The 56,840-nt window shown below is 38.7% G+C and carries 66 protein-coding genes and 1 riboswitch (2 of these 67 cut by a window edge); of the genes, 50 read left to right on the forward strand and 16 right to left on the reverse strand.

The features are described from left to right. Positions 1-3,026, forward strand: the 3' portion of a protein-coding gene (locus tag BSO02S_RS27720) for a hypothetical protein (protein ID WP_066061665.1). The gene continues 382 nt to the left of window position 1, outside the view; 3,026 of the gene's 3,408 nt are visible here — the last part of the coding sequence; the start codon falls outside the window, past its left edge; the stop codon is at positions 3,024-3,026. A 213-nt stretch (positions 3,027-3,239) separates the two neighbouring features. Then, the gene (locus BSO02S_RS02070; RefSeq protein ID WP_066061668.1) at positions 3,240-4,400 is read left to right on the forward strand and encodes a cation:proton antiporter; all 1,161 of its coding nucleotides are present in this window, start codon (positions 3,240-3,242) and stop codon (positions 4,398-4,400) included. Between the two features lie 44 nt (positions 4,401-4,444). Here the strand turns inward: BSO02S_RS02070 and BSO02S_RS02075 are convergent, their stop codons facing one another. Continuing rightward, on the reverse strand, positions 4,445-5,911 hold the full coding sequence (locus BSO02S_RS02075; protein WP_066061671.1) for a cbb3-type cytochrome c oxidase subunit I: 1,467 nt from the start codon (positions 5,909-5,911) through the stop codon (positions 4,445-4,447). 1 nt (position 5,912) lies between these two features. Continuing rightward, a complete protein-coding gene (locus BSO02S_RS02080) occupies positions 5,913-6,449 on the reverse strand; it encodes a cupredoxin domain-containing protein (RefSeq protein WP_066061675.1) in 537 nt (178 codons plus the stop codon). Between the two features lie 245 nt (positions 6,450-6,694). On the opposite strand from BSO02S_RS02080, the gene BSO02S_RS28195 reads away from it, so the two are divergent. The 10 genes from BSO02S_RS28195 to BSO02S_RS02125 all read left to right on the forward strand — a co-directional run bounded on the left by BSO02S_RS28195 (position 6,695) and on the right by BSO02S_RS02125 (position 16,436). After that, positions 6,695-6,823, forward strand: a complete 129-nt coding sequence (locus BSO02S_RS28195) for a hypothetical protein (RefSeq protein ID WP_268875971.1) — start codon at positions 6,695-6,697, stop codon at positions 6,821-6,823. 225 nt (positions 6,824-7,048) lie between these two features. After that, positions 7,049-8,047 (forward strand): ABC transporter substrate-binding protein, encoded by a 999-nt coding sequence (locus BSO02S_RS02085; RefSeq protein ID WP_066061677.1) that lies wholly within the window; start codon positions 7,049-7,051, stop codon positions 8,045-8,047. 125 nt (positions 8,048-8,172) lie between these two features. Then, positions 8,173-9,195: an ABC transporter permease gene (locus tag BSO02S_RS02090; RefSeq protein ID WP_066061680.1), complete on the forward strand. Its 1,023-nt coding sequence runs from the start codon at positions 8,173-8,175 to the stop codon at positions 9,193-9,195. Then, positions 9,179-9,973, forward strand: coding sequence for an ABC transporter ATP-binding protein (locus tag BSO02S_RS02095; protein ID WP_066061682.1), 795 nt, complete (start codon positions 9,179-9,181; stop codon positions 9,971-9,973). Before BSO02S_RS02090 ends, BSO02S_RS02095 begins: the two co-directional genes overlap by 17 nt. Positions 9,974-10,222: 249 nt before the next feature. Then, the gene (gene hppD / locus BSO02S_RS02100) at positions 10,223-11,338 is read left to right on the forward strand and encodes a 4-hydroxyphenylpyruvate dioxygenase (RefSeq protein ID WP_066061685.1); all 1,116 of its coding nucleotides are present in this window, start codon (positions 10,223-10,225) and stop codon (positions 11,336-11,338) included. A gap of 116 nt (positions 11,339-11,454) precedes the next feature. Beyond that, positions 11,455-12,075, forward strand: coding sequence for a flavin reductase family protein (locus BSO02S_RS02105; RefSeq protein WP_066061688.1), 621 nt, complete (start codon positions 11,455-11,457; stop codon positions 12,073-12,075). 4 nt (positions 12,076-12,079) lie between these two features. Continuing rightward, positions 12,080-13,012 carry a fumarylacetoacetate hydrolase family protein gene (locus tag BSO02S_RS02110; protein WP_066061690.1) on the forward strand — a complete coding sequence of 311 codons (933 nt, stop codon included), beginning with the start codon at positions 12,080-12,082 and terminating at the stop codon, positions 13,010-13,012. Beyond that, positions 13,012-14,178, forward strand: a complete 1,167-nt coding sequence (locus BSO02S_RS02115; protein WP_066061693.1) for a homogentisate 1,2-dioxygenase — start codon at positions 13,012-13,014, stop codon at positions 14,176-14,178. Before BSO02S_RS02110 ends, BSO02S_RS02115 begins: the two co-directional genes overlap by 1 nt. Before the next feature lie 107 nt (positions 14,179-14,285). After that, positions 14,286-14,900, forward strand: a complete 615-nt coding sequence (locus BSO02S_RS02120; RefSeq protein WP_066061696.1) for an NUDIX hydrolase — start codon at positions 14,286-14,288, stop codon at positions 14,898-14,900. A gap of 174 nt (positions 14,901-15,074) precedes the next feature. After that, the gene (locus tag BSO02S_RS02125; RefSeq protein ID WP_066061699.1) at positions 15,075-16,436 is read left to right on the forward strand and encodes an aspartate kinase; all 1,362 of its coding nucleotides are present in this window, start codon (positions 15,075-15,077) and stop codon (positions 16,434-16,436) included. A gap of 39 nt (positions 16,437-16,475) precedes the next feature. On the opposite strand, the gene BSO02S_RS02130 is transcribed toward BSO02S_RS02125, so the two are convergent. Next, on the reverse strand, positions 16,476-17,060 hold the full coding sequence (locus tag BSO02S_RS02130) for a DUF2238 domain-containing protein (RefSeq protein WP_066061703.1): 585 nt from the start codon (positions 17,058-17,060) through the stop codon (positions 16,476-16,478). Positions 17,061-17,076: 16 nt separating this feature from the next. After that, the gene (locus tag BSO02S_RS02135) at positions 17,077-17,643 is read right to left on the reverse strand and encodes a DUF2238 domain-containing protein (RefSeq protein WP_066061706.1); all 567 of its coding nucleotides are present in this window, start codon (positions 17,641-17,643) and stop codon (positions 17,077-17,079) included. Between the two features lie 130 nt (positions 17,644-17,773). Here BSO02S_RS02135 and BSO02S_RS02140 point away from each other — a divergent pair, with 130 nt between their 5' ends. From BSO02S_RS02140 to BSO02S_RS02170, 7 genes are all read left to right on the forward strand, one after another. Continuing rightward, positions 17,774-18,445, forward strand: coding sequence for a response regulator transcription factor (locus BSO02S_RS02140; RefSeq protein ID WP_066061958.1), 672 nt, complete (start codon positions 17,774-17,776; stop codon positions 18,443-18,445). 3 nt (positions 18,446-18,448) lie between these two features. Continuing rightward, complete coding sequence (locus BSO02S_RS02145) at positions 18,449-19,834, forward strand: sensor histidine kinase (RefSeq protein WP_342351987.1); 1,386 nt, start codon at positions 18,449-18,451, stop codon at positions 19,832-19,834. A gap of 71 nt (positions 19,835-19,905) precedes the next feature. Next, a complete protein-coding gene (locus tag BSO02S_RS02150; protein ID WP_066061709.1) occupies positions 19,906-20,997 on the forward strand; it encodes an ABC transporter permease in 1,092 nt (363 codons plus the stop codon). A gap of 2 nt (positions 20,998-20,999) precedes the next feature. Then, positions 21,000-21,698 (forward strand): ABC transporter ATP-binding protein, encoded by a 699-nt coding sequence (locus BSO02S_RS02155; protein WP_066061712.1) that lies wholly within the window; start codon positions 21,000-21,002, stop codon positions 21,696-21,698. Then, complete coding sequence (locus BSO02S_RS02160) at positions 21,695-22,081, forward strand: hypothetical protein (RefSeq protein ID WP_066061713.1); 387 nt, start codon at positions 21,695-21,697, stop codon at positions 22,079-22,081. The genes BSO02S_RS02155 and BSO02S_RS02160 overlap by 4 nt, the downstream gene beginning before the upstream one ends. 140 nt (positions 22,082-22,221) lie before the next feature. Then, positions 22,222-22,905 (forward strand): M50 family metallopeptidase, encoded by a 684-nt coding sequence (locus BSO02S_RS02165; protein WP_066061716.1) that lies wholly within the window; start codon positions 22,222-22,224, stop codon positions 22,903-22,905. 86 nt (positions 22,906-22,991) lie between these two features. After that, the gene (locus BSO02S_RS02170) at positions 22,992-23,477 is read left to right on the forward strand and encodes a nitroreductase family protein (protein WP_066061719.1); all 486 of its coding nucleotides are present in this window, start codon (positions 22,992-22,994) and stop codon (positions 23,475-23,477) included. 66 nt (positions 23,478-23,543) lie between these two features. On the opposite strand, the gene BSO02S_RS02175 is transcribed toward BSO02S_RS02170, so the two are convergent. Then, positions 23,544-24,518, reverse strand: a complete 975-nt coding sequence (locus BSO02S_RS02175) for an NAD(P)H-dependent flavin oxidoreductase (RefSeq protein ID WP_174524212.1) — start codon at positions 24,516-24,518, stop codon at positions 23,544-23,546. Positions 24,519-24,803: 285 nt separating this feature from the next. Between BSO02S_RS02175 and BSO02S_RS02180 the strand changes: the two genes are divergently transcribed. Further along, positions 24,804-25,268 (forward strand): GreA/GreB family elongation factor, encoded by a 465-nt coding sequence (locus tag BSO02S_RS02180; RefSeq protein ID WP_066061724.1) that lies wholly within the window; start codon positions 24,804-24,806, stop codon positions 25,266-25,268. A 92-nt stretch (positions 25,269-25,360) separates the two neighbouring features. On the opposite strand, the gene BSO02S_RS02185 is transcribed toward BSO02S_RS02180, so the two are convergent. Then, positions 25,361-25,882, reverse strand: a complete 522-nt coding sequence (locus BSO02S_RS02185; RefSeq protein WP_066061727.1) for a MerR family transcriptional regulator — start codon at positions 25,880-25,882, stop codon at positions 25,361-25,363. 115 nt (positions 25,883-25,997) lie between these two features. Continuing rightward, positions 25,998-26,870, reverse strand: coding sequence for a MerR family transcriptional regulator (locus BSO02S_RS02190; protein ID WP_066061730.1), 873 nt, complete (start codon positions 26,868-26,870; stop codon positions 25,998-26,000). 237 nt (positions 26,871-27,107) lie between these two features. Between BSO02S_RS02190 and BSO02S_RS02195 the strand changes: the two genes are divergently transcribed. The 16 genes from BSO02S_RS02195 to BSO02S_RS02270 all read left to right on the forward strand — a co-directional run bounded on the left by BSO02S_RS02195 (position 27,108) and on the right by BSO02S_RS02270 (position 38,677). Further along, a complete protein-coding gene (locus BSO02S_RS02195; protein ID WP_066061733.1) occupies positions 27,108-27,752 on the forward strand; it encodes a VC0807 family protein in 645 nt (214 codons plus the stop codon). A gap of 34 nt (positions 27,753-27,786) precedes the next feature. Continuing rightward, a complete protein-coding gene (locus BSO02S_RS02200; RefSeq protein WP_066061736.1) occupies positions 27,787-28,386 on the forward strand; it encodes a TetR/AcrR family transcriptional regulator in 600 nt (199 codons plus the stop codon). 80 nt (positions 28,387-28,466) lie between these two features. Then, a complete protein-coding gene (locus BSO02S_RS02205) occupies positions 28,467-28,970 on the forward strand; it encodes a GNAT family N-acetyltransferase (RefSeq protein ID WP_066061739.1) in 504 nt (167 codons plus the stop codon). Positions 28,971-28,983: 13 nt separating this feature from the next. Continuing rightward, entirely contained in the window at positions 28,984-29,646 is a 663-nt protein-coding gene (locus BSO02S_RS02210) for a DUF2306 domain-containing protein (protein ID WP_066061742.1), read from the forward strand. A 91-nt stretch (positions 29,647-29,737) separates the two neighbouring features. Then, positions 29,738-30,472, forward strand: a complete 735-nt coding sequence (locus tag BSO02S_RS02215; protein WP_066061746.1) for a polysaccharide deacetylase family protein — start codon at positions 29,738-29,740, stop codon at positions 30,470-30,472. Positions 30,473-30,624: 152 nt separating this feature from the next. Then, positions 30,625-30,972 (forward strand): hypothetical protein, encoded by a 348-nt coding sequence (locus BSO02S_RS02220; protein WP_066061749.1) that lies wholly within the window; start codon positions 30,625-30,627, stop codon positions 30,970-30,972. Positions 30,973-31,137: 165 nt separating this feature from the next. Further along, positions 31,138-32,640 carry an aminotransferase class V-fold PLP-dependent enzyme gene (locus tag BSO02S_RS02225; protein WP_066061752.1) on the forward strand — a complete coding sequence of 501 codons (1,503 nt, stop codon included), beginning with the start codon at positions 31,138-31,140 and terminating at the stop codon, positions 32,638-32,640. A gap of 111 nt (positions 32,641-32,751) precedes the next feature. Continuing rightward, positions 32,752-33,240: a L,D-transpeptidase family protein gene (locus BSO02S_RS02230; protein WP_066061755.1), complete on the forward strand. Its 489-nt coding sequence runs from the start codon at positions 32,752-32,754 to the stop codon at positions 33,238-33,240. A 163-nt stretch (positions 33,241-33,403) separates the two neighbouring features. Beyond that, positions 33,404-33,706: an urease subunit gamma gene (locus BSO02S_RS02235; protein ID WP_066061758.1), complete on the forward strand. Its 303-nt coding sequence runs from the start codon at positions 33,404-33,406 to the stop codon at positions 33,704-33,706. 33 nt (positions 33,707-33,739) lie between these two features. Then, on the forward strand, positions 33,740-34,063 hold the full coding sequence (gene ureB, locus BSO02S_RS02240) for an urease subunit beta (RefSeq protein ID WP_066061965.1): 324 nt from the start codon (positions 33,740-33,742) through the stop codon (positions 34,061-34,063). Next, complete coding sequence (gene ureC / locus BSO02S_RS02245) at positions 34,060-35,772, forward strand: urease subunit alpha (protein ID WP_066061760.1); 1,713 nt, start codon at positions 34,060-34,062, stop codon at positions 35,770-35,772. Before ureB ends, ureC begins: the two co-directional genes overlap by 4 nt. 10 nt (positions 35,773-35,782) lie before the next feature. Further along, positions 35,783-36,241, forward strand: coding sequence for an urease accessory protein UreE (gene ureE / locus BSO02S_RS02250; RefSeq protein ID WP_066061763.1), 459 nt, complete (start codon positions 35,783-35,785; stop codon positions 36,239-36,241). Further along, on the forward strand, positions 36,231-36,917 hold the full coding sequence (locus BSO02S_RS02255; protein ID WP_066061767.1) for an urease accessory protein UreF: 687 nt from the start codon (positions 36,231-36,233) through the stop codon (positions 36,915-36,917). The genes ureE and BSO02S_RS02255 overlap by 11 nt, the downstream gene beginning before the upstream one ends. A 23-nt stretch (positions 36,918-36,940) precedes the next feature. Continuing rightward, the gene (ureG, locus tag BSO02S_RS02260) at positions 36,941-37,552 is read left to right on the forward strand and encodes an urease accessory protein UreG (RefSeq protein ID WP_066061770.1); all 612 of its coding nucleotides are present in this window, start codon (positions 36,941-36,943) and stop codon (positions 37,550-37,552) included. 1 nt (position 37,553) lies between these two features. After that, positions 37,554-38,378, forward strand: a complete 825-nt coding sequence (locus tag BSO02S_RS02265; RefSeq protein ID WP_066061773.1) for an urease accessory protein UreD — start codon at positions 37,554-37,556, stop codon at positions 38,376-38,378. Positions 38,379-38,461: 83 nt separating this feature from the next. Next, positions 38,462-38,677, forward strand: coding sequence for a hypothetical protein (locus tag BSO02S_RS02270; protein WP_066061776.1), 216 nt, complete (start codon positions 38,462-38,464; stop codon positions 38,675-38,677). A 47-nt stretch (positions 38,678-38,724) separates the two neighbouring features. Here BSO02S_RS02270 and BSO02S_RS02275 read toward each other — a convergent pair whose 3' ends face one another. Next, positions 38,725-39,666, reverse strand: a complete 942-nt coding sequence (locus BSO02S_RS02275; protein ID WP_066061779.1) for an urea transporter — start codon at positions 39,664-39,666, stop codon at positions 38,725-38,727. Positions 39,667-39,925: 259 nt separating this feature from the next. Here BSO02S_RS02275 and BSO02S_RS02280 point away from each other — a divergent pair, with 259 nt between their 5' ends. The 3 genes from BSO02S_RS02280 (at position 39,926) to BSO02S_RS02290 (ending at position 42,612) form a co-directional block, all read left to right on the forward strand. Then, a complete protein-coding gene (locus BSO02S_RS02280) occupies positions 39,926-40,867 on the forward strand; it encodes an ATP-grasp domain-containing protein (protein ID WP_066061782.1) in 942 nt (313 codons plus the stop codon). Between the two features lie 114 nt (positions 40,868-40,981). Further along, a complete protein-coding gene (locus BSO02S_RS02285) occupies positions 40,982-41,476 on the forward strand; it encodes an RNA polymerase sigma factor (protein ID WP_066061785.1) in 495 nt (164 codons plus the stop codon). After that, the gene (locus BSO02S_RS02290) at positions 41,473-42,612 is read left to right on the forward strand and encodes an anti-sigma factor (RefSeq protein ID WP_066061789.1); all 1,140 of its coding nucleotides are present in this window, start codon (positions 41,473-41,475) and stop codon (positions 42,610-42,612) included. Before BSO02S_RS02285 ends, BSO02S_RS02290 begins: the two co-directional genes overlap by 4 nt. Positions 42,613-42,670: 58 nt before the next feature. Here the strand turns inward: BSO02S_RS02290 and BSO02S_RS02295 are convergent, their stop codons facing one another. Then, positions 42,671-43,204, reverse strand: a complete 534-nt coding sequence (locus BSO02S_RS02295; protein ID WP_066061792.1) for a YceI family protein — start codon at positions 43,202-43,204, stop codon at positions 42,671-42,673. Positions 43,205-43,593: 389 nt separating this feature from the next. Between BSO02S_RS02295 and helD the strand changes: the two genes are divergently transcribed. Continuing rightward, a complete protein-coding gene (gene helD / locus BSO02S_RS02300) occupies positions 43,594-45,918 on the forward strand; it encodes an RNA polymerase recycling motor HelD (RefSeq protein ID WP_066061795.1) in 2,325 nt (774 codons plus the stop codon). A 51-nt stretch (positions 45,919-45,969) separates the two neighbouring features. Here the strand turns inward: helD and BSO02S_RS02305 are convergent, their stop codons facing one another. Next, positions 45,970-46,104 carry a BA3454 family stress response protein gene (locus BSO02S_RS02305; protein ID WP_066061797.1) on the reverse strand — a complete coding sequence of 45 codons (135 nt, stop codon included), beginning with the start codon at positions 46,102-46,104 and terminating at the stop codon, positions 45,970-45,972. 186 nt (positions 46,105-46,290) lie between these two features. On the opposite strand from BSO02S_RS02305, the gene BSO02S_RS02310 reads away from it, so the two are divergent. Continuing rightward, positions 46,291-46,758: a GNAT family N-acetyltransferase gene (locus tag BSO02S_RS02310; RefSeq protein WP_066061802.1), complete on the forward strand. Its 468-nt coding sequence runs from the start codon at positions 46,291-46,293 to the stop codon at positions 46,756-46,758. A 21-nt stretch (positions 46,759-46,779) separates the two neighbouring features. Here the strand turns inward: BSO02S_RS02310 and BSO02S_RS02315 are convergent, their stop codons facing one another. After that, the gene (locus tag BSO02S_RS02315; protein WP_142303710.1) at positions 46,780-47,010 is read right to left on the reverse strand and encodes a hypothetical protein; all 231 of its coding nucleotides are present in this window, start codon (positions 47,008-47,010) and stop codon (positions 46,780-46,782) included. 316 nt (positions 47,011-47,326) lie between these two features. On the opposite strand from BSO02S_RS02315, the gene asnS reads away from it, so the two are divergent. Continuing rightward, a complete protein-coding gene (asnS, locus tag BSO02S_RS02320) occupies positions 47,327-48,718 on the forward strand; it encodes an asparagine--tRNA ligase (protein WP_066061805.1) in 1,392 nt (463 codons plus the stop codon). A 61-nt stretch (positions 48,719-48,779) separates the two neighbouring features. Here asnS and BSO02S_RS27430 read toward each other — a convergent pair whose 3' ends face one another. Further along, positions 48,780-48,953: a hypothetical protein gene (locus tag BSO02S_RS27430; RefSeq protein WP_169802710.1), complete on the reverse strand. Its 174-nt coding sequence runs from the start codon at positions 48,951-48,953 to the stop codon at positions 48,780-48,782. Positions 48,954-49,107: 154 nt separating this feature from the next. Here BSO02S_RS27430 and BSO02S_RS02325 point away from each other — a divergent pair, with 154 nt between their 5' ends. The 4 genes from BSO02S_RS02325 to BSO02S_RS02340 all read left to right on the forward strand — a co-directional run bounded on the left by BSO02S_RS02325 (position 49,108) and on the right by BSO02S_RS02340 (position 50,551). Next, positions 49,108-49,326, forward strand: a complete 219-nt coding sequence (locus BSO02S_RS02325; RefSeq protein WP_066061809.1) for a helix-turn-helix domain-containing protein — start codon at positions 49,108-49,110, stop codon at positions 49,324-49,326. Positions 49,327-49,522: 196 nt separating this feature from the next. Then, entirely contained in the window at positions 49,523-49,894 is a 372-nt protein-coding gene (locus tag BSO02S_RS02330; protein WP_066061810.1) for a DUF2089 domain-containing protein, read from the forward strand. Continuing rightward, the gene (locus BSO02S_RS02335; RefSeq protein WP_066061813.1) at positions 49,895-50,278 is read left to right on the forward strand and encodes an SHOCT-like domain-containing protein; all 384 of its coding nucleotides are present in this window, start codon (positions 49,895-49,897) and stop codon (positions 50,276-50,278) included. Between the two features lie 3 nt (positions 50,279-50,281). After that, a complete protein-coding gene (locus tag BSO02S_RS02340; RefSeq protein WP_066061816.1) occupies positions 50,282-50,551 on the forward strand; it encodes a hypothetical protein in 270 nt (89 codons plus the stop codon). 82 nt (positions 50,552-50,633) lie between these two features. On the opposite strand, the gene BSO02S_RS02345 is transcribed toward BSO02S_RS02340, so the two are convergent. After that, positions 50,634-52,115: an amino acid permease gene (locus tag BSO02S_RS02345; protein WP_066061819.1), complete on the reverse strand. Its 1,482-nt coding sequence runs from the start codon at positions 52,113-52,115 to the stop codon at positions 50,634-50,636. Between the two features lie 106 nt (positions 52,116-52,221). After that, positions 52,222-52,413: riboswitch (Lysine riboswitch) on the reverse strand. Positions 52,414-52,600: 187 nt separating this feature from the next. Here BSO02S_RS02345 and BSO02S_RS02350 point away from each other — a divergent pair. From BSO02S_RS02350 to BSO02S_RS02360, 3 genes are all read left to right on the forward strand, one after another. Then, a complete protein-coding gene (locus tag BSO02S_RS02350) occupies positions 52,601-53,416 on the forward strand; it encodes a YitT family protein (protein WP_084374854.1) in 816 nt (271 codons plus the stop codon). Positions 53,417-53,582: 166 nt separating this feature from the next. Next, entirely contained in the window at positions 53,583-53,774 is a 192-nt protein-coding gene (locus BSO02S_RS02355) for a hypothetical protein (RefSeq protein ID WP_066061825.1), read from the forward strand. 56 nt (positions 53,775-53,830) lie between these two features. Continuing rightward, positions 53,831-54,799, forward strand: coding sequence for a DMT family transporter (locus BSO02S_RS02360; protein WP_066061829.1), 969 nt, complete (start codon positions 53,831-53,833; stop codon positions 54,797-54,799). 57 nt (positions 54,800-54,856) lie between these two features. Here the strand turns inward: BSO02S_RS02360 and BSO02S_RS02365 are convergent, their stop codons facing one another. The 3 genes from BSO02S_RS02365 to BSO02S_RS02375 form a co-directional block, all read right to left on the reverse strand. Next, the gene (locus BSO02S_RS02365; RefSeq protein ID WP_066061832.1) at positions 54,857-55,717 is read right to left on the reverse strand and encodes a DUF421 domain-containing protein; all 861 of its coding nucleotides are present in this window, start codon (positions 55,715-55,717) and stop codon (positions 54,857-54,859) included. A 22-nt stretch (positions 55,718-55,739) separates the two neighbouring features. Beyond that, positions 55,740-55,943 (reverse strand): DUF1657 domain-containing protein, encoded by a 204-nt coding sequence (locus BSO02S_RS02370; RefSeq protein WP_066061835.1) that lies wholly within the window; start codon positions 55,941-55,943, stop codon positions 55,740-55,742. Between the two features lie 72 nt (positions 55,944-56,015). After that, the gene (locus BSO02S_RS02375) at positions 56,016-56,219 is read right to left on the reverse strand and encodes a DUF1657 domain-containing protein (RefSeq protein WP_066061838.1); all 204 of its coding nucleotides are present in this window, start codon (positions 56,217-56,219) and stop codon (positions 56,016-56,018) included. Positions 56,220-56,478: 259 nt separating this feature from the next. On the opposite strand from BSO02S_RS02375, the gene BSO02S_RS02380 reads away from it, so the two are divergent. Beyond that, on the forward strand, positions 56,479-56,840 hold the 5' portion of the coding sequence (locus tag BSO02S_RS02380) for a hypothetical protein (RefSeq protein ID WP_066061841.1). It continues 244 nt past the right edge of the window; 362 of the gene's 606 nt are visible here — the first part of the coding sequence; its start codon is at positions 56,479-56,481; its stop codon lies beyond the right edge, outside the window.

Below are 56,840 nucleotides of genomic sequence, written 5' to 3' on the forward strand. Positions count from 1 at the left end.
TTTACGGTATTGGATTCCTTACGAAAAGGGTATTGCATATTGATAAAACAGCATTTGCTTTTATCGTCTTAGGAAGTTTGTTTTTGCCTATGCTTATTCTTTCACTAGGATGGTTTGGCCTTTTAGGATCGTATTTATCGATATTTGGTGAAGGACGATATCTGCTCGGCATGTTTGGAAGCTTTCTACCGCTTATCGTTTATTTTCTTTTTGCCAAGAGCTTAGGGTCCAGACTATTTGTTTGGTTTACTTATGTTTCGCTATCTATTGGGGTGGCCTTTTTATTTGCCAGTCTGCAATTTAAGATCGATTTCTTTTATCTTGGTATGATTGTTTTTAATGCTATTCTCATTTATGGCTATCACAAGATGAAAAAATTAGACTCTTTTATATTATTTACAAGGGAATTTGTTCACTACGTTCAAGTTAATCTTGTTCTTTCCACACTTTTCATGCTTTTTTTATACGACAACGAGGTCTTGTACAGCTTTAACCTGGTGTTAACCGCTGTAATCTATTTATCGATGATGTATGTGAGTGGAAGAAAGGAATATCATTTTATTTTCACTGTCATGATTGTTTATGGTGCCTATCAGCTGATAGAGCATAGCTTCCTTGATTCTTTTGGTGAGGTTGTCTACGCTTTAATTGGATTTGGAATGGTATTTGTTCCGAAAGCATTGGACGAACGGTTTGCTTTAAATAAGGTATTTCAATATACGAGTGCGGTGATTTCGGGGTTCGCCTTTATCTACATCACTCTTGAAGGAATTCTGCTTCGTGCGGGGAATCCATCGATTGTGCTGATGCTGGCCTATTTGATCATTGCAGCTAACTTTATTTATTTATCCCATACTAGTCCCAGAAGATTATTTCCCTATTTAAGTACTGTGTTTCTGGGCTCGGGCATTTACGAGGCACTAGCTTTATTGTGTAAACCATTCGTGGCAATCAATTATTCGCTTACGTTATCGTTTACGGGTTTTATCCTGTTTATAGTGTTTGGGGTTGCTCTAATATCAAAGTACACAAAAATCATTCAAGCCGCTTCCAGAGATATCGGGCTAGCAATTATAGCACTCGCTATGATGTCAGCAATGGTGTTCATGCTATGGTGGGAATTGGGTGTCATGCTCTTGCTTCTAGTGATTGCAGCCTATCTCCTACTTAAGAATGAGACGAGGAGTACAGTAAAGGAATTGGCTTTATGGGGTTTACCAACTTCACTTGGTCTTTCCGTCGTTTTCTTCGGGGAGGAAATAATCACCAATTCCCCTACCTATTTTTTAGAATATGGCTATGCGGTTAACTTTGCTGCCGGTGCCGTACTTGTGTTATTGTCCAGTATTGTTTGGAGAAAAGTAGGAGAAAAAGATTTAAACAGATTTTCATTATTTACATCCCTTGTACTTTATACCATTGCCCTAATCCATGCATTAGTAAGTCCGATTAATCAATTGTGGGTTCAGCCCCTTTTGCTGTTGGCCGGAATTGGGATGTATTACAATTTCTATAAAAAGCTTGCAGTAAAATGGGGAGCTTTTCTGGTCAGTACAGCAGTATTACTTTCATACTTTTCATTGCTCCATTCTATTTCGCTGAAAATTCCATTCAGCCAAACAATGAATTCGTTCATCGCTTCGACAAGTGCGGTAATCCTATTGTTTATTGCTTATCTTTGTCGAACAAAGGACTGGGACTTATCAAATGCCTTTGCCTGGATGGGTCACATTATTTATCCAATTGTTCTTGTTTATACTTGGTTTGTTTATCAAACTGACGCCATTTTTAGCTTTCTTTTAGCGTTGTTGGTATATGGAATAAGTTCAAGATTGATCGTAAATGAATGGAAGATCAAAGCGTTTCTTTATGGAAGTTTTACGTCGTTATTTATTGTTGTTTCAACTGGATTGGAGTCTTTCATAGGGCAATATTTTGGGCGGTATGAATTCCCAATTACCAGCGCCCTGCTTTTCATTTTCACACTTGTAGTTAGTGGAGAATACAAGAAACGGACAGCTTTTTTTCTAGTTCCATTTTCAATGTTCGGAATTGGGTCCATGCTTATGATCTATCCGTTTGGCTGGCTTCCATATCTTATCACGATGGCATATATTGTGGGGACACTTTTTTATATGCATAGAATCAAATGGGATGTATTTGGGATTGTTCCATTATTCTTAGCATTTATTGCAACCGTTTCATTCGCCTATATAAGTGAAATGGATAAGCTAGAAAAAATGCTTCTTATTGGGGCATTGGGCATATCGATGACAGTAATCGGGCAAAGCGTTTATAAGAAGCTGTTTGAAAGTGGGGAAAAATTCAAGGAAATAAAGATAGACGGATATACGGCAGTTTCCTTCCTGTTCTTTTGGCTCATGTACTTTTTTCCGAATCCATATATATGGAGCAACGCACTGCCCGGAGTGCTTATTGCCGTCTCTATTTGGCTGCAAAGAAAAAGGGTACCGGCAAGTCTCTCTGTTTTTATGCCCATCCTTGCGGGGATCTATTTATTACAGCCCTATTATTCAATCATCGCTGAGTTGAATATCCCGGCATTATGGGAACGTGAAGTGGGTGTCCTGCCATTTATTATGCTGATTATTTTCATCCGACTCAGTTTAAAAGGCCGCTATTCAGATATAACGAAAGCCATCCAATGGGGAGTACTCATTATTGTTTCCTTGTTATTAATCCAGGATGGTTTAGCGAGTAATACCATTTATGATGCGGTTATTTTAGGTTCACTGTCATTGCTATCAATGATGGCGGGGATGTTCCTGCAGATAAAATCATATTTCTTCGTGGGGACTGGTGTTTTACTATTAAATGTTTTCCTGCAAACAAGACCATATTGGGGTCACATGCCATGGTGGGTCTACTTATTAATTGCTGGATTAATTTTAATTACCGTTGCCAGCTTTAATGAATGGCATAAGCAAAAAGCACTAAAGGGCGAATCAACCTTTATTAGCTTCTTGAAGGAAAAAGTAATGGATAAAATAAAAAGATGGGATTAAGGAGGATAAACTGCTAAACGGTTAATTTCTGTTGAATATAATCATAAAGTTTGTTATAATAGTATTAATTAAATAATTGTTGAATTTGGAGGAGCCTGTCACCAAGGGATATCTATGTCCCGTGGTTTGACAGGCCTTTTTGTATTCTTCGAAAAAGAGTCTGTTTATAAAAAAGCAGACTCTTTTTAATTTTCAAAAAAGAAAGGTGATTGGATGGAATTAATTTTTGAATTAGCGATTATTTTGTTTGCTTCTAAGATTGCTGGGGATATTAGCGTTAAATTAGGTCAGCCTTCAGTGTTAGGAAAGCTGTTAATTGGGGTCATTTTGGGGCCGGCCGTATTAGGGCTTGTTTCAGAAACGAAAACCTTGGAAGAACTTAGTCAAATAGGTGTCATTTTATTAATGTTTATTGCCGGGATGGAGACAGATTTGAATGAATTTAAACGATCTGGAAAGGCAGCAACACTTGTAGGGGTCAGTGGGATTATCGTCCCTCTTTTTGTGGGTTACCTTGCAGGTGTCATGATGGGTATGACCACCATTGAAGCGGTCTTTTTAGGATTATTGCTTTCAGCCACCAGTGTGAGTATTTCTGTTCAGGCACTAAAAGAGCTTAATAAAATGCAGTCAAAAGAAGGAACCACTATTTTAGGCGCAGCGGTCATTGATGATGTGCTGGTTATTATTGCCTTAGCCTTCTTAATGAGTATGGCCGGCGGGGATGTCAATTTAAGTATGGTGATTATTAAAAAGGTACTATTCTTTGGAGGTGCTATACTAGCCGCTTGGAAGGTGGTACCATGGGTTTTAAAGAAGTTTGCCCCATTAAAGGTAACGGAATCACTCCTAACCTCAGCCTTAATCATCTGTTTCCTTTTTGCCTATGTGGCAGAATTAACGGGTGTTGCGGCTATCATTGGCGCGTACATTGCAGGTGTAGCGATAAGTCAAACGAAATTTAAGCATGAAATATTCGGAAAGGTTGAGACCGTAAGCTATTCCTTTTTCGTCCCTGTTTTCTTTACCTCTATCGGTGTGAAGGCAAGTTTTGATGGCATTTCGCAGCATTTAGGTTTGATTATCGGACTTAGTATTCTAGCCATCTTAACAAAGTTAATTGGTGCCGCAGTTGGTGCAAAATTGGCAAAGTTTCCATGGAGAAGTTCCTTAGGTATTGGAGCCGCAATGGTATCAAGAGGGGAGGTTGCCTTAATTATTGCGACCATTGGACTAGAGACAAAACTAATTAACCAGGAGTTATTTTCGATATTAGTTATCGTGGTTCTTGTAACCACTATTGTTACCCCTCCAATGATGAAATACTTTTTTAATCAAAATGACGCACGCAAAGAAATGAAAGCCTCTGCTTAAGACAAGAAGGGTCCAGCCAAAATAGTTGGCTGGACCTTTCATATTTATGATACAGATTTTAATTCCTCTGATGTCGGTTTCTTACCAACATTTCTTAAACCGATAATAAATCTAGTTGTAAAAATGAGGGCGGCAACAATAATAAAAATACCACACAGGGCTCCTACCTGGTCAGAACCTGTCCACTCAGGCAAGTGTTCAGCCCAGCGTCTTGGGGTACTTATTTTTCCCGCATAGAGGAATGAACCCGTCAATCCGGCAAAGAAAACAAAATAGGTAAAAATTGCGACGTTATCGAGCCCGGATTGCTTTTGCGTACCTTCCGTTTTATTGAAATAGTACATGAAGCCAAAGATCATTGCGACGACACCCATTCCCATATAGGTATGGAAATGACCTGGTACCCATTTTGTATTATGCATCACATGGTTCACAACAATGGTTGCATCAATAATCGCCGGTACGGCACCTGCCACCCAGCCGAACATCGCTAAAAACATCATACTTGAAGCGAAATCCCATTTTACGGCGGAACGGAAGACAATCATTAAGGCGCCATAGGCGGTAACGACCATGACCGGAAGACCGTTTGCATAAGAAAAGATTTGTCCAACGATTAGCATCCATCTTGGAACGGCAAAATCCATTAATAAGTGATGCGTATAAATCATTAAGGTAAATAAAGTGGAGAAATTCCAGGGTATCAAAAAGGCTTTATTTGATTTCCATGGACGTCCGGTATATCCTGATAACACTTCATAAACGGCGATAACTGCCATATAAATTGTACAGTTGGCAAAAATATGTCCAAATGCATAGGTTAAATGTTTTGCTACCATTGGATCAAAACTAAAATTAGGATTAATTATATTTATAATCGATTCGACTAATGCAGTCGCACCGGAAAGAATCCCAGTGGAATTGGCGATAATCACCATGGTTGTTGCCACGACAGCAGGAGGTGGTCCATAGCCTTTTTTCCCCCTGAAAATATAATCCCAGCCAAGTGATTTTCCTAAACCACCATATTCTTTAATCAGCCGTGCAGCTAAATAAAAGTACATGATCAAATAACCAACACCCAATAGTAACAGACCAAATAAAAACAATAATGCCCCGGTTGTCCCATACATTTTGGCTGAGAAGGATGGGAGCGGATAGAGGAATGTCCAGCCATCTGAAAAGTTAAACCCAAATATGGCGGTAAGAATCATCAGCACACCAATCAATGTCAGGATTAGGTTGGTAAAAAACACCTTTGGATTCAGATGAATATACTTTGATAAATAATACCACATGATGGCGCTTCCACCCAAGGCTGCAATACCAATCATTCCTGTTCCATGGATTGTCATCACCTTGTAAAATAATTGTGAGGAGATCTTTACAACATTCCCCTGACTCAATAACATAATTACCCCGAAAATCATCATTAGAACAAGCACAACGGAGGTAACGACTAATGATAAAGCAACGCCTTTTTTTATTGAGTTTCTAGCTTTACTATCCATCTTATTTACCCCCCTTTGGTTTAACGACGATATCCTTTATCATCAAATGGTGACCTGTGCTGCAATATTCCAAACATAAAATTTTATACGTTCCTGGCTTGTCAAAGGTAATAGTAACCATGTTTGTGTAGTCAGGCATTGCCTGAGTTTGCGCAATAAGCTGCATGTGTGTGTCATAAAGACCAAAACCGTGGGTGACATCCTTACTAGTCACGCGGAACTTAATAGGTTCTCCCGCCACAAAGTTTTCATCACTTAATTGCCAGGAAAACTGCATCCCTGTTACATCAACAATCTTACCATCCTCTTTTGCAAGTGCATGCTGGTTGTGATATGGAAGTTTGCTTAATGATATGGCTGAAGCAAACCCCATGATCGCCACTAACCCTAGAAAATAAAACTTACGAATTTTGTAACCTTTTTCTTGAATCGGTCCATACTCTCTTAACTTTCTCGATTCCCCGTACACAAATGAAAAAGCTAGTGCAATAAGGAAAACGAAAAACAATGTAGCGTACCACGCAATGGATTGGTACATACTATCCCCTCCCAAAATATGAATCTCATAACAAGTGGTCCCCCAACCGCTTGTCTGATTCCATTTTCCATTGTAAACTGCTTTTTGTGAAAAAATAGTGAATTATATCATACCTTTACAAGTAATCTGTTTAAAACGAACTAGTCCCTTTTTATTTTTGCAAAAACACCCCCATGATTATCAGGAAATCGTCGAATAGTTTGTTAAAGTGATGAAACAAATAAATAAAATTTGGGGGTTAGATGATGGGAAATGGATTAATTGATATCGATAAATTACTTGAAGTTACATCAGGTCTAACATCTGAGAAAAACAGTCATAAAGTAAAAAAAGTTGAGATTGATCAATTGCTTGAAAAAACGAGGGACTGGTAAGACGCATATTTTTGTTCTTTCGCTCATAATTTAATATACATTCCTTAATGCCTTCTAAATAATAGAAGGCATTTTTACTTTCTTCTTTTGAATTATGCTGCTTTAAAGCGAAAAAATATTTTTGCAAATACTATTGCTTTTGAACTAAAAAGATACTAGAATAATTTTTAATATAGATAATTATTAGAAAATTGATTGTTCTCAAAATTAGGGGGATGAATGTTAATGAAGAAAAAAGTACAGGCACTTTCGATTGCATTAGCTGGAATGCTGTTGCTTGCCGGCTGTGGCAGTAAAGACTCAGCAGGTGAGTCGGTTAAGGGTGGAGGAGAAAAGAAATTTAACGTGGGGATTACCCAGTTTGCACCGCATCCATCTTTAGACGCGGCTACAGAGGGCTTTAAGAAGGCCTTAGCTGACAAAGGAATTAAAGTAAAGTATGATGAGCAAAATGCACAGGCAGACCAGAACAATACCCAATCAATTGCCAAGAACTTTGTCGGCGACAAGGTAGATTTGATTTTTGCCAATGCCACCCCAAGTGCGACGGCAGCCTTAAATGCAACAAAGGAAATCCCGATTATCTTTACATCAGTAACAGACCCAGTTGGTGCAGGATTGGTGCAGGCATTTGACAAACCAGGGAAAAACATTACTGGGACAACCGATAACCACCCTGAAGCAACCAAAAAAACAATCAGTTTTATTACGGATGAAGTAAAAGCAAAAAAAATTGGCGTGATTTATAATTCCGGGGAACAGAATTCAGTTGTTCAAGTAAAAGAGGTTAAGAAATTAGCAGAAGAGAAGGGCGCTAAGCTTGTCGAAGTATCTGTTGCTACCACAGCAGAAGTAAAGCAGGCGGCAGAATCTCTTGTTGGTCGTGTTGATGCTATCTACATTCCAACCGATAATACGGTTGTAACAGCTCTTGATTCTGTCATATCTATTGCTAATAGTAAAAAAATCCCGCTTTTCGTTGGTGAGCTAGATTCGATGAAAAAAGGTGCTGTTGCAGCAAGTGGCTTTAGCTACTTTGATCTTGGCTATCAATCCGGTTTAATGGCCGTTGACATTTTAACAGGGAAGAAAAAGGCTTCGGAAATTCCTGTTGAACTTCCGAGCAGCTTAAAGCTTGTCATTAATACAAAGGCAGCTGAAGCACAAGGCTTAACCGTAAACGATGAATGGAAAAAGCTAGGCGAGTTTTATGACGGAAAATAATTAATGAAATTTTTTCAAGGAGGAGACCTTTATAGAAGGTTAACTCCTTGATTCTTTCATAGGAATGAAATAGGGCTACTGATGTTTTTTCGTAGTCCTAAATACTAATAGAAAGGATGATTGCATTGTTTACAGCCATATTTGGATCATTTGAAGCAGGTATCATCTATGCGATTATGGCATTGGGTGTCTATCTTTCCTTTCGAATACTGGATTTCCCAGATTTGACCGTGGATGGGAGTTTTGTCACTGGAGCAGCGATTTCGGCGGTCATGATCGCAGGGGGAGTTAACCCATTTTTAGCAACAATAATGGCCTTATTTGCTGGCTTTGCCGCAGGATGTTTGACAGGACTTCTACACACCTTTGGAAAAGTGAATAATTTATTATCCGGAATCTTAATGATGATTGCTCTTTATTCTATTAATCTAAGAATCATGGGCCGCTCAACTATCCCTTTATTAAATACCGATACAGCTTTTACAAAAATCAGTGGGCTTTTTGAGCGTACTGGAATTGATGCTTTTTTCAATAGCATCCTCTCGATGGTAGGACTTGGAGACAGCCTGCCTGAAACATGGGGGATTCTCCTTTTTATGATTATCGTTACATTTTTGATTAAAATCCTAACTGATTTGTTTTTAAAAACAGAAATTGGTCTTGCTGTCAGAGCAACAGGTGACAATAAACGGATGATTCGCAGCCTTTCCGCTAATACCAACCTGCTGGTCATTCTTGGTCTTGGTTTATCCAATGCTCTGGTTGCTTTCTCAGGTGCCCTGATTGCCCAACAAGGCGGATTTGCAGATGTTGGCATGGGGATAGGGATGATTGTTATTGGCTTAGCCTCTGTCATCATTGGTGAAGCGCTCTTTGGAACAAAAACGATTGCTAGAACGACGCTGGCGGTCATTGGGGGAGCAATCATTTACCGAATTGTCGTAACCCTAGCCCTCAGAGTTGATTTCTTGGAACCAGGTGATATGAAACTAATTACGGCGTTGATTGTTATCATTGCACTGACTGCACCAAAGATTATTGCAGGTTCCAAAGAGAAAAAACGGAAAGCACGGAGAAAATCTGAACGGATGAACATTATACAGGCTTCTACAGAGATAAGGGGTGAAGACCATGCTCCATTTAAATAAGATTCATAAAATTTTTAATGAAGGGACACCAGATGAAAAAATTGCCATTGACCATGTTAATCTAACCCTTAAGCCAGGTGATTTCGTAACGGTGATTGGCAGTAACGGAGCAGGGAAATCAACCTTAATGAATATCATTTCCGGCGTTTTATTACCGGATATCGGCGAAGTTCATATCGGCGGCAAAAATGTAACGACTATGTCCGAGTTTAACCGTTCAAAAATGATTGGCCGCGTCTTTCAGGATCCAATGGCAGGAACGGCTCCAAGTATGACAATTGAAGAAAATCTCGCCATGGCCTATTCACGGAACAAAACAAGAACACTCCAAAGAGGGGTGACGAAACAACGGCGCGATTATTTTCGTGAGGTATTGGAATCTTTACATCTTGGCTTGGAAAACCGCCTTAATGCAAAGGTCGGGCTCCTATCAGGCGGGGAACGTCAAGCCCTCTCCTTATTAATGGCTACCTTTACAGAGCCCTCGATTTTGCTGCTAGATGAACATACGGCAGCACTAGATCCATCAAGGGCGGAGTTGATTACGAAATTGACAAAGGAAATTGTCGACAAGTACAAGCTTACTACCTTAATGGTGACTCATAATATGCAGCAAGCGATTGACTTAGGCAATCGATTAATCATGATGGATAAAGGTCAGGTCATTTTAGAGGTTAATGAGGAAAAGAAGCGGCAACTAACAATCGAAAGCTTATTGGGTGAGTTTAGAAGAATACGCGGTGTGCAAATGGCAAGTGATCGAGCGATTCTCTCGTAAAAGAAAATTTTTTTTTTGAGTGTTAAGCACCAAATTATTTTTTAAAAAATATTTCCAACATTTATACAGTGGAAACTGCCTTGTTTAGGTATGTTTCTTTTTGTTTTTCTAGGGAAATAGTTAAGGTTTGGAACAGGGCCCTTTATCACCAAAAAGCGGTACTGCTTTCCCCCCTACTCTTGAGAGGATATGAACCCATCGGTTAAAATGAATTCAGAATATTATTACTTTTAAAATGGGGGTATCTCAATGAAAGAACAAAGAGTAAAGGAAGACCAATTGGTGGATGACTTTTTTCCGGTGAGGGATGTGGATTATATTGAAATTTACACAGGAAATGCCAAGCAGGCATGTCACTTTTTCTGCACGGCGTTCGGGTTTAAGCCTGTTGCCTATTCTGGACTTGAAACGGGGAATCGCGAAACCGTCTCCTATTGTTTGCAGCAAAGAAATATTCGTCTTATTCTAACAGGCTCCTACGAGGAAGATTGCCGGGTAGCTCAGTTCGTAAAAAAACATGGCGATGGGGTGAGGGATATTGCCCTTTTGGTGGATCATGTGGACACCGCTTTTGAGGAAGCCGTAAATCGAGGTGCCATTGCTCACAGAGCTCCTTTTGAAATGAAGGATGAATTCGGTACAGTCAGGAAGGCCGTTCTTGGTACATATGGCGACACCATCCATACGTTAATCGAACGGAAAAATTATCAGGGTGCCTTTCTGCCAGGATTCGAACCCTACACGACTTCTTTACCAATTGAAGATGCCGGTTTAATTGGAATTGATCATGTCGTCGGTAATGTGGAAAGGATGGAGGAATGGGTTGAATATTACGCTAAGGTAATGGGCTTTAAGGAAATGAAACATTTCTCCGATAAAGACATTACAACCGAATATTCTGCGCTAATGTCCAAGGTTATGCACAATGGTGGACGCATTAAGTTTCCAATCAATGAACCTGCGGAGGGGAAACGTAAATCACAAATCCAAGAATTCTTAGAGTTCTACAATGGCCCCGGGGTGCAGCATCTTGCGATATTAACAGAGGATATAGTTACAACGGTAGCCGCATTGAAAAAGAACGGCGTAGAATTCCTTAAGACACCGGCTGCTTATTATGAATCATTAGGAGAGCGCATCGGCAAAATTGACGAAGAAATTGAAAAGCTTCGCGAACTAAATATCTTAGTTGACCGTGATGATGAAGGGTATTTATTACAGATTTTCACAAAACCAATTGTTGATCGACCTACTTTATTTGTTGAAATTATTCAACGCAAAGGTGCCCGCGGTTTTGGTGAAGGGAACTTTAAGGCCCTATTTGAATCCATTGAGCGGGAACAGGAAAGACGAGGGAATCTGTAAATAAATAGATAGAGTTAGAACGATAAATTTTAATCAGGGACTGAAATAGTGAAAGGGGGAGGATTTTCTCCCTCTTTTCGAGGTTTGGTTCTATAGAAAGCGTGGTGAAAAAGGAATTGGAAATTACACCGGCAACACTTGAATGGCAGGATGCGTATAAACTATTAGTTGGATCAATCCTGCCTCGCCCAATTGCCTTTGTGTCCACAATGGATCGAAAAGGAACAGCTAATGCCGCACCATTTAGCTTCTTTACGGCCATTTGTGCGGACCCAATGCTCATCTGTTTTTCACCGATGAGAAGGGGAACTGATGGGGCTAAAAAGGATACGCTGGTTAATATCGAAAATACTCGTCAATTTGTGATTAACATTGTCAGTGAGGGTATGGCATCAAAAATGAATGATTGCGCGATTGAATTTCCCACTGATGTTGATGAAATCGAAGAAGTCGGTCTAACAAAAGAACGGAGCATAAAGGTTAGCGTACCACGCATCAAGGAATCACTTGTTCATTTAGAATGCGAACTCTATCAAGTATTACATTTTGGCGATAAGCCTGGTGCAGGCAGTCTAGTGATTGGTAAAGTGATTCACGTCCATGTAAACGACGGGCTATACAGCCATGGACGAATCGATACAGCCCAGTTAGCTCCAATTGGCCGAATGGCGGGCAACATCTTTACCGATCCATTGGCAAAAACGTTTGAAATGCTTAGAAAAACGGAAAAAAGGTGAGTACATGAAATTTGTGACCTTTGAAAAAAAAGATGGAACCATCAGTGCTGGCTGGTTATTGAACAATGATTATGCTGTAGATATGTACGAAGCATCTGGGGGAAAGCTGCCTAACAATCTATTAGATTTTCTGCTGAATAGTAAAGAAAATTTGAAAAAAGCTACCTTATTGCCTTTAACAAATACGGAAATAGGGGTTTACCCCTTGAGCGAACTTTGTTTAATGGCACCACTCCCTGTTCCTAGAAGCTTTCGTGATTTTTATGCCTTTCTGCAGCATGTGAAAACAGCAAGGGAGAACCGCGGGCTTGAAATGATTCAAGAATGGTACGAAATACCTGTCTTTTATTTTTCTAATCACCTTGCGATAAAGGGGCCGGAAGAGGAAATTGTTAAGCCAAAAGACTGCGAATGGCTTGATTATGAGCTTGAAATTGCCTGTATCATAGGTAAAGAAGGAGTAAATATCCAAGCAGATAAGGCAGAGGAGTATATCTTTGGCTATTGTATATTAAATGATTGGAGTGCTAGGGACCTGCAAAGCAAGGAAATGAAGGTGGGACTTGGACCAGCTAAGGGGAAGGATTTTTCAACATCAATTGGACCATGGATTGTCACTAAAGACGAGTTAGCACCCTTTAAAGAAGGCAAAGGCTTTGATCTACCGATGCAAGCGCATGTGAATGGTCGTCTCCTATCTAATGGCAATATGAAAGACCTTTATTATTCATTTGGAGAAATGATTGAGAGGGCTTCTGCTGGAGTCACTCTTTATCCGGGTGAAATCATTGGGTCAGGCACTGTTGGAACAGGTTGTCTCCTTGAACTTGGCCGTGAGGTGCATCGCTGGCTTGCGCCAGGTGATAAAGTAAAATTAGAGATTGCTCATCTCGGAGTTTTACAGAATACGATAATCGCTGGAAACGAGGTGAAGTGATGTATTACCGTCAAATGGGAAAAGTTCCACATAAAAGACATACAATGTTTAAAAAGGAGGATGGGGCTCTCCTTTACAGAGAACAGGTAATGGGCACACGTGGCTTTTCAGGAACCCAATCGATTTTATATCATCAATATATGCCTACTGAAGTAATGAATACGGAATTGATGAGTAAGTATCTACCGGAATATGAAGAACAGCAGTCGTTGAAGCATCGCCACTTTTTTACTAGTAACGTTTTAACTAAAGGTGATGCATTGAAGGCTAGGGAATATATTTTAGGGAATCAGGATTTATTAATTGGAACGGCAAATGTGACTGAGCCCATGAATAGCTTCTACCGGAACGGTGATGGGGATGAAATGCTCTATATCCACTATGGTTCAGGGAAGCTTGAGACGATGTTCGGAACTATTACCTATCGTCCAGGGGATTATTTGATCATTCCGATTGGGACGATTTACCGAATCATACCGAACGGAAATGAAATCACAAAAATGCTGTTTGTTGAATCATTTAGTCAAATTACGACTCCAAGGCGCTACCGGAATGAATATGGTCAGCTCCTAGAGCACAGTCCATTTTGTGAACGCGATATTCGCGGACCGGAAACATTGATGACTTTTGATGAAAAAGGGGAATACGAGGTTTTAACGAAATCGCGGGGAATAATTTCTGCTCATATCCTTGGTCATCATCCTTTTGATGTGGTGGGTTGGGATGGGTACTTATATCCTTGGGCCTTTAATATTGAAGATTTCGAACCAATTACAGGAAGGGTCCATCAGCCGCCGCCAGTCCATCAAACATTTGAAGGAAATAATTTTGTTGTATGTTCCTTTGTTCCACGACTGTATGATTATCATCCAGAATCGATTCCGGCACCGTATTATCACAGTAACGTTAATAGTGATGAGCTCCTTTACTATGTGGAAGGCAATTTCATGAGCCGGAAGGGGGTTAAAGAGGGTTCTATTACACTCCATCCAGCAGGAATCCCACATGGGCCGCACCCGGGGAAAATGGAAGCAAGTATTGGAAAAAAAGAAACACTAGAACTGGCTGTCATGATTGACACCTTCCATCCACTTAAGATTGTAAAAACCGCACAGGACATAGAGGATTCCGAATATATGTATTCTTGGTTTGAAAAAAGGGATTAAATTTGGAACAATCCACCTTGTCGAGGTTGGATTGTTTTTTTTTATTATCAGTTAAAAAATGGTATGGTAGGTATAATGGAAACCTTAAAACGAGGAGGGGTGAAATCATGGAATTGAAAACAGTTTTAACAAAATTAATAAGTCATACTCCTATCATACTAGGCAGTGAAAAGTTTTCAAAATATGCGGTTATGCTGCCGCTAATCCAAAAAGAGGATGGGCTTCACGTCTTGTTTGAAATCCGTTCGCTTGAACTAAGGAGACAGCCCGGAGAAATTTGTTTTCCCGGGGGGAGAATTGATCCGCAGGATATCGATGGGAAAGGGGCAGCCATCCGAGAGACAGTAGAGGAATTAGGAATTTACCAAGAGCATATCTCAGAGGTTTACCCGCTGGATTATATGATTTCACCGTTTGGAATGATTATCTATCCTTATGTTGGCTATATTAACAATGCCAATAGCATCCTGCCAAATCCTGCGGAGGTCGGAGAAATTTTTACCGTTCCGTTAGCATTTTTAATTAATAATCCTCCAGAAAAATATAAAATCAACTTTAAGGCAGAGCCTGAGGAAAATTTTCCGTTTGATTTAATAGCAGGCGGGGAAAATTATAATTGGCGCGCCAGAGGGATGGATGAATATTTCTATCGCTATGAAGGAAAAACTATTTGGGGATTAACCGCCAGGATTCTTGCCCATTTTATTGAATTACTCGACTAGAATTTGATAGGAATAAATGATAAAACAGTGGATTTCAAATGAAATCTACTGTTTTTTTTCTCCTGTGTCCTTCTGAAATAAACAAATGTCCTCGTACGAGAGAAAAAACTCTTGATTATTTTCTGAATACGATTAAAATTAAGATTATATTTTCAGAGATGAGGAGATGTCAGAATGAAGGTTGTTAAGTTTGGCGGATCCTCTTTAGCATCCGGAAAACAAATTGAGAAGGTATTCAAGATTGTTGTTTCAGATCCCGAGCGCAAGGTTGTCGTCGTATCCGCTCCGGGAAAGAGGTTTGCTGAGGATAATAAGGTAACGGATTTATTGATTGAGTGTGCAGAACTATGTTTACAAAATCAAGACCCAAAGGAAAAGTTGGATGCAATCATCGGAAGATATGCCGCTATTTCAGAAGAATTAGCTCTTCCTGCTGAAATTATTGGGGAAATCCAAGCTGATTTAGCGGATAGACTAAATAGGGACAAAGATAAGCCTGACCGGTTCATGGACCGGGTAAAAGCAAGCGGAGAGGATAACCACGCTAAATTGGTAGCAGCCTATTTCAGGGAGCAGGGCGTTGAGGCGCATTATATTGACCCTGGTGTGGCGGGACTGCTCGTAAGTGATGAACCGGGAAATGCTCAGGCATTACCCGAGTCTTATCGTCACTTATATTCACTGCACGAGCGCTCAGGAGTCTTAATTTTTCCGGGGTTCTTTGGCTATAGCAAAGAAGGCGAGGTGTTCACTTTTTCGCGAAGCGGGTCTGATATAACCGGTTCCATCCTTGCAAATGCATTAAAAGCGGATTTATATGAAAATTATACGGATGTGGATGCTGTCTATTCAGTCAATCCATCTATTGTTAAGAGACCTAAGGAAATTAAGGAATTAACTTACCGGGAAATGCGAGAGCTTTCCTATGCAGGATTTACTGTCCTTCATGACGAAGCACTCGTTCCGGCATTCCGCGCAGGAATTCCTGTTCAAATCAAGAATACGAATAATCCAAATGCATCAGGGACAAAAATTGTGTATGAACGGGATAACAGGAATGGACCGGTTATTGGTATTGCAAGCGACCAAGGGTTTTGCAGTATTTATGTGAGCAAATATTTAATGAATAGGGAGGTTGGTTTTGGTCGTAAGCTTTTAAGTATTCTAGAAGAATTTGGGCTATCCTATGAACATACACCTTCGGGTATCGATGATGTGTCCGTTATCCTTCGAGAAAACCAGCTGGAAGCAGAAATGGAAATGGCGATTAAAAGACGGATTGAAACCGAGCTTCATGCGGATGAAGTGAAAATCGAGCACAGCCTTGCCCTTATCATGGTTGTCGGCGAGGGCATGCGCCACAATGTCGGTACAATGGCAAGAGCTTCCAAAGCCCTGGCAAAAGCCAGTATTAATATCGAAATGATCAACCAAGGTTCGTCTGAGGTAAGCATGATGTTTGGTGTAAAAGAAGTGGAAGAAAAAAGAGCAGTTCAAGCCCTTTACGAGGAGTTTTTTGCTGCGGTACCGGTATAAATCTAATACTATCCATAAGGTACGTCACACCTGACGTACCTATTTTCTTTTTTCCTTTTTTAACTTAATTTTCGTTCGAATTCCAGCCCAAACGGCAATAACAAGCCCGCCAACCATATCAGCAATTAAATCCGTCATTGTGTCTGTGTTTCCCCCGCCTTGCAAGGTCATTCTGAAAAATTGGTCAGAGCTAAATTCATAAACCTCCCACAGAACCCCGCCAAGTGCTGCAAACGATAAGGTAAACAAGAAAACAAACCAAGGGGATATTTCATCTCCAGCACTTCTGTGAATCAATCGTTCATATAAAGCAATTCCTGAAAAAGCAAGGATGGCCCCGCTGACCAAATGCATAAAGGTGTCCCACCAGCCAAGTCCATACCACCCTAAAATGGAGCCGAAATATTGCGAACCGACTAAGAAAATCAAATAAGAAAGGACAATGGGCAAGTTAAATTGAAGCTTGGTGAATAAAGCCAATAAAAGAGGAATCGCACCACAAACTATTCCTCCAATCGCAACTGTCCCTTTAAAAGTAACATCATTTGTAAAGTAATAGACAGCTAATGCTGCCATGAAAAGGACATAGATTAAACTGAAAATGATAACAAGCTTCCGGCTCATGAATGTTCACCTCTCATTATACTTTCTGCTTTCTTACAAAAGAGTAAATGGCGACGATTAGACCTCCGACAAACCCCCAGAGTAAGTCATGCATCGTATCGGTATTGCCGCCTCGTTGCATGGTGTGAGTAAATGTTTGATCCCCGACAAACTCATAAATCTCCCAAAGAGCACCTGCCAAGACTGCCAGTGAAAGAACAAAAAGAAATAGTATCCATCTTGAGGTACCATTCCGTGCTTGTTCAGGGATCCATAACTTATATAAGGTTATTCCGACAATTCCAACATAAATGCCCTTATAGAAATGTACCGTAGAGTCCCACCATTTGAAATGAAGATAAAAACTCGCGATTGAACCAAGAAATATTGAACAGAAAATGAACAGATAGAAACCGAAAATGATTGGAAGGTTAAAGGGATTGTTTTTTCTAATTAACAATAAAAGCGGCAATGCACTCACAATGATTCCGCCTATCGCTACCTGCCATCTGGATGAATCCCCTTTAATAAGATAAAAAACAAATAAGGAAGCCATAAATATAATGAATATAACACTTAAAACGATAATAACTTTCCGTTTCAATTTCTCACCTCGTAAAAAATATTCCTTGGTTGCTAAATCTATTACGATTTTTCTATCATTCTTCCCAAATGATTCCCCATTAAGTACAATTAGAAGAGGTAAATTTGAAAAAAAGTCAGCAGGTGCTAAGATGAAAACAATTTTAATCGTTGATGATGATGAGCATATTCGCAATTTAGTCAAAGGCTTATTGATGAAGGAGGGGTACCTTGTCATAAATGCAGAAAACGGTGCGGAAGCACTTGAGACCTTAAAAAGGGATGTTTGCGATTTAGCAATCGTAGATATTATGATGCCTGTCATGGACGGGTACCTTTTAACAACGGAAATTCGGAAAGCGTATGATATTCCGATCATCCTATTAACAGCTAAAAGCCAGATTGAGGATAAGGAAAAGGGGTATGAATCAGGAACAGATGATTATTTAATTAAACCTTTCGAACCTAAAGAATTAATTTTCAGGGTCAATGCCCTATTAAGAAGATACGGAAAAACGAATGAAGCCAACATCAATTTAGGCTCATTATACATAAACAAAAAGAGCTATGAGGTTAAAATAAAAAACAAAACCTTCATGCTGCCCTTAAAAGAATTTGAACTATTAACCTTTTTAGCTACACATCCAAACCAAGTATTTAGCCGCGGACACCTCATCGAAAAAATATGGGGCCTGGATTTTGAAGGGGATGACAGAACGGTGGATGTTCATATTAAACGATTACGTGAACGGTTCGCGAACGTTGCAGAGGATTTTGCCATCAAAACAATCAGAGGGGTAGGCTATTCCCTGGAGGTTCTCTAAAAAATGAAAATGAAATCTTTATATAGTAAATTTGCTTTCATTACGATAATGATTATGATTGTCAGCGGAATTATTTCATTTTTCCTATCCAATGCCTACTACCAGGTCAAATTAAAACAGCAAAATGACGAGAAAATCACGAATTTTGCATTTGAGATAGCGGACTTTGCGAGTAAGCATCCCTTGATTAGTTTACAGGACTATCTTGACCATATCGGTGCGATTGGTTACCAAATTCTTATGGTTAATCAAGAGGGCGATAAGCAATATTTTGGTTCAACTTTCAGGAAAAAGGATTTGCCGGCCGCACTTCCAGAAAAAGTATTGCAGGGCGATGTGTATCACGGAGTAAGTCAATTTCCTCACAAAACGTTTGTAACTGGCTTTTTTGCCAATGAAATAAAAAATTCAGTTGGAGTCCCATTAAAATACAAGAATAAAAAATATGCCTTGTTTATAAGACCTGATATTAAGCTCATGTTTAATGAGATGCACATTCTTTTCGGCTGGCTTTTAGTCATTTCCATTTTGCTAAGCATTTTATTCGTTCTAATTAGTACAAAATATTTAGTCAATCCGATTAGAAACCTAAATAAGGCGACAAAAGAAATCGCGGAAGGCAATTTTTTAATCAAGCTGGATATTGGCAGAAAAGATGAACTTGGTCATTTAGCTGTCAGCTTTACAACTATGGCAAAAAAATTAGCAAAAGTAGATTCCTTAAGAAAAGAATTAATCACAAATATTTCTCATGATATTCAATCACCGCTGACCAATATTAAAGGATATCTGAATTTACTAGAAAACAGTGATAAAAGTGATCAAGAAAAGCAACAGTATCTTCGAATTGTTCACTCCGAAGTCACCCGGCTATCCAACATGACCAAACAGCTATTACTACTCTCCTCTATTGAAAGCAAGAAGGATCTAATGGAGATAACCACTGTTGATGTAACGGGGCAGTTAAAAAGTGTCATTCATCAATACCAATGGAGTATTCTTGATAAAGGAATTATGCTGAGTTTTTCCCTTCCAGATGCATCGGTTAAAGGAGATCCCTCCTTGTTATATTCTGTTTGGGAAAATCTATTGACGAATGCCATTAAATATAATCGTGAGAATGGGTCCATTGACCTTGAATTATTGGATAATGGAACACAGATTGAAGTGGTAATAAAAGATACGGGCGTTGGTTTGGAGGAAGAGGAAAAGGAAAGGATATTTGACCGTTTTTACCGCGCAGATATGTCAAGGGCCCGTTCCGTTGAAGGAACAGGGCTGGGGTTGTCCATCGCCCAATCGATTATTGATATGCACCATGGGAAAATTGAATTAACAAGTCAAAAAGGACAAGGAACTACTTTTACTGTGTCCCTTCCTAAATTGTAAAGTGACGTTCATCTTCCGTTCATATTCGTGAAGTATTCTATTTACGAAATGAAAGGGAAGGTGAATTTTTTATGTACTTCTTACCGTTTAAAGAAATGACGTTTTTTAAAGTGCGATATTTATTAATCAGCTTTATTCTCTTTTTTGTTGCGATTTTGGTCTTTGTCATTAGCGGGCTGGCAAATGGCTTGTCGATGAATAATGCTTCCTCCATTATAAATATGCCTGCTGATACTTTTTATTTGCAAAAAAGTGCTGAAGGGCGAATTGACCGCTCTCATTTAACAACAATGGATTTGGAGAAATTATCTGCCAAAGATGACGCGCAGCCAATCGGCATTCAAATGGGAGCCATCTCTAAAGTTAACTCGGAAGATAAGCTTGATATTACCTTTATGGCAGTGCAGCCAGGAAGCTTTTTGGAACCGAATGTAATGGCTGGAAAGGGTTTAAAAGGCGGAGGGGAAAATTCCGTCTTACTTGATCGCTCGTTAAAATCAGGAGCCATTAAGGTCGGAACCATCGTAAAAGATGCACGAAGCGGCATCAAATTAAAGGTCGCAGGTTTCATGGATGACCAAACCTTTAGTCATACGCCAGTTGCGGTTATTTCACTGGATACATGGGATTCACTGGCAGGTAGTCGGGAAAAAAGTGAGTACAACGGAATTGTTATGAACAAAGATGATTCAGGATTGAAAAAGGATGTTTCAAGTTTAGTGAAAAACGGCGAGTGGGTTGCGAAAGACCAGGTGATTAAGGGCATTCCTGGTTATACAGCAGAACAGAATTCACTTTATATGATGCTATCGTTTTTAATTGTTATTGCCGTGTTTGTGTTAGCTGCCTTCTTTTATATTATGACGATTCAGAAAGCGGCGCAATTTGGCATCTTGAAAGCGATTGGCGCCAAATCAAGCCTTTTGGTCAAATTGACCATCTTTCAGGTCATTTTGTTAACGATTGTTAATATCGCTGCCGCGGTCGTCTTCACTAAGGTCTTTATGACGGTTATTCCAGATGATATTCCGTTTATTTTCGATACGGCGCAGATCGCTAAATTCTCAGGGATTTTATTCCTTGTATCAATCTTTGGTTCGTTATTATCTGTATTTAATATTGTCAAAGCAGATCCAATACAAGCAATGGGGAGGTTGGAATAATCATGATAATGGAACCATTAGTTCTAGAAAATGTGGAAAAATCATTTAAAGATGGTGATAAAGAAAATCATATCGTAAAAAACCTATCGTTCAGTTTAAAAATGGGCGAGGTCGTGGCCGTTATTGGTCCTTCCGGCTCCGGGAAGTCCACGTTTTTATCGATTGCCGGTGCCTTGCAGTCTCCTGATAAGGGGAAAGTGATTGTAAATGGGACCAATATTTCCAGCTACACTGATATTGAAAAAGCAAAAATAAGGCTGAATCATTTAGGCTATATTTTCCAAACTTCTAATTTAGTTCCTTATTTGAAGGTGGAAGAACAATTAAGCCTCGTCTTAAAAATGGCAAATCAATGGACGAAGGGTAGTAAAAGGAAAGTGAAAGAGATGTTAACGGCCGTTGGCATGGAGCATCGTGTCAAGTTTTATCCACACCAATTATCAGGCGGGGAAAAACAAAGGGTAGCAATAGCCAGGGCATTTATTAATGATCCAGAAATTATTTTGGCTGATGAACCAACAGCGAGTTTGGATTCAAACCGTAGTATGGCGATTATAGAACTAATCTCAACGATCGTTAAAGAACAAAATAAATCCGCGATCATTGTTACACATGATGATCAAATTCTTCCATTATGTGACCGCATTTTCGTCATGAAGGATGGACAACTAGTGGAAGATGGAAGGGAAGTATTGATATGATTAAATATAGTAACCTATTATTAAAAGTAGCAGCAGTTTTTGGTTTAATCGGAGCGGGTCTTGGGGGACATATGGCTGGGTCTTCAGATTATGCCATACGTCCCATCCATGCTCATATTCTAGTCGTTGGCTGGCTTACCTTATTTGCTTGGGCCGTCTATTACCGAGTTTTTCTACCAAAAAACCGAATATTAGCAGGGCTGCACGTGTATTCAGCCATTATTGGCGCTGTGGGATTGACTGGCGGAATGGCATTATATAATTTTAGACCTGACTTCCTTCCATCGGCAGTGGAAACGGCGTTTTATATTGGCGGCGGGGCGATTTTATTATTAAGCTTTGTGTTTTTCTGCCTGCTAGCGTTTATGCAAAAAGATAAATAAGATTTGGAAGAAAAAAAAGCTGGCACTCAATTGCCAGCTTTTGATTTTTAAAATGAGGGGTAGAAAATTGCACTAGTTAGCCTAAATGATGTTAAAATGGAGACAATAAAAAAATTTTTGAAAAAAGAGGAGATTCAATTTTGAGCTTTGTTCGAGATAAATTCAGTGCGAAGTTTTTCCTTTTCCTCGTGTTAGCTTTTCTGTTGATTCATGTGCCGTTCCTGGGGAACTATGTGAAAGTAATCAATACTCTTATTCATGAATCTGGCCATGCGTTGATTGCGCTTTTTGGAGGTAATGTTGAAAGAATTTCTTTATTTATGAATTCTGAGGGGGCAACATACAGCAATCAGTCTACATGGATTGGCAGTTTCTTCACAAGTCTTGCCGGCTATACATTTGCCTCATTTATGGCTTTTCTATCATTTTTTTTGATAGGTAAAAGGAAGGAAACGATTTTTATTGATATTTTACTAGCGTTTATTTTCTTAAATCTTATCTTCTGGGTACGAAATCCGTATGGAATCTTTTGGCTCTGCTCCTTTGCGGTTGCCTTCCTATTTTTACTTATCAAAGGCAGTCAAGCCTTAAGGGATCATTTATTATTGTTAATAGCGGCGATTTTGTTAGTGGACTCGGTTCAAAGTGCATATGAAATATTATATATAAGTGTTTTTCAACCCCAAGCAGCAGGGGATGCGGCAAATCTTGCCCGGTTAACCGGAATTATTCCAGCTCCAGTTTGGGGGTTCTTCTTCTTTTTTCAAGCATTATGGTTTTGTTATTATGGGTTGAAAAGAGGCTATTATCGGTTAGGCACTTAAATTTTTCCATTTGCGTTGTAGTACCTGTTTGTATTGTTGGCCATATGATATTACAATGGAAAATGAGCAGACAAGGGGGCTATTGAATGAATGTTTTAGACGTGATTAAAACAAGACGTAATATAAAAAAGTTTAAATCCGATATTGTTGGGGAAGAGCTGGTGTATACATGGTTAGAGGCTGCTGCAATGGCGCCAAATCATCGAATGACTGAACCTTGGGAAATTTATTTTATTGGTGAGGAAACAAGAGGAACGTTAAACCATAAAACAAATTTTGGCAATGCACCAATTCTAATGGCTATATTATCAAGGCATGGGGCAACAGAAATTGAAACGGCAGAAAATGCCATGGCGACTGCCTGTTTTATCCAAAATTTTAACATAGCTGCATGGGCAGAAGGTGTAGGGACATTTTGGTCATCGATTGGGATCACAGGGAAAAATAGAGATGTTCTTGCGGTTCCTGAAAACTTTGATATCATTGCCGTCCTGGCTGTGGGTTATCCCGAGGAAACCCCGGAACCAAAGCCGCGGACACCAATCAAGGACAAAATAAAAAGTTTGTCATAGATAGAAAGATGAAAAAGCCAACCGTTTCAATATCCGCGGTTGGCTAATTTTTTTGGATTTGGGACTTTAATTCGTTGACTCAAGATACTCCAGTGTAAGGTTATCAATTATTTTTTGAACAGGTAGAATTTCCTTAATTTCATCCACCCTTGCCCCAGCGAAAACAAGACCATTATCTACATCTCCATCAACAGATGTAAGGAGAGAATCAAGCGTGCAAAAACGGTAGGAACAATTCTTTAAGCAATCATGGCATTTAGCTATTTTTAATTTATTTGTGCCACTGATTAAATTCGTAAAGTTATTACGAATTGCTCTTCCTTGTAACCCTACGGTTGTTTTCACCAGCACCAAATCTTCTTTTTCTGCATTAACATATTTTTGTTTAAAGGCATGAGGCGCATCACATTCGTGACTGGCTACAAACCGAGTCCCCATTTGCACTCCAGATGCTCCCATTGCGATTGCCTTAGCAATATCTGCACCTGTTAGTATTCCACCCGCTGCAATGACAGGGATCGTAACCGCTTCTACAATTTCCGGGAGGATTTCAAACATAGGACGATCTGTCCCAAGATGTCCCCCAGCTTCAAAGCCTTCAACGACTACTGCTGCTGCCCCTAAGCGTTCTGAAATCCTTGCTAATTTAGCTGAAGAGACGATAGAAATGACCGGTATTCCAGCTTGTTTCCCCCATGAATACATATCCCTTGAGATTCCAGCACCAGATATAATAAAATCAACCTTTTCTTCAAGGGCGGCTTTCATTTTTTCGGCAAAGTCATTCATTGCGAATAGAACATTTACACCAATATAGCCTGCATCTTTGACAAGATCCTTCGCGCGTCTGATATGCGACCGCATTTCATCAACTGAAATTCCAGTTCCAGATATAATGCCAATCCCGCCGGCATTTGCGACTGCAGAGGCCAGCTTGCTTAGAGAAATACCAACACCCATCCCTCCTTGCATGATTGGAACCTTTGGCATCATGTGACCTATTTTAAGTTGTGGAAAGTTCAATTTATAACCCCGTTTCAAATGATATTATTTGGAACTCCCACGTATCATATCACTTCATTTATGAACTGTCTGTGATTACTATCACCAGGTCATAAAAGCAGGTTACATATTAAAAATCGGTCAATACGATTATTCACTAAACGGGATATCGGGGGGCATTTCTATGGTGATTATGGTAATATTATACTAAGATCTTCCAGTCGTTAAAGAGAAGGTTTCATTTTTTTATTTAGGAGGAGTTAGATATGAATCAATTAAAGAAGTTTTGCAGGAAGTTTGATGCTAGTGTGGGGGTTATTTATTATGAACCATAGTAACCTTTCTAAAAAATTTTATAAGCAGCAATTAGTGTATCTTGATGAAAATATCCAGGACCTAACAAGTCTTTATTTTTCTTCCACCCCAATCCAGGAACGAATTAAACACTTTTTTAATTTGTATGTTTTAGAGGTTGAAGATTTACTAACACAAAATCGTGAAAATGGTTTTATTTCATTATTTCCTAAAGTTTATATAGGCACGAAGGTTACAGTCCGCTACGACGAGGAAGATGAAACGGAAGATTATGTCATCTGTTTTCCAGAACAATCAAACCCAGAACAAGGGTTTATTTCATTCTTATCACCAGTTGGAAGGCAGCTTCTGCTTAGGAATATTGGAGAACAAATACCACTTCGAATTCCAACAGGGGATCTTCTAGTAACAATCACGAATATTGCATACATCGGCGATTTGTTTGAAACGGAAGAAAGATATAAAGAAGCCTAAGATCTTCGGTATAAATGAAGGGAATTTTTTAAAACGACCGAACGGGCTAATTCTTCCGTTCGGTCATTTTATATGATTACTGTTAAAATAGATTAAAAACCAAATAAGGAACTTACGATATTTTTCTTTTTCCTTTTTACTTTACTATGGTCAAAGAAGATAGATTTTTCATTTTGTAAAGGTACTTGAAGCTCGTGCATTTGCCTTTGAAGCAGTTCGAGCTGTTGTGTTAATTCCTTTACACATTCTTGTAAATCTTCTATTTCACGGCGATGCTGAAGGAGCTGATAGGAAGTAACCGAATCTGCTTTGGCATTTAGTCCTATTTCTAATTCGCTTACTTTAGAAAATAATTTCGCGAGTGCCTCATTATTTTCTACTGTTTTCACAATCCCTTTTCGAGAATTCCTTTTCTCCTTTATAGGTGTTATATCTTGGATTAGTGTTCCACTTTGGAGTTGTTCATGAATTTCTTTTAATTGATCAATATCTACGTCATTAAAATAATAATGCCCACGCTCATTTTTTTCCATTGGCAGCCCAAGCTGCTTAACCCAGCGCTGTACTGTACTTGGCGACACTCCTAATAATTTTGCCACTTCACTTGTATTCATTTCGAATCCCCCTAATGATAAGATAAGATGACCCAAGACCACGAGTGACGAAATGCTAAAGTAATTGTTTATTTCACAAGAAGTACGCTTCCCATTGGTGCACTAAATTTTTCAGTTAAGACCAGAATTTCCACCATCTTTTTTCTCGTGCTGCTGCTACATCTCGATAACTCGCTAACATTTGTTGGAAAGCTAGTTCTCTTTGCGTAATTTCATGACGGTATTGATTACGCTCTTCAACGAAGAATTCATGATTTTTTGACAGAGCCTCAGAAAGTCCCAAGATTTCGTTATTAGTTACACCCACGTAATGGGATAACTCTTCTGTAGTTTCTGAAAACTGCTTTGAGAGTGTGAAGATTTCTTCAGAAGTCTCTATTGAAACAGTAGCGATGCTGTTGGAAAGGTATTGTAATGAGTCAGAGGTCAGAGCAGATCCCTTTTCCACTGTTTCCGATAACGCATGAATTTCAGATTTCGTGTTAGCTGTCGATTTGTAAATGGAGTCTGAAAGTGATTTAACCGTTAATAAGGTTCCTTTTGAAATTTCTCTTTTTACCTCGTCTAGCACTTCCTTACGAACGACACTGCGAATTTCATCCTTTATTTCATTTAAAAACGTTTTTTTATAAGTCTCCATTGCTTCAAAAAATAGATCAGCATTTTTTAAATGGTGGTCATCAACGTCGTTAGTAGTAACAGATTCGGAAATAATTTCTAATGATAACTCAGGTGTGTTGGAAACATCTTCATTTTCAGGCTCTAGTTTTCTCAGCAACGATTGGCGTATCATATCCTTACTAAATTTGTTGGCGGACATTTCTTTAATTTCCAGCAGTTGTTCGATTTCCGAATTAGAATAAATTCTGGCGCCTTGTTTTGAGCGGGGAATCTGGAGCAATTCCTCATATTCTTTTTCCCATTGACGCAAAGTTCCAGGTGCTGTATTTATTCTTTTTGATACTTCTTTTAACGTATAGGTCATCATATAAAAGCATTCCTTTCTACCTGAATCTAGGAAATAATTTTTCTTTTATACTAGGTATTCACCATCAACTATCCCATTTTCCTGCATCATGACAAAAGCTATCAAAACAAGACTGAAATCACGAAATAACAACATTTTTTCGCGAAAAATGTTACGAAAAAACAATTGACAAACCGACGGTCGGTTTGTATTATAAATCTATAACATATTGAAGGAAAGAAAGGGGAGGAATAAAACGTGAATGTTTCATCAAAAAAGAAATTGATTCAGACGATTGTGTTAAGTCTTGTTATAAATGGGGCGATCCCGGTGGTAGTCTATAACCTATTAATGGATTATTACTCAAGCTTTGTCTCGTTATTAATTGCGACATTGATTCCATTAGCGGATAATCTTTTTCATATCGTGAAATATAGAAAAGCAGATGCATTTGGTTTATTTATGTTGACGGGTTTTGTACTAAGCTTGCTGGCGTTTGTACTTGGAGGAAACGAAAGGCTCATATTGTTAAGAGAATCGATGGTCACTGGCTTATTAGGGCTCATTTTTATCGGATCATTGTTTTTTGCAAAACCACTGATTTATCACTTTGCAATCAGGTTTAGTGCAAGTGATGCCTCAGAAAAGAAGGGACAATTCGAAAAGAATTGGGAGGTTCCATATTTCCGCATAGTCCTAAGGATTATGACCGCCATATGGGGGATTGCTCTATTGGGAGAAGCAGTTGTAAAAGTCATCCTCGTATATGAACTGTCGATTTCTGCCTTTTTAGCCATTTCACAACTCATTTTTTACAGTGTGATTGGTGCAGCAATTTTATTTACAGTGGCCTATCGCAGGTATGCAAAAACCCGTCTAGATTTAATAACAAATGCACGATAACACAACATGAAAATAAGGTAAGGAAGGTATTATTATGGCTAATTCAACTATTTATGATAATCCGAGCTTTCAACACATTCTCTCAACAACTGAAGAAATCATTCTTGAAAAAGGCTGTAGGAATACAACATTAAAAGACATTATTGAACGATCCGGGCTATCAAAAGGGGCCATCTATCATTATGTTGACAGTAAGGATGAATTATTCGGGCTTATCTTAAAATCAAAGATAGAAGAAATGAATGAAAGGTTTCATATGACGATCACTCGTTCCATTAAAGAAGAAAGCCCAAATCATGGCCGGTTTGGTGTTGTCAGCCAATTTTTTCATTCACGACAAAATACGAATGATATTGGCAATTTAATTTTCATATACTTGTTAAGTCAGGATAATGAAAAGGTGAAAAAAATTCTTAGCGATATTTTTAGATATAGTAAAGAAACGGGCATTCAATGGATAAAAATGGGTCAGCTTAATGGGGTCATTCCGCCCCATATTGATGCAGAAAAAATGTCTACACTAATGATGACTTTTTCATACGGTTTACGGGTAACACAATTACTGACCACTGCTGAAGAGGATACCGTTGATGCCAGTGATATTTTTAAAGTGATCATGAAAACATTAACATAAATTTATAAATTCCCCTTTTTGGGGGTTTTACAATCTATATCATACCGACCGTCGGTTTATTAAAAGATGAGGTGAAAGGGATGGAGATTCACTCCATTGGACTAAAGGAAATAAAGAATGTAAATCAATTTTATGCTGAGATTACGGCTGATTTAAGGGAAAAGGGTGTTAACCAGTGGGATCGGTTTTACCCTAATCGATTTGTTATCAAAGCAGATATAAAAAAAGGAAATCTTTTTGGGATACTGTCAGACCAAAAGGTAGTCGGTGCCGTGGCGCTTGATACGAATGAAAGCAAAAAGTACCGGGATCTTTTATGGAAGGATGTCAATGGCTCGCCCTTAATTATCCATCGCTTAGCGGTTCACCCGCGGTACCAAGGAAATGGTTATGGGAAGAAGCTGCTCCATTTTTCAGAGGATTATGCACGTACAAATGGGCATACCAGTATTCGTCTTGATGTGTTCAGTGATAATCCCGGGGCGGTAACTATGTATGAACGAGCAGGGTTTCAAGAACGAGGAATGATTCGATTTCCATTTCGAAAAGTACCATATAAATGTTTTGAAAAAATTATCGGATAGGGAGAAATTTAAAATGCAGATTGAGACAAAAAGGAAACTTACAATTGGCGCATTATATTTTACGATTGCACTATTTGCAGTTTATATCTTTGTTATGTTCCTACTAAATGGAGTAGAGTGGTCACCAATCGTTAAGGGGAAAATGAAAAATCCGGATTTTTCATTGACAATGTGGAAATTGTTTTTCTACCCTCATATTTTCTTGGGTACCATCTCTCTTGCGATTGGTCCTTTTCAATTGACGAAAATCAGCCGAAGGAAACCTAAGTTGCATAAAATGTTAGGGAAAATTTATGCAGTGGCGATTTTTATAAATATCCTGGTCGTACCGTATATTTCTCTTTCTGCAACAGGTGGGAGGGGAACTATGATTGCCTTTCTTGTCTTAAATGCGCTTTGGCTGTGGACGACTGCCATGGGGGTAATCAAGGCAACTCAGCGCAAAATCAGCGCGCATAAAGAGTGGATCCTAAGAAGTTATGCGATTACATGGGTATTCGTCACTTTTAGAATTGTCGTCATTCCCTTTTCACTATTTTTGGATAGTTCAGTAGCCTTTCCAATCGCCGTATACCTCGCCATTGTCATAAACCTATTATTTGTGGAATGGCGGAAGCAGAAAAATAAGAAACTTCCTTCAGGACGAAAAATCCCAGCCTCAAATCCGGTCATATAATTCTTAACTGGATAATATAAAGGATTCCTAGCAAGTCATTGGGGAACAATAACAAGGAACGATATCCTAATGACATAAAGCGAGGAATTCTATGAAAAAGTTTTTATTGCTATTTCTGTTTCTTCTTATCTTGGGACGAACGGAAGCGGCAGCAGCTGTGCAGAAAGTGCCTATCTTAGTTTATCATTCTATTGAGGAATATCATGGACATGGGTCTAAGGAGCTTTATGTAACACCGGAGAATTTTGAGAAGCAAATGAGCTACTTAAGAAATCATGGCTATACCTTATTAACCTTTGAACACTGGCAGGATAGGAAGAAGGTAAACAAACCGATTTTTATTACCTTCGATGATGGATACAAAAATAATCTAAACGCCTTCGCCATCCTTCAAAAGCTAAAAACAGAACAGTATAAGCCTACAGCGACTATGTTTGTTATTTCTGATTTTATTGGTAATGCAAACCGGTTATCCAAAGCGGATCTTAAAAAGATGGCGGATTCAGGTCTAATCTCCGTCCAGTCACATACGGCTACTCATCCGGATTTGACGAAGGTGAAAAATTGGACCTATGAGCTAAAAGAGTCGAAAGAAAAAATTCAGAAAATAACAGGCAAACCGGTGATTGCTCTTTCCTATCCATATGGGAACAGCGATGAACAGGTGGTGAAGGAAACGAAGAAATACTATTTATTTGGATTGACTACCACACCGGGGCCTTTTTCTGAAACCGGGATAAAAGATGAGCCTTACCTGTTTCCGAGAACTTATGTAAAGTATTCAACCACCCTCAAAGAGTTTATGCAGGTGGTAGAGGTTAAATAAAGTAAATGGATTCTTTTTAAATAAGTAATTGATTTTGTTATAGCTAGTATTACTTGAGAAATAATATTGTAAACTAGCAGAAATCTCTATGTAATCAAACCCCGTTATAATAGTGTAATCATAATCTAGACTCTATTAGGGCAGGTGTTTATATGGAAGAGACAATCGCAAAATCCTATTTGCAGAAATCACTAAATGAGTGGAAGGATGATATTTCTGTCGTTCTTGCTGAAATTGGTAATGAATATGATGAAGTATCACAGGAATTGAAAGTGTACTCCTATAAATATGGAATCACCAAGCAAGTAATTCAATCGACGGTTAATGAAGAAATTATCGAGAAAATTCGGGATATGTACCATAAACCTTTTGAGGAGAGTTATAATCAACTGAAAGAATACATGCGTGATCTTGAGGAAAAAAGAAGAGTTTTTCAAATGTTTATTCAAAAAATTGATGAAGTAACAAGAAAAGAATCTGCAAAGATTACCACTTATTAGCAATCTAATTCTCCAGCCAAATTTCGTAAGCAACCCAATCCATTAACTGATTGGGTTGTTTTTTTATGAAAATAAAAGGGTTTTTTTAGATGGAGGGAGCGGACCGGTATGAAAGTGTCCTGCATATATTGATTAACAGGACTAAAATTGTGAGGTGTGAAACAAATGATCACCGCTGCTATTGGAAGTAAAACCTATCGAATTCCTAATAACCTTGAGGAATATTTTCAAACGTTTCGCTCACAAGTGATCGGGATGGACCAGGAGTTTGATTCTCCTTATGGAAAAAAGAAAATCATTTATGCTGACTGGGTGGCTAGCGGGCGTCTTTACCGACCAATTGAGCAAAAGATTTCTGAGGTATTCGGGCCATTTATGGCAAATACGCATACAGAATCAAATATAACCAGCTTAATGATGACTGGAATATATAAGCAATCGAAAAATATTATTAAGGAACATGTCAATGCGGATCAGTATGATGCCGTCATCCTCGATGGCTTTGGGATGACTGCTGTAATCAATAAATTTCAGCGGATATTAGGAATAAGGGTACATGAAAAGTGGAAAGACCGTCTGAAGCTATCTGAAAGTGAAAGACCAGTTATTTTCTTAACGCATATGGAACATCATTCGAATCATACCTCCTGGCTCGAGACCCTGGGGGATGTGGTGGTACTTAGCCCTGACGCGCATGGAAGAGTGGATGTAAAACAACTGGAACAGCTCCTCTATCGTTTTAAAGAACGTAAAATGAAAATTGGCTCGTTTACGGCCTGCTCGAATGTAACTGGAATCAAAACACCCTATCATCAATTAGCGAAAATCATGCATCAACATGGCGGGCTCTGTTTTGTTGACTTTGCCGCATCAGCACCCTATGAAACGATTGATATGCACCCGTTTGATCCTCTCGAAAAACTTGATGCCGTACTTTTCTCACCGCACAAGTTTTTAGGGGGGCCTGGAACGAGTGGCGTTTTGGTTTTTGATAGAAGATTATATTCGAACAAGGTTCCGGATCATCCAGGAGGGGGGACAGTTACTTGGACAAATCCCTGGGGCGAACATAAATATTATGCTGACATCGAGCTACGGGAAGATGGAGGGACACCAGGGATTCTTCAGGCTATTCGAACGGCTCTTTGCTTAAATTTGAAAAATCGGATGGGTGTTGAAAATATTTTAAAGAGAGAGAAAGAACAATTAGAATTATTATTACCTCATCTAGAAGAAATTTCAGGATTTCATCTATTAGATGGTCATATAAGGGACCGCTTAGGTATTATTTCATTTTCAATTGAAAACATTCATTATAATTTAATCGTTCGCTTGCTAAATGATCGGTATGGCATTCAAGTAAGGGGCGGTTGTTCTTGTGCAGGAACCTACGGCCATTATCTATTTCAGTTGGATAAGAAAACCTCCGGGCAGATAACCGGAAAAATTAATCAAGGGGATTTATCGGATAAACCGGGGTGGGTCCGCTTTTCATTACATCCAATTATGACAAATGAGGAAATTCTCTTGTTTGTAAAGGCAATCAAAGAAATTATTATAAACATTGACAATTGGAAAAAGGATTATGTATATGATGCAGCAAGTAATGATTATTTTTATCTAAATCATATTAGAGAAGATATGTCGCCACTTTTTCGCTTCGAATGATGGATTATAATGGTCAATAATGACCAATTATTTTGTCTTTAGAGGACTTATTTCAATACAAGCAACGGCTAACTTGGTAGGGCATATGCTATCTGAGAAAGGTGGGATAGCATGATTCATATTGTTAAGCCTGGTGAAACACTTGGTGTTATTTCAGTAAATTATCGAGTGAGCCTTCAACGTCTTTATGCTGCAAATCCCGGGGTTGGCCATTTGCACGCGGGTCAAAAAATTCAAATTCCTGGTTTGCCAGAACCGGGTGCCATACCTTACTCCATTCAAATATCGGTAGGGAAGAGAAGACTATCATTATACAATAATGGAAAGCTGGTGAAAATTTATCCGATTGCCGTTGGAAAAATGCTGACACATACGCCGACGGGGGATTTTGTCATTGTTAATCGGGAATATAATCCAGGGGGTCCATTTGGTGTCTTGTGGCTTTCCCTTTCAAAACAAGGCTATGAGATTCATGGTACGAACAATCCTAGTTCGATTGGAAAAGCGGTCTCTCATGGCTGCGTAAGAATGTATAATCGAGATGTACTGCAGCTCGCCGAAATGGTACCCAATGGAACAAAAGTTAGTATTCGCCCCTAGATTTATAAGTGGATAGAATAACACAAAAAAGGGCCGTAAATCAGCCTTTTTTTAATTATTTTTTTATAGGGTTTAAAATCCAACTTAAATGGGGAATTTTATTGAGGCATAGGTAATAATTTACAGGTTAATATTAACTTCGTTCCTAATAGGAGGCATGGCAATGCAATTAATACCTCGTGAGATTGATAAGCTCATGATTGTTGTCGCAGCTGATGTTGCGAAAAGAAGAAGAGAAAGAGGCTTGAAATTAAATTACCCTGAAGCAGTAGCATACATCACCTATGAAGTGTTAGAAGGTGCAAGGGATGGAAGAACTGTAGCAGAATTGATGGAATATGGGGCCACCATTTTGAGGCGTGAAGATGTAATGGATGGAATTCCAGACATCATTGACGACATTCAAGTAGAGGCCACCTTTCCGGATGGCACGAAACTAGTGACCGTCCATGATCCAATACGATAAATCGGGAGGAGGCGTACACGAATGGAAATAGAAATGGAACCTGGGCAGCTATTCTTAAAAGAGGAACCAATTATTTGTAATGAAGGAAGAGACAAATTAAGACTGAAGGTAACCAATACAGGAGATCGTCCGGTCCAAATAGGGTCTCACTTTCATTTTTTTGAAGTAAATGAATCCCTTCAATTCAATCGGGAAAAAGCGTTTGGAAAACGGTTGAATGTCCCCGCTGGTGCTGCCGTTCGCTTTGAACCTGGTGATGAAAAAGAAATAGAATTGGTCTGTTTCGCGGGGGAAAGGAAAGTTTACGGGTTTAATAATAAAACCGATGGTTCTGTAGAAAGTGGGTGTGGAAAATGAGCTTTAAAATGACAAGAAAACAATATGCCCAAATGTACGGACCCACTACTGGTGATTCCATTCGGCTTGCAGATACGAATTTATTTATTCAAATTGAGAAGGATCATACTACCTACGGCGACGAGGTCGTTTTTGGCGGCGGTAAAGTGATTCGTGATGGGATGGGGCAGCATCCGCTTGTAACTCGAGGAGATGGCATACCTGATGTAGTCATTACAAATGCGGTTATTTTAGATTACACTGGAATCTATAAAGCAGATATCGCAATTCGTGACGGGAAAATTGCCGGAATCGGTAAAAGCGGAAATCCACTGGTAATGGATGGAGTCGATATCATTATCGGTGCCTCGACAGATATTATTGCGGGTGAGGGTATGATTGTGACTGCAGGCGGAATTGATACACATGTGCATTTTATTAATCCAGCACAAGTGGATGTTGCCCTCACAGCGGGGATGACAACTTTAATTGGCGGCGGTACAGGAGCAACGGCAGGCTCAAGGGCCACTACAGTCACTCCTGGAGAATGGAATATACACCGAATGCTTGAAGCAATAGAAGGGCTTCCAATAAACGTAGGATTAACGGGTAAAGGACAAGCAGCAACCGAAGAACCTTTAGCAGAACAAGTACGAGCAGGTGCAATCGGACTAAAAGTTCATGAAGACTGGGGCGCAACACCTTCAGCCATTGACCATTCATTGAAGGTGGCAGATAAATATGATGTGCAAGTGGCCCTTCATGCAGACACTTTGAATGAGGCAGGGTTTGTTGAAAACACGATGGCGGCGATTAAGGACCGGGTTATTCACTTGTATCATACAGAAGGAGCAGGCGGCGGACATGCGCCAGACTTAATCAAGGCAGCCAGCTATACGAATGTTCTGCCGTCTTCAACAAATCCAACACTGCCATATACCGTTAACACTGTCGATGAACATTTAGATATGCTAATGGTTTGCCATCACTTAAATCCATCAGTACCTGAAGATATCGCCTTTGCCGATTCACGGATTAGAAAAGAAACAATTGCTGCTGAAGACATCCTTCAGGACATGGGAATTTTCAGCATGACCAGTTCAGATGCACAAGCGATGGGACGTATTGGCGAGGTGGTCATTCGGACATGGCAAGTGGCAGATAAAATGAAAAAACAAAGAGGCTCGATGCAAGGGGATAGCAAGCTATCCGATAATAATCGTGCAAAGCGTTATATCGCGAAATATACGATAAATCCTGCGATTACCCATGGAATCGCTGATCATGTCGGATCTATAGAAGTAGGGAAAATCGCGGATCTTGTGGTGTGGTCACCGGCGTTTTTTGGTGTTAAACCCGAATTGGTTCTGAAAAGTGGTTTCATTGTATATGGGATGATGGGGGATGCAAACGCTTCAATTCCAACCCCACAACCGATAATATGTCGTCCGATGTATGCTGCCTATGGAAAAGCATTACAAAAAAGTTCCATCACGTTCATTTCCCAAGCCGCATTTGAAGGGAAAGTACATGAACAACTTGGCTTAGAAAAAATAATCCTGCCCGTTCACGGAATTAGAAAATTAACCAAAAAAGACATGAAGCTTAACTCTGAAACACCTGACCTATCTGTGGATCCACAAACGTACGAGGTACGGGTAAACGGGGAACTAATCACATGTGATCCGGTGGATCAAGTACCAATGGCACAACGATATTTCCTATTCTGAGGTGAAGGTATTGATTATTGAAAGAATCGAAACAAATATTGAAAGTTTGGAAAAAGAAGAGCTAATCAATCGTCATATTGAAAAGGTTTACCTTGAAAGTGCTCATTTAGTGAAACGGATTCAACGTGTTAAAACAGACCATGGCCGGGAAATTGGTATTCGATTAAAAGATCCACGGGACCTGGTTGCGGGCGATATATTGTATATGGATGAACATAATATGATTGTGATTGACGTTGTCGCCGATGACTTAATCGTCATTAGTCCGCGCAGTTTAACAGAAATGGGCACGATTGCCCATCAATTAGGAAATCGACACCTGCCTGCCCAATTTGCAAATGACGAGATGATGGTTCAATACGACTATCTTGTAGAAGAGCTTTTAAAGGAGCTGCAAATACCCTATAAACGGGAAGAACGCAAGGTGAAGCAAGCGTTTCGTCATATTGGACATAGTCATGGAGAATAGTATCCTTTCATTACTACAGCTTTGTGATTCCAACTTTCCAACCGGGGCCTTTAGTCATTCCTACGGTCTTGAAAGTTATATTCAAGAGAATAAAGTACATAATCAAGAAACATTCTCCGAGTGGCTTCGGGTGTATTTGAATGAGCAACTCATCTTTTCAGATGGGCTGGCATGTCACCTTGTTTATCAAGCGTTGGAGGAGGAGTCTCTTCAGAAAGTGTGGAAGTTGGACCGTTTATTGACAGTGCAAAATTTACCCCGTGAAACGAGGGAAGGCACGCAAAGAATCGGCGAGCGGATGTTAAATCTTGTCGAGTCATTATATGATGCCCCCATACTTTCAATTTACAGAAAAAGGATTGGTGCCAAGCAATCTTTTGGCCATCCAGCGATTGTTTTTACGATGATTGCACAATACCTTAAGGTTTCAAAAGCCGAGACCACTTTGTTTTACCTGTATTCTGTTGTTTCCAGTCTTGTCCAAAATGCTGTCCGGGCAATCCCGTTAGGGCAGACAGCCGGACAAAAAATTATTCACCAAATTCAAGGTGATTTAGCCAAGGCCACTACAACAATTGGGCAATTAGATGAAGAAGATTTTGGTATTGTCTCACCTGGTTTAGAGTTGTCACAAATGATGCATGAGCGAATTAATATTCGTATTTTTATGTCATAAATGAGAAAGGGAAGTGTGTTTTTATGGAACCGATTAAAATCGGTGTTGGAGGCCCTGTTGGTGCAGGAAAAACAATGCTAGTGGAAAAATTAACTCGTCATTTTAATGATGAAATAAGTATGGCTGTGGTTACAAACGATATTTATACAAAAGAGGATGCTAAATTTTTAATCCAAAATGGCGTACTCCCCGCGGATCGAATTATAGGTGTCGAAACAGGGGGATGTCCGCATACTGCCATTCGCGAAGATGCTTCCATGAATTTTTCAGCAATAGATGAATTAAAAGAAAAACATCCGGATTTAGAACTTATTTTTGTAGAAAGCGGCGGAGATAATCTAGCGGCAACATTCAGCCCGGAATTAGTTGATTTTTCTATCTACATTATTGATGTTGCCCAGGGAGAAAAAATCCCGCGAAAAGGCGGACAGGGAATGATTAAATCCGATTTATTTGTCATTAATAAAACGGATTTAGCACCGCATGTGGGAGCAAGTCTTGAGATCATGGAATCAGATACAAAAACTTTCCGCGGGGATAAACCATTTGCTTTTACCAATTTAAAAGACAACACAGGTCTTGATGATGTTATCGATTGGTTAAAGCAAAATGCACTATTAAAAGGATTGGCCTAAGATGGGGGATTGGACGGGTGCATTAAACTTAGAAGTGGAAGACAGAAAAGGAAAAACGGTCGCAAAGAAAGTATATTTTCAGGGCGCATTAAAAGTTATGCGCCCTATTTACCATGATGAATCTGGCCAAGCTTGTTATTATTTATTAAACCCGGGCGGCGGGTATTTAGATGGGGATCGCTATCAAATGAAAATCTCACTTGCGGAAAAGGCTAAGCTAACGCTAACAACACAGTCTGCTACAAAAGTGTATAAAACACCGAACAATTTTGCCTATCAAGAAGCAGAGATATCCCTTCAACCGGGAAGTTATCTTGAGTATCTCCCAGATCCACTGATTGCCTACCAAAATGCAAAATACAAACAAAAAAATGTGATTCGAATGGATAAAACAGCTACTTTCCTTTATTCTGATATTGTCACTCCAGGCTGGTCACCAGACGGCGAACGATTTAGCTATCAAGCGGTCCAGTTATTAAATGAGATCTACGTGGATAATGAATTAGTGGTTTATGACCATATTAGATTAAATCCTGCTACACAAAATATGAAGGGACTTGGATTCATGGAAGGTTTTTCGCATTTAGGTTCCATGATTGTAGTAGGGAAGCAAACGAACAGTTCCCTGCTTGATCAGTTATATTTGGCGATTGATATGAATTCAGATGAATATAGACTTGGACTATCTTTACTTTCAGTTCCAGGATTGACTATCCGTGTGTTAGCTAATTCGACACAAGTAATTGAAAAACTTTTTTCTGAATTCCACCGTATGGTTAGTCAGAAATGGTTTAATACAGAACCAAGCTTCCTTAGAAAATATTAATCATAGCTTTTGGATTTAGCCCTGCGAATAGATCATTATGGAAATGGAAAAACTCTTATAGAAATATAAAAGGGGGTTAATTTATGTTTGAAAAATTTAAAGTATACCATCTATTCAAAGGGCAAGTACATGAACGCCCTCACTTTTCTTTAAGGATACAAGGTCATGATTATAAGGGGATGGTCCATGGTGATAAAATACATTGGTATCATCCCCATCCAAAGCAAAAGCATGAAGAAGATTTTCTCGATGCAGTTGAGTCGAAGGTTTTTAAAATGATGAAAGGTCACCTAGTATAATGAAACAAAGCTCCTTTACCTCGGTCCGGGATGCTTTGTTTTTTTCATCAAATAGACCGAAGGGATTTCATTGCACCGAGAAGAAGCCATGTACAAAATACAAAAGGCATTGTCAGTGCAGGAAGTCCATATGGTAAAAGCCAGGTAACAATACTGGCCGTAATGGGAACAGTTAAACAAGCTGCCAAAATGCCATATAAAAGTGCATATCGATGGCCCTCTTTAAAAACATTAGCTACTGCGATCATGGTTAGGATTGCGTTGTATCCATAAAACCCCATAAATATCAAGCTGTGTTCTCCCCCGAGTGCATATGACGTCAGCAATGCTGCTCCATTTCCTATAATTGCATAGAGCCCGAATCTCCACCCTGCCCAAAATACGGCAATATAAAGCAAAATTCCTGACCAGTTATTATCAAGGAAGAAAATTTGCCCCATTCCATTAACAGCTCCGTCAAGCCAATTTGTCTCGCCTTTTATATTTAATGTCCAATTTGCTAACGATTGTGGTGCAAGTTTAGGGTCAATCTTAAATGAAACTAATCGGTAAGCAGTCAGCAATAAAAACCATGTTAAGATAATAAAAGGAAAAGTGAGAACTGGGAGTCCAACTTGTCTCATGATATGAATCATTGCTGCTGTAAATATGGCTGCGATTGCAGCCCCAGCTAAGGCAATAATCCAGCGGTTATCGCCTTTTAAAAACAAGGAAAGGGCCATTCCGGTCAGCACTGAGTTATAACCATAAATTCCTTGGTTAACAATCTTTCCATCTGCACCCCCTAATTTTCCAATTAGCGTACCAGTGATGGATGATAAAAGGGCAATAATTCCCATAGGCAGGGAAGACACCATTATCGCCATTAATATTATGAATCCAGTGACAGCATTTTCAATCAAAATAATTTGAGAAATTCCTTTTAGAGATGAAGATATTAACCAATTAAGTATTTCTCTGCTAATTATCTTACCTACCCTGGTATGAATTTATTACCACTCCCTTGTTAGCATTTTAAAGAATAATGTTAAGATGGAATTATGTACTTCGCTTGTTAACCCTACTCTTTAATTTTCCTTAAAAATAGAGAATTATGACCATGTTTCGAATAACTTTGTCTGAACCACTTCACAAATCGCTAATTGAATTTTAAAATAATGATACTAGGAAGCTATAGGAAATAAGGCAGTTTACTAGAGACTGCCTGTAGACGAACAGTGCAAGTACAGTTTGAGGGGAGACATTTCATTGAAAAAAGTATATATCATCCACGAAAATAGCGAATGGACCATTCATTTAACAAAGCGTCTCGATGAACTAGGAGTGCCTTATGAAGAGTGGCATCTGGATAGAGGGCGTCTTGATTTATCAAAAGAACCGCCGGAAGGGGTTTTCTATAACCGTATGAGTGCCTCCTCACATACAAGGGGGCACCGCTTTGCACCGGAGTTTACCGCACAGGTTCTTGCTTGGCTTGAGACTCATGAGCGAAAGGTAGTTAATGGTGCCCGGGCACTTCAACTTGAGGTTAGTAAGGTAGTCCAATATTTAGAACTAAATAAATTTGGCATCCTAACACCACGGTCAATTGCTGCAGTGGGGAAGGGGCAAATCCTAGAAGCAGCAGCTGAATTTTCGGATATACCGTTTATTACCAAACATAATCGTGCAGGAAAAGGGCTTGGAGTCCAGTTGTTTCAAACCATTAATGGGTTGAAAAACTATGTAGAAGGACCCGCATTCGAAAATCCAGTGGACGGAATTACCTTAATTCAAGAGTATATTCAAGCACCGGAGAGTGTTATTACACGTTGTGAATTTGTTGGCGGGAAATTCGTCTACGCAGTGAAAGTGGATACTTCGGAGGGCTTCCAACTATGCCCAGCTGATGCCTGCCAAATCGGTGATTTATTTTGTCCAGTGGGAGAAGAAAAAGAAGAAAAAACAAAATTTGAAATTATTGAAGGCTTTTCAGACCCAATCCTTAATAAATATGAGCAGTTCCTTGCTGCCAACCAAATTCAAGTTGCCGGGATCGAATTTATTCGAAATTCAGCGGGTGATATTTATACTTATGATATCAATACAAATACAAACTACAATTCGGATGCGGAAACAAAGATGGGGAAATTCGGCATGCTTGAGCTCGCCAAGTTTCTGCAGGAAGAACTAGATAAAATAGTTAATTAGGGTAGTAAAGCTCTCCGTGATTGGAGGGCTTTACTTTTTCTAATGAAATATATTTTTTAAATAACTTTGAAACTTTCTTTTTCCTAATTCGTTGATGTGTTGAAAGGGGGAGACATGAAAAAGAATTATAGTTTTGAAGAAATATATCGATTGTATATGAATGATTTGTTTTATTACATGCTCTCCCTAACCAGACAAAAAGAAGCCGCAGAGGATTTAGTGCAGGAAAGCTTTTATAGAGCTCTGATTCATCTTGATAGCTATCGTGGGGATGAGGTACGCCCGTGGCTATTCAGGATTGCCTATAACGCTTTTATTGATTGGTATCGGAAGGAGAAACGCACGGTTCCGCAGGATATACAGGAGTGGCAATTACCTGCCGTAAAAAGCACAGAACAACAATTCATGGCCACCAATGAAATTTATGAATGGAAAAAAGATTTAACGTTATTGCCGGTAGCCATACAAAATATCCTAATACTTAGGGATTTCCATGGATTCAGCTATCAGGAAATTGCAGAAATGACGGGGTATACTCTCGGGAAAATAAAAATGGATCTGTTCCGCGGGCGAATTGAACTGAAGAAAGCGAGGGAGAAACTGAAATGACATGTCCTGATAGGAAAGCCCTTTGGGAAAAATACTTAAACGGCAAGGCGACGGAAGAAGAACAAAGTCAATTAGAACTGCACATGGAAGATTGTGAAGCATGCACGAAATTCCTAAATCAGCAGTTGGAGGAAGCTGAGCCGGAATCAAAACAGGAAAAGAAAAATGATCGTATTCAGCCTATTTATTTTAAAGGTTCATTAAGGAAGGCTAAATGGAAACAACGGTTTTCACAAACCTTGTTTATTGCTGCAGTCATTGTTTTCATTATGATTATTGGCACAATCTCCTCCCAATTCTACTATAGCGGGGAAACGTTAGAAAAGATTAATACGGTTGAAACTGCAGCAGTAGAGAGCTTGCTTCCAAATGTTCATTCACAGGGTGGAAGTATGAGAAGGAATTCATTTTTTCGAATGGAAAACGATATGGATTTAGTAAAACAAATTGGTGGGGGTGGAAAACCGGTAGGGCAATTAAAGGTGTCTCATTTGTTTAGTAAGGTGAATAATGTTGAAAAACTTTGGGTTGGAGGACAATATGATTTAAATTTGTATTTTGCCAATCCTTCTTTAAAAGATGATGCTGATCTAAATCATTGGAACGATGAATTTTGGAATGCATTAAATAAACTGCCTGAGGGTACCGTTTCGGAGGTTGCTCTATCATTTGATAAACCTTATACCATTAATGAAATGGATGGAATACTGTCAAAAGTATTTCTTGATGAACATAAAATGCCGATATGGTATGCGGTTGATACAGGGGAATCTAATCAAGAAGATCCATACCTTGGGGCAGGGCAGGTTTTAGGCTTTCGGAGTCTTTTTAGCTTGGACCAGGAAACTGAAAGTAAAAATTATACGAAAGAGCAGCGAGTGAAAAAGTTGATACAGCTTTTGGCTGAAAATGAAGAGACCGTTCAAAGTATGGAAATTACATCCAGGGAGCTCTCGCTTAAAACTCGCTATCAATATATCAAAAAGAATGGTGTGAAAGTCTACGGGGTCGTTTTAACGGGGCCAACAAAGGAATTTCTACAGCTAAAGGATATGGAGCAAATTAAGTTTGCTTCACTGGGTGAGGTGGAACTTTGGAACTGGTATGAGCGCCCGGTAAGCGGGGCAATGCATTAAAAAAGAATACAAAGACGGAGGCTGATTCAAAGGGAACAGCCTCCGTTATAATGAGAAATTATTCAGCTTTTGCTGCTTGAAGCTGCAGGCTGATTTTTACTTTTTCAGCAACAAGGACGCCGCCGGTTTCAAGGGCTGCATTCCAAACTAGACCATAGTCAGAACGGTTGATTGTACCTTCTGCACTGAAGCCAACTTTTTCATTGCCCCACGGATCTTTACCTTGACCTTCGAAAGTTACTGCAAATGTTTCTGATTTTGTTGTACCACGAAGTGTTAAATCGCCAGTTACATTATATTCACCATCATCTGTTTTTACGATGTTTGTTGCTTTGAAGGTCATTGTTGGGTGATTTTCGACATCAAAGAAATCTCCAGAAACCAAGTGACCGTCACGATCTTTATTGCGAGTATCCACACTTCCGGTTTCAACAGAGAATTCAATGGTTGCAGACGTTAAATCAGTTGGATCTGCTTCAATTGTTGCGTTAAAGCTGTTAAATGTACCTTTCACGTTGGCGATCATCATGTGACGAACAGAAAAATCTACACTGCTGTGTGATGGATCAAGTGCCCATTTTGTCTTTGCCATTTTATTTTCCCTCCAATTTGTTTTAAAAATATTTATCTTGAAATTAAAATAACTTAATTCAAGGTAAATTATATGTTGATTGCCACTATTTTGTCAATTGTTTTTTACTAACTTTTTTGTTTTACACTAAAAGTACTTTTACAGGTAGTGGGTATAATGAAGGGAAGGGGCATGAAGACGGATTCTTGCCAATAAAAAAACGCCGAAATGGCGTTTGCAGTTTACATATAATATTTTCCTCTTGAAAATAAAGAGGGAGCATGATAAAATGACTATTGGCACAAAAGGTTAAATTTTTACATATTTACTAATATCCTATAATAACATTATCACATTTGGTTTTGGATTGTCAAGCAATTGAAACTAAATTTTATCTGGAGAGTGGTCTAATGAGTGATTTACAAAAAAAAGACTGGCAATTGGAACAAGAGAGAGTTAGTTCGGTTGTTAAAGAAATTGATCAAAAGGTAAAAAACCTTATGAAAAATACCGGAAAGGTACGCTCAGACGTTCTCGAGATTCGCAAAACCTTTTGGGAGGATGTCACTGTTAATATAGATGAACCGGATGATATGATTGAAACGGCAGCTGTTATTAAGCAGCAGGCTGAATTGCTTTCAGAACGTGAGCGGACACATAAACATTTGGATAAACATCTCAAAACTTTGGCTAGGTTAAAATATTCTCCTTACTTTGGTAGAATCGACTTTTTGGAAAACGGGGAAAACTCCGCTGATCACGTCTATTTGGGGATTGCTTCATTAATGGATGAACAGGACGAAAATTTTTTAATCTATGACTGGCGTGCACCTATATCGGGTCTTTATTATGACTACTCTCCAGGTCCAGCTCAATATCACACTCCTGAAGGAATCATTGAAGGGGAAATGACGTTAAAACGGCAATTTATGATTAGGGCTTCGGAAATTAAAGCAATGTTTGATACTGGTGTAACCATTGGTGATGAAATGCTTCAGGAAGTACTCGGAAGCAATGCAAGCACGCAAATGAAAAGTATTGTCGCAACTATTCAACGTGAACAAAACGAGATTATTCGGAATGAGCGAAGTAAAATACTTATTGTCCAGGGAGCAGCAGGAAGCGGTAAGACCTCTGCCGCTCTGCAGCGAGCAGCCTACTTGTTGTATCGGTACCGTGGAACATTGAACTCTGAAAATATTATGCTTTTTTCACCGAACCCACTTTTTAACAGCTATGTTGCCACCGTGCTGCCTGAGCTTGGCGAAGAAAATATGCAGCAATCCACCTTTCAGGAATACTTAAACAATAGACTTGGGAAAGAGTTCGATGTCGAAGATCCTTTTACGCAAATGGAGTATTTGCTGGGCGGGAAAGATGATAAAGAATATTTAACAAGAATCGAGGGAATCCGCTTTAAAGCTAGCCTTGAATTTAAAAAAATCATTGATCGGTATGCCTCCGGATTTTCCATTCAAGGCCTAATCTTTAAGGATTTATCCTTTAGAGGGGATGTATTAATCTCCAAAAGGGATATTCATAATTATTTTTATTCGTTAGAGGCAAGCTATTCTATTCCAAACCGAATTCAGCTCGTCAAGGAATGGTTATTAAGGGAGTTAAGACGGGCCGTGAAACGGGAACGTTCTAGAAGTTGGGTCGAGGAAGAGCTTCAATTTCTCGAAAAAGAAGACTTTATGGAGGCATTCAAAAAACTCCAGGAAAAAAATCAATTTACCGAAAATACTTTTGATGATTTTGAACAAGAGCAAAAGTTGTTAGCGGAAATAGTTGTTAAAGAAAAATTCAGGCCATTATTTTCGAGAGTAAAAAAATTAAAATTCATCGATATGCCGCAAATTTATTTGCACTTATTTGAAGATGTGGAGAGGTCAGATGAATCTCTTCCGGATCACTGGGATCAGATTTGCAGTTTTACAGTAAACAAGATAAACAATATGGTCATTCCATATGAGGATGCCACACCATACGTATACTTACAAGATTTATTTGAAGGCCGGAAATCGAATACGGCCATTCGCCATATTTTTATTGATGAAGCACAGGATTATTCACCCTTCCAGTTTGCTTTTATCCAAACGCTTTTTCCGTATAGCAAAATGACCCTGCTTGGTGATTTCAATCAAGCAATCTTTTCGGGGGCAACAGGTTCTGCGACTGTGTTAACGGATTTGGACATGAGTGATAAGGATATTGAATCGTTTGTGTTAACAAAAACCTATCGGTCAACAAGGCAAATCGTTGAATTCACAAGTGGTTTAATTGTCGGCGGCGAAAAAATAGAACCATTTAACCGTCAAGGCAGGAAGCCAACAATCGAACGGGCAAACCAGACGAGGATTAATCATTTAATTCTTGAAAAAATAAAAGAATATCAGCGCGATGGACATCGGACTATTGCGGTTATTTGCAGGACAGCTGCCGAAAGTAAAGTAGTATATAAAGCACTTAAAGAGGACGTTCCACTTCATTTAATCGAGAAAGGGACGGTTTCATATGAAAAAGGAAGTCTTGTTATTCCGTCCTATCTTGCTAAAGGGATTGAGTTCGATGCGGTTATCCTTTACGATTGCTCCCATTATAAAAAAGAAAGTGAACGGAAATTATTTTATACTGTTTGTACTCGAGCTATGCATGAATTGTATATGTTTGCGTCAGATGAAATCAGTCCACTCTTGGCAGCCGTATCAAAGGATGCATATGGGCTTAAATAACTGAAAAACAGCAGCCATCCAGCTGCTGTTTTTTATAGTCAAAAAACTATCTTACTTTTTCCATTGTTTTTGAACTTGTTCAAAAGCAAGCTGCAATATTTCTTCGGCGGATGTATCCTGATTGGCAATGACATTCGTCAAATAGCTTATTCCTTCGAAAGTTACTGCTACATCTACTTGTACCATATTAAATCACCTTTTCCTATAATCGAAATTTGTTGGTTTTCTTTATGTTAAATTAAAAATTCACAACGATTCATTGTATTAATGCACCTTAATAAATATGACGTTCAATGCCCGGCAATTGTTACCAACTTAAGCTTCCGGTTTGGTATAATTGTTCCAAGAATATGAAGCAAAGGGAGATAAACGATGTCGATGTATTTTGAAGAGGTAAAAAAAGAAACACTGTATATTGCACTTGAAATCCTTAACTCGAACCCAGAATTTAATCTTTATGATAACGGTAGAGAGACAAGGACACTTGCCGAAATGGAGGAAGAATTCTTAAATTCTAAAACAGTCAGTGCTTTTATTAAACTTGATGATACCTATATTGGCATCATTGATTACTTGCTTGAAAATCCAAACGACCATTATCCGTGGCTTGGTTTGTTGATGATTCATGGTGATTATCAAGGATATGGTTTTGGTGCACAGGCATATGAAACATATGAATATGAGATGTCTAAGCGGGGGTTAAACCATGTTCGAATTGGCATTTTGATCGAAAATAAAAAAGCAATACGTTTCTGGGAATCGATAGGATTTATCTTTTATAAAACAACAACATTAAAGAATGGAAGTGTAATTAATTGCTATCAAAAACAACTAGGTTAAAAAAACTTCCAAAAGGAAGCTTTAAACCTCAACACTCATAAATTCCTCAGCAAACAGCTGCACTTGGTTTTTATCTACTTTGTTCTTCTTAAGTAAGGATTCTGCAATGACTAGATGGGCTTGAATCGAAACATTTCTTTTTAATTCGCGAATTGACACATCGCCATTCAATAATTGAATGGCTTTTTCTCTGATGTCTTGATTCTTAGATGACTTGTACAGAAGATAAGCAATACAAGTAACCTTGTCCACAAAGAAACCTCCCCAATCATGAAACGAGCCTTTCTTAATTAATTCGACCACATTCTAATTTTTTCCTGCTAATATTCTGAAAATTTTTAAAAAAATGACGGCTAATTTGCTAGGAATTTTTATAGATAATTGCTTCTTTGATAGGTATTTTATATAATATTGAGGGGATAAAAGAAAAACGGTGATAGACTGCAGAATTTACCTTTCGTCCCATTTGGGATGGGGGGTTTTTATTTATCCACTAACGGCCACGGGGCAGGACAAGACCCGACGATCAGTTAGGTGAACGTTATACATAGATTTAGGAGGAAAAGCAATGAAACAGGCCTTAATCAAGGATTTGTACAGAAATACAGAGAGTTACGTTGAGAAGAAGGTACAGTTATCTGGATGGATCCGGACAATTCGCGATTCCAAAACCTTTGGGTTCATTGAATTAAATGATGGCAGCTTTTTTAAAGGGGTGCAGATTGTATTTGATGAGCAATTGGAGAATTTTAAGGATATTGCCAAGCTGCCGATTAGTTCATCCATTAAGGTTGAGGGAGATTTTATTCATACTCCTCAAGCAAAGCAGCCGTTTGAAATTAAAGCAACGAACATTGTGATTGAAGGGATGTCCAACATTGACTTCCCATTACAAAAGAAAAAGCATTCATTTGAATACTTAAGAACAATTGCGCATTTGAGACCAAGAACTAATACATTCTCAGCTGTTTTTCGGATAAGATCACTTGCTTCTTATGCGATTCATAAGTTTTTCCAAGATAAGGGATATGTGTATGTACACGCACCAATCATCACTGGCAGTGATACCGAAGGAGCGGGGGAAATGTTCCGAGTGACGACACTCGATATGGACAATCCGCCAAAAAATGAAGAAGGTAAAACGGATTTAACTAAGGATTTCTTTAATAAAGAAACGAATCTGACTGTTAGCGGACAGCTCTCGGCTGAGTCATTTGCGTTAGCATTTCGGAATGTTTATACGTTTGGACCGACTTTTAGAGCAGAGAACTCAAATACAGCGAGGCATGCAGCTGAATTCTGGATGATTGAACCAGAACTTGCCTTTGCTGAGCTTCCGGACATTATGGATTTAGCTGAAGAAATGGTGAAATATGTAATAGGGTACGTGTTGGAACAGGCTCCTGAGGAAATGACTTTCTTTAACAGCTTTATTGAAAAGGGCTTGTTAGACCGTCTTACTAGTGCACATGATGCGAACTTTGGCCGTGTGACGTATACGGAAGCAATCCAGTTGCTATTAGAATCAGGTGAAACCTTTGCTTACCCGGTGGAATGGGGAGTTGACCTGCAAACGGAGCATGAACGTTATTTATGCGAAAAGGTCTTCAAACGCCCAGTATTTGTCACTGATTATCCAAAAGAAATTAAAGCCTTCTATATGAGATTAAATGAGGATCATAAAACAGTTGCTGCTATGGATTTACTTGTGCCTGGAATCGGTGAATTGATTGGCGGCAGCCAGCGTGAAGAACGGGAAGAAGTATTGGCTGGAAAAATTAAAGATCTTGGAATGAATGAGGAAGATTATTGGTGGTATTTGGAACTCCGAAAATACGGCGGTACAAAACATTCGGGCTATGGGATTGGTTTTGAGCGCTTAATTATGTATTTAACAGGTATGTCAAACATTAGAGACGTTATCCCATTCCCAAGAACACCAGGAAATGCAGAATTTTAAATCAAATAGGAAGAAGACCAATTCGTTGAATTGGTCTTCTTCTTGTTCTGCAAACTTCATTTTAAAGATCTTGTAATTCTTCCTCGAAATAAAAAGTTTCCGGGTGCTCTTTAACGATATAAGAATATCTCTTCATATTTTTTACATACTGCCATTTCAAGATAGTGACGGCCTCTCCCGTTTCAATAATATTAACAGTCTGACCGGATTTGTATCGATTATTTGCATTTTTCAAATTCAACACCCCTTTTAAATTCCCATACTTAGTATAACACAAATGAATGAACTACTATGTAACTACATCTGATAATAGGAATAGAGAAAGATAAAGCCATTCATTTTGAATTATTACCTAACTATGATATGCTAAATAAAAGTGAGGTGTCGTTTTGACAAATTTTAAAGCAAAAAAGAGTAACCTCAAAGATTTATTAGCAAAAAAAGGAATGGACCTGGATAGTTTGGAAAGAAATACAAATATACCCAGGAATCAGCTCGATGACTACTTGTCAAAGAGAGTTATGAATTTAAATAATGCGATGACAATCTCCAAAGAATTAAATTGCCGAATTGAAGATTTATATGTTTGGACGGCAGAAGAAGCATAAACTTGAAAAAGCAGACTCGAATGATGAGTCTGCTTTTTTTGTTTTTATAAGCGAAAAAATATCAGGTTTAACAAAATTAATTATATGATAAATAAAATTAATTTTTTGTTTTAATTTAATGAAATATTTAAATATTTATATTTAAATATTTGGATAAATGATGTATTATATGGTTAAAGAAGGAAAGGAGAAATAAATGTCATATCCGGTTATTACAAATTGCCCTGTGTGCAGTAGGCAATTAAAAATTATGAAGTTACAATGTACCCATTGCCAAACCACAGTGGAAAATGAATTTCAGTTTTCAAAATTAGCAGCTCTAAGTCAGGAACAGCTCCATTTTATCGAGATTTTCCTAAAATGCCGTGGAAATATTAAAGAAGTTGAAAAAGAATTAAGTATTTCATATCCAACTGTTCGAGGAAAATTGGATGATATTATTTCTTCTCTTGGATTTGCAATAAACAAAAAGACAGAAATCGATAAACGGAAAATTGTTTCTATGCTGGAAAAAGGTGAAATTACTGCTGAAGAGGCCATTCACTTATTAAAAGAGGGGGAAGCGTAAATGAAGGAAGAAATCTCAAGGGTGTTAACAATGGTTGAAGAAGGGAAGCTGGATAAGGAAAAAGCAACTGAGCTGATTAATGTATTGCAGGGGAAGGACCAGCCTGTGAAACTACAAAAAGAAATCCCTTACGGTAACAAAATGTTAAAAATCCGAGTAACCTCAGAGAAAGGTGACAATGTAAACGTAAATCTGCCAATTAATTTGGTCAAGGCAGTACTAAAAGTGGGAACGAATATCGCTGAAAAAATTCCCGAAGCAGCAAAATACGTAAAGGATATTAACGTAGACCTCTTAATTGAAGCCATCGAAAATGAATTAGACGGACAAATTGTCGATATCACCTCGGCAAATGGCGATAAAGTGTTCGTAGTGATTGAGTAACCGATGCTTAAGGTCCGTGTAAAGGTAAGGGATAAAAGGTTTACGGTACCTGTTCCGTATCCAGTCTTAAATATAGTTAGTACTGTTATTACTTCAAAAAAATTTAATCGTTTTGTAAACCAGGCAATTGAAAGAGATGGTAGGAAATTCGTAGTCCCCCAAATAGAAAGGAAAGACCTAAAACCACTGCTTAAGGCATTAGTGAAGCATAAAGGGTTAACGTTGGTTGATACAAAATTAAACGATGGCACTGAAGTGACGGTCAAGTTGTAAAGCATTATCCGAAATTTAGGGATAATGCCTTTTTTTTAATTTAAGAAAAAACACGCGATTTCGCGTGCTTTTTCAAAATTAGTTAATTTGTTAAATCGCATTTCTCTAATGGAATAACCTTGGTTTTTTTCGAGAATTTATAACCTAGCCATAATATTAAGAAAAGCGGCAGGCCAATATAAGAAACCAGCACACCGTTCCAGTCGATATGGCCGCCCATGAAGGCTGTATAGTTTTGCCCTAAAACCACAAATCCACAGACAGAAAAGGCGAATATCGGACCAAATGGGAAGAATTTTGATTTAAACGGTAACAAACTAAGATCCTTACCTTGGGCAACAAAGGCCTTACGAAACCGATAATGACAAATTGCGATCCCGAGCCATGCGATAAAGCCTGACATTCCTGATGCATTTAATAACCATACATATACAGTTCCGTCACCGAAGAAAGAAGCAAGGAAAGCAAGGGTGCCTACTAAGGTTGTTGCCAATAATGCATTTACTGGTACGCCATTTTTATTTAACTTACCTAGAAATTTTGGTGCTTTACCTTCACGCGCCAAGTTCCAAAGCATCCGTGCCGAAGCATACATTCCAGAATTTCCTGCTGACAATACAGCTGTTAAGATAATTGCATTCATGATAGAGGCAGCGAAAGCGATTCCTGCCTTTTGAAAAACAAGTGTAAAGGGGCTTACGGTAACATCCCCATTTGCTAAATTAGCATTTGTATATGGAATAAGAAGTCCGATTACTAAAATGGCTAGAATATAGAATAAAAGAATTCGCCAGAATACTTGTTTGACAGCACGTGGAATGGCTTTCTTTGGATCCTCCGTTTCACCAGCAGCAACACCTAATAGCTCTGTCCCTTGGAAGGAGAAGCCAGCAGCCATAAAGATACCTAGCATCGACATAAAACCGCCATGGAAGGGGGCATCACCAATTGTAAAGTTTTTGAAGCCAATTGCTTCGTCTCCCATGATACCGAATATCATTAGAGTTCCAGTAATGATAAAAATAATTACCGTTACGACTTTAATTAAGGAAAACCAATATTCCGCTTCCCCAAATCCTTTAACAGACAGATAATTTAATAGAAACATAATGGCCAAAAAAATGCCGCTCCATATGAAAGAAGGCGTGTGAGGAAACCAGAATTTCATTATCATCGTTACAGCGGCTAATTCTGCGGCAATGGTTATTGCCCAGTTATACCAATAGTTCCAGCCTAGTGCAAAACCAAGAGATGGATCGACAAATTTGGTCGCGTAGGTACTAAAGCTTCCGGCAACAGGCATATAGGCGCCCATTTCTGCCAGGCCTTGCATCAAAAAGTAAACCATTACACCAATAACGAGATAGGAAAGAATCGCACCCCCTGGCCCTGCTGAATGGATAGCACCGCCACTTGCTAGAAACAGACCAGTTCCAATCGTTCCTCCGAGGGAAATCATTGTCAGGTGACGGGCTTTTAAGCCCCGCTTTAATTCAGTTGTTTCCTTTTTCGGTGATAATTCACCATCGTATTCATTTTCTTTTATTACTCGAGCTGTTTGCATTGTCATGACTCCTTTTTTGTCTTTTTTTCGAGAAGGAGTTTGGAATAATAAAAAATGCCATCGAAGTAGAATTCGATGGCATTATCAATACCCCGCATCATACCTTCCGAAAGATAGCTCAACACGTATGGCTGGTAGGTCCAAACGTGACAGTTCTGTTCCTATTCGGAGACAGCCCCAGCATGCTTTTTAAAGAGATGAAAGCACACTTCGGCAGCTTTTCCTTTCAAACGGAGTCAGGGATGTCTCTCACATCTCGTCCGCCTTACTGATAAAAACCGCGACCTCTACCTCATCGGTTTGATGAGGATTTAACATATTAAATTAATATATTTCTATAGTATAAATAATAATTTAAAAATGTCAATGGGTAAATTTGCAGACAATTGAATATTATTGTAAAAAACTATTAATTTTACAATGCGCTAGAGAATCTGTATTATTTTTTAAAAGAAATGATATACAGGCAGCAGGAGGAAAATACGATGCAGATTCTTGGATTAATACTTGGTTCCCTCATTGTAGTGGTTGGATTCAATCTATTCTTAATTCCTCATCAGGTATTAAGCAGCGGACTTAGTGGAATTTCAATGATTTTTGGAATGATTACCCCAATTAACACTGGATTGGCAAATTTACTGTTAAACTTTCCGCTATTATTTATTGGGTATAAAATGCTTGGGAAAAAGTTTATCAGGAATTCAATTCTTTCCGTAGTTATTATCTCCCTAGGGCTTTATTTGGTTCCAGTCCATGAAATTGCAAAAGATACGATATTATCATCGATTTTTGGCGGTGCCTTAACGGGCCTTGGGGTAGGAATCGTGTTTCGGTGTTCGGGCTCAACAGGGGGATTTGATATTATCGGGATGATAGTATCAAGGAAACGTGATTTTCCAATCGGTACATTACTTTCGGGGATGAACGCAGTTGTAATTATTATTAGCGGCTTTTTATTTAATTGGGATTCCGCACTTAATACATTAGTTTCCATTTATGTGACTGGTAAAGTGGTAGATGCGATCTATACAGACCATGCTAAATTAACACTAATGATTATTACTGAAAAAGGCGACCAAATGAGAGAGCATTTGTTGACGAATTTGTATCGTGGCTTAACTATCATGGATGGAGTGGGCGGTTATTCGAATGACAAACGAAACGTTTTAATTACGGTGATTTCAAGGTACGAGCTGAATGAGGTGAAAAATCTCATAAGTGAGGTAGATCCAACTTCTTTTGTTAATATCACAGAAACGATTGAAGTAATGGGACTGTTTCACAGGCCAAGTCCACAATAGAATAACCCCAGAAATGGGGTTATTCTTGTTTTTTTTCATGAATATAGTTAACAAATAATTCAGAAATCTGATATACTAAAAAAATGAAATTGATCGTAATTGGAGGCAGTCAGATGTAAAAACCCTTACTTTTATAAATAAAATTTAATAAAAGTGAGGGTGCTATATGTCCAATTTTGTCGGAAAACAGACTTCCTTCCGGTTTCTTTGGTTTGGGCAGATGTTTGCCAATCTCGGAGATATTCTAAATGTGGTTTGTTTAATAAAATTGATTTTTGTTGGAACTGGTTCTGTTACCTATATGTCGCTTGTGCCGATTCTTATAAGCGGGATACTTATCCGATTTAAACATCATTGAAAGGGAAATATCACTATAAACATATTAAAAATGAAGGAAGAAGGAGATTAGCAACAATGCAGCCAATCATTTTAGGCATATTTGCCGCTTTTTTTTTCGCATTTACATTTGTCCTAAACCGCTCGATGGACCTAGCAGGAGGCAGCTGGATTTGGAGTGCCTCCTTAAGGTATTTCTTTATGGTTCCTTTTCTGTTCGTTATCGTGCTTGGTAGGAAAAATCTTAAACCGCTATTTGTGGAAATGAGAAAATCATTAGTGACATGGGTTCTTTGGAGCTCCATTGGGTTCGGATTGTTTTATGCACCGATTTGTTTTTCTGCAGGCTTTGCCCCTGGATGGCTGATTGCCGCAACCTGGCAGATTACAATTATCTCTGGTTCCTTGCTAGCACCCCTTTTTTACGAAACAGTCATGACTGAAAAAGGACCCATCCACTTAAAAGGGAAAATTCCTGTCAAAGGTCTAGCCATGTCATTAATTATTTTGCTAGGAATTATCTTAATGCAGTTGGAACAAGCCAATCATCTAACTATTACCGCTTTATCCTTTGGGGTATTACCAGTTGTCGTTGCATCGTTTGCCTATCCCTTAGGTAATCGAAAAATGATGGAGGTGTGCGGCGGCCGCCTTGATGTCTTTCAACGTGTTTTAGGGATGACAATCGCGAGCCTGCCTTTCTGGATCTTATTATCTATTTATGGCCTTGTACATGAGGGACTGCCAAGTATCGGGCAAACCATCCAGTCGGGCCTTGTTGCCATTACATCTGGAGTGATAGCAACGATTCTTTTCTTTAAAGCCACAGATCTTGTCAGAGGAAACATGCAAAAACTCGCCGCTGTTGAGGCAACACAATCAATGGAAGTTTTATTTGCCCTAATAGGGGAGTTAGCCTTGTTAAATTCGGCATTCCCGACTGCTGTATCGTGGAGCGGTATGTTTTTGGTGATGTCTGGGATGTTACTTCACAGTTATATTTCACATAAAAGAGAGATTCCAAATGGGAGAAAAGTAGGTGCCTAGCAAAAAAACGTGATCCTTATCAATCTCCATTGATAAGGATTTTTTTCCTTAAAGTTATTATCCAATTAGAAATGGAGTAAGTTTGTCGATTGCTTCTTGTATGAGTGCAGCATTTTTCTTATACATTGCCTTTGATTTTACACAATCTGTCTCAAGTGAAAATATCTCTAAATCCGCCTGAGTCTTTTTAAGTGTTGCCAATAAAAGCGGTCGTTGTGCGGGTGTTGGTACCTGAATTTGATCATCGTAAAGGTCAACTGTGATCTCTCCATATGAATCCACTTGACCGAGAAAAACATTATCAAGTGTAACACCTAGTTTTTCTAATTCAGTATATAGCCAGCCTCTGCCCTTTCCAGACCACCTTAATGCTTCATCGATGATATTTCCATCCATAATAATCGTTTGCGGTTCTTTCTCATTCGCCATTTTCATTTGTAAATCTTTTGGTGTAAGTGGGCGATTTTCCTTTTTTAATAATGCACTCACATTTCCTCGAGTTTCCATTACGGCAAATTCAACGTCCGCTATTCTAAAAATATCTTTTTGCCGAAGCAAGGCTGATAACTCATCGATTGTATATCTTTCTTTCTTTAAATTTTCCTCTAATACCTTACCGTCTTTAATGATAACGGTTCCTTTCCCTTCGACCACATCGCGGAATTTTTTACTTTGCATTGAAAAATAATTAACAAAATAAGTAACCGCTCCAAATACAGCTATAGCCAATCCACCATGAAACATATTACTTTCCAGCCCTGTAACCACTTCACCTGCTATACTTCCAATTGTAATGCCACCAATGTACTCAAAGAAAGAAAGCTCTGAAATTTGTTTCTTTCCGAGTATTTTCGTGGTAATAAATAAAAGCAGTAAGAAGATTAATGACCTCATTATGATATAAGTCCATCCTGGCATTGTTTCTCACCTCAAAATATAATCAAGCTTTAAATTGTGGTTCTTGTCGTTCAAGTTCTAAAACTCGGTATTGAAGATCTTTTTTTACATCTTCTATTGTTAACATTGTTTCATGGAAAATAACTTTTGATTCCTTATCGAGTGAATTTAACGCAAGGGAAGCGAGCTGTGCTTCGATTCCTTTAATTGATGATAGACATTGCTTGACGTTTGAAGCGATTGTCACACGAATACTTCCTTTCCGCTTTTTTTTCTAAAATGAAAAAGGGGTTGGCAGAATCGCCAACCTATAATTGCTTTATTGATTGTATTGCGGTTCTTCGGCTAAAATTTCTTGGAGGCGAGGTTCAAGGCTATCAAGAACAGATTGAGTTTGTTGGGCTGCTTGTTGATAAAGCGTTTTAGCATTTTGGTTATCTGTGGCTAGTGCAAAACCTTCAAAGCTTGCTTGAGCACTTTTTAATCCGGCTACTGCTTGTTTTACCTGTGTTCCTACTGTCATTAAAAATTCCTACTTTCGTTTTAAGAATGAAATTACAAAAATAGTATGTGGATAATTCAGTTGCTTATGTATGATTATCCATCTATTTTGTCTGAAACTTTTTTCCAGTAATTTTAATACATGCCTTTTTGACTATTCTAATTGTTTAAGAAACTTTTTTGGAGAAATTACGTCAAATGTTTCAGTAATTGGTATTTATAAGGTAAAATTTAGAAAGAGTAAAGGAAAAAATACATAGAGGAAAAAGGGGGGAACCATTTTGATTTTAGTTAAGAGAAAAGAATCGGCAGAAGAAAATCATGTAATGTTAGTTGTCTATACAATCGTTTTGTACCTGAGCAGTCTGTTTGTACCATTTGTCGTAATTGCATCCTATCAGAGCACGTTTTATTTTTCACGTGCACAATGGTTTTTTTCAACACCATTTTCGGCGTATATAACTTTTATGGGTGGCATGCTTTTTATTGCGGTAATACTGACTATCTATTTAATTTTTAGGGAGCGCTGGGAAGGGCCAAGGTTTAAATGGATAACAGGTATTCTAATAATTGCTAGTATCCCTGCTTTTATCTTTAGCCTAACCAATTATTATTATTTGGATGAGGATGGCATCCACTATAA

The sequence above is a fragment of the Neobacillus soli NBRC 102451 genome, assembly GCF_001591665.1.
GTDB lineage: Bacteria > Bacillota > Bacilli > Bacillales > Cytobacillaceae > Neobacillus > Neobacillus soli.

Coding starts and splice junctions, on each gene's coding strand:
- BSO02S_RS02085 (WP_066061677.1), top strand. CDS start 7,049: ATGAAGAAAAAAGTACAGGCACTTTCGATTGCATTAGCTGGAATGCTG.
- BSO02S_RS02200 (WP_066061736.1), top strand. CDS start 27,787: ATGGCTAATTCAACTATTTATGATAATCCGAGCTTTCAACACATTCTC.
- BSO02S_RS02335 (WP_066061813.1), top strand. CDS start 49,895: ATGAAGGAAGAAATCTCAAGGGTGTTAACAATGGTTGAAGAAGGGAAG.
- BSO02S_RS02310 (WP_066061802.1), top strand. CDS start 46,291: ATGTCGATGTATTTTGAAGAGGTAAAAAAAGAAACACTGTATATTGCA.
- BSO02S_RS02120 (WP_066061696.1), top strand. CDS start 14,286: ATGGAATTGAAAACAGTTTTAACAAAATTAATAAGTCATACTCCTATC.
- BSO02S_RS02095 (WP_066061682.1), top strand. CDS start 9,179: ATGCTCCATTTAAATAAGATTCATAAAATTTTTAATGAAGGGACACCA.
- BSO02S_RS02265 (WP_066061773.1), top strand. CDS start 37,554: ATGGGGGATTGGACGGGTGCATTAAACTTAGAAGTGGAAGACAGAAAA.
- hppD (WP_066061685.1), top strand. CDS start 10,223: ATGAAAGAACAAAGAGTAAAGGAAGACCAATTGGTGGATGACTTTTTT.
- BSO02S_RS02070 (WP_066061668.1), top strand. CDS start 3,240: ATGGAATTAATTTTTGAATTAGCGATTATTTTGTTTGCTTCTAAGATT.
- BSO02S_RS02270 (WP_066061776.1), top strand. CDS start 38,462: ATGTTTGAAAAATTTAAAGTATACCATCTATTCAAAGGGCAAGTACAT.
- BSO02S_RS02340 (WP_066061816.1), top strand. CDS start 50,282: ATGCTTAAGGTCCGTGTAAAGGTAAGGGATAAAAGGTTTACGGTACCT.
- BSO02S_RS02235 (WP_066061758.1), top strand. CDS start 33,404: ATGCAATTAATACCTCGTGAGATTGATAAGCTCATGATTGTTGTCGCA.
- BSO02S_RS02220 (WP_066061749.1), top strand. CDS start 30,625: ATGGAAGAGACAATCGCAAAATCCTATTTGCAGAAATCACTAAATGAG.
- BSO02S_RS02110 (WP_066061690.1), top strand. CDS start 12,080: ATGAAATTTGTGACCTTTGAAAAAAAAGATGGAACCATCAGTGCTGGC.
- BSO02S_RS02255 (WP_066061767.1), top strand. CDS start 36,231: ATGGAGAATAGTATCCTTTCATTACTACAGCTTTGTGATTCCAACTTT.
- BSO02S_RS02225 (WP_066061752.1), top strand. CDS start 31,138: ATGATCACCGCTGCTATTGGAAGTAAAACCTATCGAATTCCTAATAAC.
- BSO02S_RS02140 (WP_066061958.1), top strand. CDS start 17,774: ATGAAAACAATTTTAATCGTTGATGATGATGAGCATATTCGCAATTTA.
- BSO02S_RS02160 (WP_066061713.1), top strand. CDS start 21,695: ATGATTAAATATAGTAACCTATTATTAAAAGTAGCAGCAGTTTTTGGT.
- asnS (WP_066061805.1), top strand. CDS start 47,327: ATGAAACAGGCCTTAATCAAGGATTTGTACAGAAATACAGAGAGTTAC.
- BSO02S_RS02375 (WP_066061838.1), bottom strand. CDS start 56,219: ATGACAGTAGGAACACAGGTAAAACAAGCAGTAGCCGGATTAAAAAGT.
- BSO02S_RS02180 (WP_066061724.1), top strand. CDS start 24,804: ATGAACCATAGTAACCTTTCTAAAAAATTTTATAAGCAGCAATTAGTG.
- BSO02S_RS02215 (WP_066061746.1), top strand. CDS start 29,738: ATGAAAAAGTTTTTATTGCTATTTCTGTTTCTTCTTATCTTGGGACGA.
- BSO02S_RS02130 (WP_066061703.1), bottom strand. CDS start 17,060: ATGAGCCGGAAGCTTGTTATCATTTTCAGTTTAATCTATGTCCTTTTC.
- ureG (WP_066061770.1), top strand. CDS start 36,941: ATGGAACCGATTAAAATCGGTGTTGGAGGCCCTGTTGGTGCAGGAAAA.
- BSO02S_RS02285 (WP_066061785.1), top strand. CDS start 40,982: ATGAAAAAGAATTATAGTTTTGAAGAAATATATCGATTGTATATGAAT.
- BSO02S_RS02155 (WP_066061712.1), top strand. CDS start 21,000: ATGATAATGGAACCATTAGTTCTAGAAAATGTGGAAAAATCATTTAAA.
- BSO02S_RS02145 (WP_342351987.1), top strand. CDS start 18,449: ATGAAAATGAAATCTTTATATAGTAAATTTGCTTTCATTACGATAATG.
- BSO02S_RS02210 (WP_066061742.1), top strand. CDS start 28,984: ATGCAGATTGAGACAAAAAGGAAACTTACAATTGGCGCATTATATTTT.
- BSO02S_RS02350 (WP_084374854.1), top strand. CDS start 52,601: ATGCAGATTCTTGGATTAATACTTGGTTCCCTCATTGTAGTGGTTGGA.
- BSO02S_RS02080 (WP_066061675.1), bottom strand. CDS start 6,449: ATGTACCAATCCATTGCGTGGTACGCTACATTGTTTTTCGTTTTCCTT.
- BSO02S_RS02150 (WP_066061709.1), top strand. CDS start 19,906: ATGTACTTCTTACCGTTTAAAGAAATGACGTTTTTTAAAGTGCGATAT.
- BSO02S_RS02305 (WP_066061797.1), bottom strand. CDS start 46,104: ATGGTACAAGTAGATGTAGCAGTAACTTTCGAAGGAATAAGCTATTTG.
- BSO02S_RS02115 (WP_066061693.1), top strand. CDS start 13,012: ATGTATTACCGTCAAATGGGAAAAGTTCCACATAAAAGACATACAATG.
- BSO02S_RS02125 (WP_066061699.1), top strand. CDS start 15,075: ATGAAGGTTGTTAAGTTTGGCGGATCCTCTTTAGCATCCGGAAAACAA.
- BSO02S_RS02360 (WP_066061829.1), top strand. CDS start 53,831: ATGCAGCCAATCATTTTAGGCATATTTGCCGCTTTTTTTTTCGCATTT.
- BSO02S_RS02185 (WP_066061727.1), bottom strand. CDS start 25,882: ATGAATACAAGTGAAGTGGCAAAATTATTAGGAGTGTCGCCAAGTACA.
- BSO02S_RS02365 (WP_066061832.1), bottom strand. CDS start 55,717: ATGCCAGGATGGACTTATATCATAATGAGGTCATTAATCTTCTTACTG.
- BSO02S_RS02290 (WP_066061789.1), top strand. CDS start 41,473: ATGACATGTCCTGATAGGAAAGCCCTTTGGGAAAAATACTTAAACGGC.
- BSO02S_RS02205 (WP_066061739.1), top strand. CDS start 28,467: ATGGAGATTCACTCCATTGGACTAAAGGAAATAAAGAATGTAAATCAA.
- BSO02S_RS28195 (WP_268875971.1), top strand. CDS start 6,695: ATGGGAAATGGATTAATTGATATCGATAAATTACTTGAAGTTACATCA.
- BSO02S_RS02355 (WP_066061825.1), top strand. CDS start 53,583: ATGTCCAATTTTGTCGGAAAACAGACTTCCTTCCGGTTTCTTTGGTTT.
- BSO02S_RS02230 (WP_066061755.1), top strand. CDS start 32,752: ATGATTCATATTGTTAAGCCTGGTGAAACACTTGGTGTTATTTCAGTA.
- BSO02S_RS02075 (WP_066061671.1), bottom strand. CDS start 5,911: ATGGATAGTAAAGCTAGAAACTCAATAAAAAAAGGCGTTGCTTTATCA.
- BSO02S_RS02330 (WP_066061810.1), top strand. CDS start 49,523: ATGTCATATCCGGTTATTACAAATTGCCCTGTGTGCAGTAGGCAATTA.
- BSO02S_RS02190 (WP_066061730.1), bottom strand. CDS start 26,870: ATGATGACCTATACGTTAAAAGAAGTATCAAAAAGAATAAATACAGCA.
- ureB (WP_066061965.1), top strand. CDS start 33,740: ATGGAACCTGGGCAGCTATTCTTAAAAGAGGAACCAATTATTTGTAAT.
- BSO02S_RS02295 (WP_066061792.1), bottom strand. CDS start 43,204: ATGGCAAAGACAAAATGGGCACTTGATCCATCACACAGCAGTGTAGAT.
- BSO02S_RS02345 (WP_066061819.1), bottom strand. CDS start 52,115: ATGCAAACAGCTCGAGTAATAAAAGAAAATGAATACGATGGTGAATTA.
- helD (WP_066061795.1), top strand. CDS start 43,594: ATGAGTGATTTACAAAAAAAAGACTGGCAATTGGAACAAGAGAGAGTT.
- ureC (WP_066061760.1), top strand. CDS start 34,060: ATGAGCTTTAAAATGACAAGAAAACAATATGCCCAAATGTACGGACCC.
- BSO02S_RS02170 (WP_066061719.1), top strand. CDS start 22,992: ATGAATGTTTTAGACGTGATTAAAACAAGACGTAATATAAAAAAGTTT.